This is a genomic window from Paraburkholderia sp. WS6, assembly GCF_030464835.1.
GTDB classification, from domain to species: Bacteria; Pseudomonadota; Gammaproteobacteria; order Burkholderiales; family Burkholderiaceae; genus Paraburkholderia; species Paraburkholderia madseniana.
Genome location: NZ_JALQCK010000061.1, coordinates 1 through 46,147, shown reverse-complemented (window position 1 = coordinate 46,147; position 46,147 = coordinate 1). Strand labels below are relative to the sequence as shown.

At 63.1% G+C, this 46,147-nt stretch carries 40 protein-coding genes and 1 pseudogene; 14 read left to right on the top strand and 27 right to left on the bottom strand.

The window, feature by feature from the left end:
• Window positions 1–115: 115 nt before the first annotated feature.
• From M0D64_RS41270 to M0D64_RS41255, 4 genes are all read right to left on the bottom strand, one after another.
• Window positions 116–1,069, bottom strand: coding sequence for a patatin-like phospholipase family protein (locus M0D64_RS41270; protein WP_171929487.1), 954 nt, complete (start codon window positions 1,067–1,069; stop codon window positions 116–118).
• A 21-nt stretch (window positions 1,070–1,090) separates the two neighbouring features.
• Window positions 1,091–1,642 carry a hypothetical protein gene (locus M0D64_RS41265; RefSeq protein WP_266261861.1) on the bottom strand — a complete coding sequence of 184 codons (552 nt, stop codon included), beginning with the start codon at window positions 1,640–1,642 and terminating at the stop codon, window positions 1,091–1,093.
• Between the two features lie 641 nt (window positions 1,643–2,283).
• Window positions 2,284–3,453 (bottom strand): acyl-CoA dehydrogenase family protein, encoded by a 1,170-nt coding sequence (locus M0D64_RS41260; protein WP_266261860.1) that lies wholly within the window; start codon window positions 3,451–3,453, stop codon window positions 2,284–2,286.
• Window positions 3,454–3,475: 22 nt separating this feature from the next.
• Window positions 3,476–4,462 (bottom strand): ABC transporter substrate-binding protein, encoded by a 987-nt coding sequence (locus M0D64_RS41255; protein WP_154565692.1) that lies wholly within the window; start codon window positions 4,460–4,462, stop codon window positions 3,476–3,478.
• A gap of 197 nt (window positions 4,463–4,659) precedes the next feature.
• On the opposite strand from M0D64_RS41255, the gene M0D64_RS41250 reads away from it, so the two are divergent.
• A complete protein-coding gene (locus tag M0D64_RS41250; protein ID WP_308102549.1) occupies window positions 4,660–5,571 on the top strand; it encodes a LysR family transcriptional regulator in 912 nt (303 codons plus the stop codon).
• 19 nt (window positions 5,572–5,590) lie between these two features.
• On the opposite strand, the gene M0D64_RS41245 is transcribed toward M0D64_RS41250, so the two are convergent.
• From M0D64_RS41245 to M0D64_RS41225, 5 genes are all read right to left on the bottom strand, one after another.
• On the bottom strand, window positions 5,591–7,192 hold the full coding sequence (locus tag M0D64_RS41245; protein WP_266261858.1) for a rhodanese-related sulfurtransferase: 1,602 nt from the start codon (window positions 7,190–7,192) through the stop codon (window positions 5,591–5,593).
• Window positions 7,189–7,797 carry a cysteine dioxygenase gene (locus M0D64_RS41240; RefSeq protein WP_266261857.1) on the bottom strand — a complete coding sequence of 203 codons (609 nt, stop codon included), beginning with the start codon at window positions 7,795–7,797 and terminating at the stop codon, window positions 7,189–7,191. The genes M0D64_RS41245 and M0D64_RS41240 overlap by 4 nt, the downstream gene beginning before the upstream one ends.
• 33 nt (window positions 7,798–7,830) lie before the next feature.
• A complete protein-coding gene (locus tag M0D64_RS41235) occupies window positions 7,831–8,892 on the bottom strand; it encodes an ABC transporter substrate-binding protein (protein WP_266261856.1) in 1,062 nt (353 codons plus the stop codon).
• 12 nt (window positions 8,893–8,904) lie between these two features.
• Window positions 8,905–9,711 (bottom strand): class II aldolase/adducin family protein, encoded by an 807-nt coding sequence (locus tag M0D64_RS41230; RefSeq protein ID WP_266261862.1) that lies wholly within the window; start codon window positions 9,709–9,711, stop codon window positions 8,905–8,907.
• A gap of 249 nt (window positions 9,712–9,960) precedes the next feature.
• A complete protein-coding gene (locus tag M0D64_RS41225) occupies window positions 9,961–11,040 on the bottom strand; it encodes an LLM class flavin-dependent oxidoreductase (RefSeq protein ID WP_200621533.1) in 1,080 nt (359 codons plus the stop codon).
• A 1,172-nt stretch (window positions 11,041–12,212) separates the two neighbouring features.
• On the opposite strand from M0D64_RS41225, the gene M0D64_RS41220 reads away from it, so the two are divergent.
• Window positions 12,213–13,208 carry an LLM class flavin-dependent oxidoreductase gene (locus M0D64_RS41220; RefSeq protein ID WP_154565688.1) on the top strand — a complete coding sequence of 332 codons (996 nt, stop codon included), beginning with the start codon at window positions 12,213–12,215 and terminating at the stop codon, window positions 13,206–13,208.
• Between the two features lie 115 nt (window positions 13,209–13,323).
• Here the strand turns inward: M0D64_RS41220 and M0D64_RS41215 are convergent, their stop codons facing one another.
• Complete coding sequence (locus tag M0D64_RS41215; RefSeq protein WP_266261855.1) at window positions 13,324–14,460, bottom strand: alpha/beta fold hydrolase; 1,137 nt, start codon at window positions 14,458–14,460, stop codon at window positions 13,324–13,326.
• A gap of 463 nt (window positions 14,461–14,923) precedes the next feature.
• Here M0D64_RS41215 and glgC point away from each other — a divergent pair, with 463 nt between their 5' ends.
• The 5 genes from glgC to M0D64_RS41190 all read left to right on the top strand — a co-directional run bounded on the left by glgC (window position 14,924) and on the right by M0D64_RS41190 (window position 21,205).
• Window positions 14,924–16,189 carry a glucose-1-phosphate adenylyltransferase gene (gene glgC / locus M0D64_RS41210; protein WP_266261854.1) on the top strand — a complete coding sequence of 422 codons (1,266 nt, stop codon included), beginning with the start codon at window positions 14,924–14,926 and terminating at the stop codon, window positions 16,187–16,189.
• Between the two features lie 106 nt (window positions 16,190–16,295).
• Window positions 16,296–17,756, top strand: a complete 1,461-nt coding sequence (gene glgA / locus M0D64_RS41205) for a glycogen synthase GlgA (protein ID WP_154565686.1) — start codon at window positions 16,296–16,298, stop codon at window positions 17,754–17,756.
• A gap of 218 nt (window positions 17,757–17,974) precedes the next feature.
• Window positions 17,975–18,844, top strand: a complete 870-nt coding sequence (pdxY, locus tag M0D64_RS41200) for a pyridoxal kinase PdxY (protein ID WP_154565685.1) — start codon at window positions 17,975–17,977, stop codon at window positions 18,842–18,844.
• Window positions 18,845–19,042: 198 nt separating this feature from the next.
• On the top strand, window positions 19,043–19,504 hold the full coding sequence (locus M0D64_RS41195; protein ID WP_154565684.1) for a hypothetical protein: 462 nt from the start codon (window positions 19,043–19,045) through the stop codon (window positions 19,502–19,504).
• A gap of 549 nt (window positions 19,505–20,053) precedes the next feature.
• On the top strand, window positions 20,054–21,205 hold the full coding sequence (locus M0D64_RS41190) for a branched-chain amino acid ABC transporter substrate-binding protein (RefSeq protein ID WP_266261853.1): 1,152 nt from the start codon (window positions 20,054–20,056) through the stop codon (window positions 21,203–21,205).
• Window positions 21,206–21,300: 95 nt separating this feature from the next.
• Here the strand turns inward: M0D64_RS41190 and M0D64_RS41185 are convergent, their stop codons facing one another.
• Both M0D64_RS41185 and M0D64_RS41180 read right to left on the bottom strand, forming a co-directional pair.
• Entirely contained in the window at window positions 21,301–23,205 is a 1,905-nt protein-coding gene (locus M0D64_RS41185) for a DUF3857 and transglutaminase domain-containing protein (protein ID WP_266261852.1), read from the bottom strand.
• Window positions 23,202–24,101, bottom strand: a complete 900-nt coding sequence (locus M0D64_RS41180; protein WP_266261851.1) for a helix-turn-helix transcriptional regulator — start codon at window positions 24,099–24,101, stop codon at window positions 23,202–23,204. Before M0D64_RS41180 ends, M0D64_RS41185 begins: the two co-directional genes overlap by 4 nt.
• 109 nt (window positions 24,102–24,210) lie before the next feature.
• On the opposite strand from M0D64_RS41180, the gene M0D64_RS41175 reads away from it, so the two are divergent.
• The gene (locus M0D64_RS41175) at window positions 24,211–24,756 is read left to right on the top strand and encodes a hypothetical protein (RefSeq protein WP_266261850.1); all 546 of its coding nucleotides are present in this window, start codon (window positions 24,211–24,213) and stop codon (window positions 24,754–24,756) included.
• Between the two features lie 62 nt (window positions 24,757–24,818).
• Here the strand turns inward: M0D64_RS41175 and M0D64_RS41170 are convergent, their stop codons facing one another.
• Window positions 24,819–25,484 (bottom strand): hypothetical protein, encoded by a 666-nt coding sequence (locus tag M0D64_RS41170; RefSeq protein ID WP_154565679.1) that lies wholly within the window; start codon window positions 25,482–25,484, stop codon window positions 24,819–24,821.
• A gap of 317 nt (window positions 25,485–25,801) precedes the next feature.
• On the opposite strand from M0D64_RS41170, the gene M0D64_RS41165 reads away from it, so the two are divergent.
• A complete protein-coding gene (locus tag M0D64_RS41165; RefSeq protein WP_266242397.1) occupies window positions 25,802–25,936 on the top strand; it encodes a hypothetical protein in 135 nt (44 codons plus the stop codon).
• Window positions 25,937–26,265: 329 nt separating this feature from the next.
• Here M0D64_RS41165 and hutG read toward each other — a convergent pair whose 3' ends face one another.
• The 8 genes and pseudogenes from hutG to M0D64_RS41125 form a co-directional block, all read right to left on the bottom strand.
• Window positions 26,266–27,084, bottom strand: coding sequence for an N-formylglutamate deformylase (gene hutG, locus M0D64_RS41160; RefSeq protein WP_266261849.1), 819 nt, complete (start codon window positions 27,082–27,084; stop codon window positions 26,266–26,268).
• Between the two features lie 108 nt (window positions 27,085–27,192).
• Window positions 27,193–28,578: a formimidoylglutamate deiminase gene (locus M0D64_RS41155; protein WP_266261848.1), complete on the bottom strand. Its 1,386-nt coding sequence runs from the start codon at window positions 28,576–28,578 to the stop codon at window positions 27,193–27,195.
• Between the two features lie 10 nt (window positions 28,579–28,588).
• Complete coding sequence (gene hutI / locus M0D64_RS41150; RefSeq protein ID WP_266261847.1) at window positions 28,589–29,812, bottom strand: imidazolonepropionase; 1,224 nt, start codon at window positions 29,810–29,812, stop codon at window positions 28,589–28,591.
• 120 nt (window positions 29,813–29,932) lie between these two features.
• Window positions 29,933–30,535 (bottom strand): HutD family protein, encoded by a 603-nt coding sequence (locus M0D64_RS41145; protein WP_266261846.1) that lies wholly within the window; start codon window positions 30,533–30,535, stop codon window positions 29,933–29,935.
• Between the two features lie 20 nt (window positions 30,536–30,555).
• A complete protein-coding gene (gene hutU, locus M0D64_RS41140) occupies window positions 30,556–32,244 on the bottom strand; it encodes a urocanate hydratase (RefSeq protein WP_154565674.1) in 1,689 nt (562 codons plus the stop codon).
• Window positions 32,245–32,323: 79 nt separating this feature from the next.
• On the bottom strand, window positions 32,324–33,019 hold the full coding sequence (hutC, locus tag M0D64_RS41135; RefSeq protein ID WP_054040559.1) for a histidine utilization repressor: 696 nt from the start codon (window positions 33,017–33,019) through the stop codon (window positions 32,324–32,326).
• 37 nt (window positions 33,020–33,056) lie between these two features.
• Window positions 33,057–34,580 carry a histidine ammonia-lyase gene (hutH, locus tag M0D64_RS41130; protein WP_266261845.1) on the bottom strand — a complete coding sequence of 508 codons (1,524 nt, stop codon included), beginning with the start codon at window positions 34,578–34,580 and terminating at the stop codon, window positions 33,057–33,059.
• A 416-nt stretch (window positions 34,581–34,996) separates the two neighbouring features.
• A pseudogene (locus tag M0D64_RS41125) lies at window positions 34,997–35,116 on the bottom strand (LysR family transcriptional regulator); the annotation flags it as partial.
• A 115-nt stretch (window positions 35,117–35,231) separates the two neighbouring features.
• Here M0D64_RS41125 and M0D64_RS41120 point away from each other — a divergent pair.
• Window positions 35,232–36,137: an NAD-dependent epimerase/dehydratase family protein gene (locus M0D64_RS41120; RefSeq protein ID WP_266261844.1), complete on the top strand. Its 906-nt coding sequence runs from the start codon at window positions 35,232–35,234 to the stop codon at window positions 36,135–36,137.
• Between the two features lie 180 nt (window positions 36,138–36,317).
• Complete coding sequence (locus tag M0D64_RS41115) at window positions 36,318–36,500, top strand: hypothetical protein (protein WP_154565672.1); 183 nt, start codon at window positions 36,318–36,320, stop codon at window positions 36,498–36,500.
• A gap of 93 nt (window positions 36,501–36,593) precedes the next feature.
• Here M0D64_RS41115 and M0D64_RS41110 read toward each other — a convergent pair whose 3' ends face one another.
• On the bottom strand, window positions 36,594–37,961 hold the full coding sequence (locus M0D64_RS41110; RefSeq protein WP_171929433.1) for an APC family permease: 1,368 nt from the start codon (window positions 37,959–37,961) through the stop codon (window positions 36,594–36,596).
• A gap of 198 nt (window positions 37,962–38,159) precedes the next feature.
• Window positions 38,160–38,996, bottom strand: a complete 837-nt coding sequence (locus M0D64_RS41105; protein ID WP_266261843.1) for a carbon-nitrogen hydrolase family protein — start codon at window positions 38,994–38,996, stop codon at window positions 38,160–38,162.
• A gap of 226 nt (window positions 38,997–39,222) precedes the next feature.
• Between M0D64_RS41105 and M0D64_RS41100 the strand changes: the two genes are divergently transcribed.
• Complete coding sequence (locus M0D64_RS41100) at window positions 39,223–40,068, top strand: helix-turn-helix transcriptional regulator (RefSeq protein WP_266261842.1); 846 nt, start codon at window positions 39,223–39,225, stop codon at window positions 40,066–40,068.
• 28 nt (window positions 40,069–40,096) lie between these two features.
• Here the strand turns inward: M0D64_RS41100 and M0D64_RS41095 are convergent, their stop codons facing one another.
• The 4 genes from M0D64_RS41095 to M0D64_RS41080 all read right to left on the bottom strand — a co-directional run bounded on the left by M0D64_RS41095 (window position 40,097) and on the right by M0D64_RS41080 (window position 43,272).
• Window positions 40,097–40,831 carry a thioredoxin family protein gene (locus M0D64_RS41095; RefSeq protein ID WP_266261841.1) on the bottom strand — a complete coding sequence of 245 codons (735 nt, stop codon included), beginning with the start codon at window positions 40,829–40,831 and terminating at the stop codon, window positions 40,097–40,099.
• A gap of 53 nt (window positions 40,832–40,884) precedes the next feature.
• Complete coding sequence (locus M0D64_RS41090; protein ID WP_233465048.1) at window positions 40,885–41,223, bottom strand: SRPBCC domain-containing protein; 339 nt, start codon at window positions 41,221–41,223, stop codon at window positions 40,885–40,887.
• The gene (locus M0D64_RS41085) at window positions 41,220–41,645 is read right to left on the bottom strand and encodes a helix-turn-helix transcriptional regulator (RefSeq protein ID WP_266261840.1); all 426 of its coding nucleotides are present in this window, start codon (window positions 41,643–41,645) and stop codon (window positions 41,220–41,222) included. Before M0D64_RS41085 ends, M0D64_RS41090 begins: the two co-directional genes overlap by 4 nt.
• A 244-nt stretch (window positions 41,646–41,889) precedes the next feature.
• The gene (locus M0D64_RS41080; RefSeq protein WP_154565665.1) at window positions 41,890–43,272 is read right to left on the bottom strand and encodes an NCS2 family permease; all 1,383 of its coding nucleotides are present in this window, start codon (window positions 43,270–43,272) and stop codon (window positions 41,890–41,892) included.
• 518 nt (window positions 43,273–43,790) lie between these two features.
• On the opposite strand from M0D64_RS41080, the gene M0D64_RS41075 reads away from it, so the two are divergent.
• Both M0D64_RS41075 and M0D64_RS41070 read left to right on the top strand, forming a co-directional pair.
• Window positions 43,791–44,771: a PRC-barrel domain-containing protein gene (locus M0D64_RS41075; RefSeq protein WP_266261839.1), complete on the top strand. Its 981-nt coding sequence runs from the start codon at window positions 43,791–43,793 to the stop codon at window positions 44,769–44,771.
• Window positions 44,768–46,021, top strand: a complete 1,254-nt coding sequence (locus M0D64_RS41070) for an MFS transporter (protein WP_266261838.1) — start codon at window positions 44,768–44,770, stop codon at window positions 46,019–46,021. The genes M0D64_RS41075 and M0D64_RS41070 overlap by 4 nt, the downstream gene beginning before the upstream one ends.
• Window positions 46,022–46,147: the final 126 nt, after the last annotated feature.

Below are 46,147 nucleotides of genomic sequence, written 5' to 3'. Positions count from 1 at the left end.
AAAGAGAAGTAGGTGCCGCCCCGCACAGGGGCAACACTAATAGACCACTAACAAAACAAGGAAAGGCCAACACCCTAAGAACACTGACAAAAAGCGCGACGCAGGCAAAAACCCATTATTCAATCCCCAGCCGAGCCCGAATCGCCGGCAACATATACTCAACCGCCGCGCGCCCCTCTTCTATAGCCGGCCCCGCCCGGTGAAAATCAAAAATCCCCATCCCGCCCAGCCGCGGCTGAATCAGAATATCCGCTGGCTCACCCGCCAGCCGGCTCCGCGAAATCCGCACCTGCATGATGTCGATGCTCTGCGCGATCGAACTCAGCATCGACGGCACGCGCGCACTCGGCGCCGGCGCCACGCGCACGTCATCGGAAGCGCGCCCTTCGGCGGGTGCCAGCCAGCGTGGCCAGGGCTTCCCATTACGCCGCAGCGCGACCGGCGGCGGCGCATCCGGATCGAGCGCCGGCGTGTCGACCGCCGCACCACCGAAATCGCGGCCATTCAGAATATCGTTGTTCAGATCGACCGCAATCACGCAGTCCGCCCGCATGCCGCGCGCCACCGAGACCGGCACCGGGTTGCTCAAACCGCCGTCCACCAGCCACACGCCGTTGTGAAACACCGGCGTGAAAATCCCCGGAATCGCTATCGAGGCGCGCACCGCGTCCACCACGCTGCCGTCCTGCAACCAGCTCTCGCGCCCCGAATCGAGTTCGGTGGCCACCGCCGCGAACGGCATGTTCAATTGCGCGATCGAGCGGCCGGCGAACTTGTCCGCGAATATCTGGATCACCTTGCGCCCGCCCAGCAGGCCGCCCGAAAAACGCAGATCGAGCAGCCTCACCACAGTTTGCCAGGTGAGCTTCGAAACCCATTCTTCGAGCCAGTCGAGATCGCCGTTGGCATACACGGCACCCACCAGCGCACCGATCGACGTGCCGCACACCACATCCGGCTTGATGCCCGCATCGTGCAACGCGCGGATCGCACCGATATGCGCCCAGCCACGTGCTGCGCCGCCCCCCAACACCAGCCCGATCCGGCTGTATCGACGTCGATTTATCATGTGTTCCCCGCCTTTTATCGGCTAGCGCCCGCGTATCACGTCCGAGCGCGATGTCGTGTACACCTTCTGATATTGGTCGAAGTGCACGTTGAAAATGCCTTCTTCGGTCACGCCGCCCTCGCGCCACTTCCAGCTCCACACGGTTTCCGGTTTGAGCGGAAACACGGCGGTCTGGCCTGGCTTGCCGAGCAGGCGGCGCACTTCGTCTTCAGTCATGCCGATGCGAACCTTCCCGAAGTTGTCGGCGGTCAGCACCTGCGTGATGGATTGCAATTTGCCGTCACGGTCGATGTCGACCATGTACGTGTTGAGCCCCTGCGGGCCACGCGGATATTCGAAACGCTTGGATCCGTCGGTAAACGTGCGCTCGGTTTCCGGCTTGCCCATCTGATCGCGGATCTGCGCTTCGGTGGTAATGCCCGGCGTCATATTCTTGAGTAGCAACGCGTCCGGCTTGACGGCGTTGAAGAATTCCTTGAGTTTTTGCACGGCGCGGTCGCTCTGTTGGTCGTCGCAACCGGTCAGTGCAACGCACGCGGCCAGCATGGCGACAGTAAGCAGTTTGAGGCTCACAGCGAGTTTCCTGTACGGACACGAAGCGGCAATTCGCCCGCATCCTTTTGTGTAGGGCGTACTACAGGATAACCGCGTGCGGAAAAAACCGCGAGCGAAGGCAACAAGACGGCTGTGGGCCGTCGTCATGCAGCGTGGTTTGCGGTGGAATGCGATTGCGCGACGAGGTTGCGCAAAAAACCGGGTAAGGCCACAGGAACAACCACCAGCGAAGACGTCGCAAATCGCGCCGCAACAGGCGCGGCAAGAGGGCGGAAAATCCGCAGTGAACCCGAGAAAGCCGTCGCCACAAGCAAAAAGGCGACGCTGTGCAAAGCGTCGCCAAGTCGGTCGATATGGTCAAACCGGAAAACAGACAGCGGCTGAACAGCCGCTTGAAACGCAGCATCACGGACGACGCGCAGCGGTCCGGTCCCGGGCGAAGCGGTGAGAGACCTTGGCCTCTGACCTTGCGCCGTCGTCGGAATGGCGGACCGCTGCTTGTTTGGCCGCCCTGGTCCCTCGATAAGCCTTCCAAGTGCAGCTAATCTAAACGGATTGGCCGATTTAAACGAGAGCGCGTTTACACCGAATCGGCAGAGGATTTGCAGTGTGCTGCGCAGGCGCTGCACCCGGTTTGCGTGGCGGTCGCGCAGTTCTCCCTACGCGCGGACAAACGCAGCGAAACCCGCGCGCCCTGCCCCCTGCAGCACCGAGTCGTTCTGCGGCGTATGAATCCGCGCGCACAGCACATCGCGATAGTGACGCTCAAGCGCATTGTCACGACTCAGACCGGGATTGCCGCTCGCCTCGATGGCCTGATTCGTCACCGTGTATTTGACGAGCGGCGCTTCGTCGAGTGTCACGCGTTCAGCATGCGCGCTTGCGTCGAGCAGCACGCGATTGCTGAACAGCAGCGCGTCGATGCGGCCGAGCGTCTGCTGAAACGCGGGCAGGCTCGCGAGCGGCGCGCCGAGATTGCCGGGTGTGCGTTCAGCGGCCCATTGCGCGAACCAGTCGCGCGCCGCCCGTGCGACGCCGTCGTACACCGCCGACAACAGCACGCTCATCCAAGCGAAGCCGGGTGCATCGAGTCCCGCACCCGGCTCGCCGGGCGGATGGACGTCGACCGCATGAGCGGCTGGTACGAACACGTTGCCGAACACGAGCTCGTGACTGCCCGTGGCGCGCATGCCAAGATGATTCCACTCGCTGCCGACTCGCACGCCCGGGGTGTCCCGATGCACCAGCCACACGCCGACGCACGGCGGCGTCTCGTCGCTGCGCGCCCATACCGCAAGCCAGGTGAGGCCGGGGCTGCCGGTCGAGTACAGCTTGCTGCCGTCGATGATCCAGCCATCGGCACTGCGCTTCGCAATCGTCGATGGCAAGCCGCCGCGTGCCGGCGTGCCCAGCTCGGGTTCGACGCGCAGCGAGTTGATCAATGCGCCATCGCGTACCGCTTCACGCGCCACACGTTCACGCAGTTCGACAGGCCAATGCGGGTTGCCCTGCAAGCGATGATGAAACAGGTATTGCATCACCAGCACCAGTGCCGTGGACGGCTCGCCGCGCGCCACTGCGCGCACCACCTTCAGTGCCTGCGGCAAGCTCGCACCCGCGCCGCCAAGCGATGCGGGCACCGTCAGCGAGAGCAGATCGAATTCGTGCAGGCGCGCCAGGTTGGCGTGAGGAAATTCGGCCGTGCGGTCGTAGTGAGCCGCACCGGCAGCGAACTCGCTCGTGAGCCGCCCGAGCAGTGCGTCGAACGCAGCGCTATCGAGCGGTGGATGACGGCGTGTCACCGCGCTATCGGCAATCGGGGCATTCATGCAAGGACTCCGGCAGGCCGCATCAAGGCAGCGGGAAGCTGCGATCGAAGCTCGTACGCACGTCGAGATGCGCACGGATCACGTTGGCGGCTTCGTAGGTATCGGCAGTGCGCTGCTGCGCGCTGACGACGCTGTCGTCGATCGCAACCGGATGCACCTGGCCGCGCTGATAGACGGTTTTCAGCACATCGGTCGGCAGACCGGTGACTTTTGATTGCATCGCCGCCACTTCATCGGGATGCGAAAGCGCCCAACGCTGGCCGATCGCCACGCGTCGCAGGAAGTCGGCGAGTTGCGCGCGCTTGTCCGCGATCGCGCGTTCGGTCGCGACCTGATAGCTGAGCCCTTCGGACAGGCCCACGCCGTTGGCGATGATGCGATCGTGATCGCGCGCTTCGCCGAGTGCCGTGTACGGGTCCCACACCGACCATGCGTCGACACTGCCCGACGCCAGCGCCGCCTTCGCATCGGCGGGTGCGAGGAACACGAACGTGACGTCGCTGACCGGCACATTGGCCTTCTTCAATGCGGCGAGTGCGAGATAGTGGCCGATCGAGCCACGCGTCGTGGCGATACGTTTACCCTTCAGGCTCGCTGCATCGTTCAACGGCGATTGCGCGCCGACAACGATCGCCAGATCCAGCGGATTCGACCGGGTTGCCGCGACCGCACGTACCCGCGCGCCGGCTGCGAGCGCGAACACGAGCGGCGCATCGCCCAGTCCGCCGACATCCACCGCGCCGGCGTTCAGCGCTTCGCCAAGCGGTTGCGCGGCAGGAAAGTTGAACCACTCGATCTTGTACGGCAGGTCTTTGAGTTGTCCGGATGCTTCGAGAATGCCGCGTGTTTGCAAGGACTGGTCGCCGACTTTGAGCACGGGTAGATCCGCTGCATAAGACTGCGTTGCGCAAAGCGTCGCGCACAGTGCGAGCACCGCCGCGCCGAGTGGTTTGAGCAACGCACGTTGCAAGACGGATGAAGCGGAGAACGAAGAACTAGAAGTCGTCATGGCGGCGATTACGTCGAGGCATCCAGGTAATGTGCTGTCGACGATAAGGCACGCATCTGTATAAGACAAACGCATTATTCTGCTAAGCAAATATGCGAATTTTCTTGACCGGTGAGGCGTGCGCGCACATCGATACGGGTATCATCGAACGCACGAATCTTGCGCCTCGCTGCGCACTCATCAAGTCACCGCTCATCATGAAGATCGACGAAATCGACGCCTACGTCACCGTCATTCGCTGCCAGTCGTTGCAACAGGCGGCGCTTTCACTCGGCCTCACGCAGCCGGCGATCACGCGCCGCCTGCAGAATTTCGAAGAGGCGCTCGGCGTCGAATTGCTCGACCGCAATACACGTCCGCTCAAAGCGACGGCAACGGGCCGCATCGTCTACGAACAATGCCGCGTGATCCAGCGTGAACTCGACGTGCTGCGCGAGATCGTCGCCACCGACACGCCGCCGGTGGGCACGCTGCGCCTCGGCGTCGCGCAGACAATTGCCGATATCGCGCTGACCGATGCGATGCGCGGCCTTAAGTCGGCTTATCCGGATCTGCAGGCGCGCGCGTCGACCGGTTGGGGCAGCCAGCTTCTGCAACGCGTCGAACAGGGCGAACTCGACGCCGCCGCGATCCTACTGCCCAGCAACAAGTCCTTCGACGAGATCTTGTCGGCCCGCTCGCTTGGTCGCATCAAACTGGCGGTGGTCGCGCAGAAAGGCATGTTGAAAAAGCGCACGCACACGCTGGCGGAATGCCAGTCGATCGGGTGGGTGTTGAATCCGGATGGATGCGGCTTTCGCGACGGCCTGCAACGCACGCTGACGGGTCTCGGGCTCGCGCTCAAGCTCAATCTGGAAACGCTCGGCACCGAGCTGCAATTGCAACTGGTCGCCGACGGCAACGGCCTCGGCCTCGTGCCCTTACCGCTGCTGCACGCCAGCGCTCACGCGGACGCACTCGATATCGTGTCGATCAGCGACTTCAAGCCGCTCATCGATATCTGGCTCGTGCATCCGCGCGTGCTGGGTAAATTGCAACAGCCGGTCGAGCGCTTCGGCGCGGCGATCGAGCGGCAATTCAAGGAAGCGCGAGCACAGCGCGCGGCTTGAGCCACGTGCCGATTGCCCTTCAGATCACGCGAAAACCGTGCGTTCCATCGCGCCCAAGCTGAGCAACGAGGCCATACTCCCACTCCAGATACGCGTTCATCGCTTCGCGCGCATTATCGGTTCCCTCATACGGACGACGATACCGATCGATGCGCGGAGACGCCAGCCGCGTCTCACCGCTCTCCACGGCAAAGCCCGCTTCGATCCACGCGTTCGTGCCGCCGGCCAGCACCTGCACCGGCTTGCCCGTCAGTGCCGCCAACTCAGGCGCGGCAAAGCGCGCAAGCAGACTGCTGCCGCAGGTCACCACATAACGCTGCGCATCCGGCAGCTTGCGCAACGCTTCGTTGAGTTGCCCACGAATCGCGAACCATGCGCCTGGAATATGGCGCTTCACATAATTCGCGCTGGTCGTGAAATCCAGCACGACGGTACCCGGCGATTGCAGCAGCGTCACCAGTCCGGCCGGCGTGATCTCATCGGCAGCAGGCGGCGTGGGCGCAAAGCGCGCGGCGGGCGCGGCGCCCTTTTCGCTGAAGTCCGCGTTGCCCAGGCCGTCCACCACATACACCTCGACGTTCATCTGCGCGAGCCACGACGCGGTCATGTTCGCGCGCACGCCGTCGTTGTCGGCGAGGATCACGCGCGCGCCGCGCACCGGCGCAAACATGTCAGTCTCCTGCACGAGTTGACCACCGGGCGCATTGCGAAAACCGGGTACGTGGCCCGCTTCGTATTCTTCCGGCGTACGCACGTCGAAACGATAGACGGTCCGTACCGCTTCATCGGCCCAGCGACGCGCTTCGTCGCGCGACGTGCGGCCCACCCTGGCGCGATCCGCCACCCCGCGCGCGGAATCGGCGGCGGCGAGGCGAAGTGTGTCGTCGGCAATCGGCTCGAAGCGGCGTGAGCTGCCGTGCGCGAGCGCCTGACCCGCAAGCGTCCAGCCGATGGTGCCATTGCGGAGCGCCGCGACCGGATTCGGCACGCCCGCATTGATCAGCGACTGCGCGCCGATAATGCTGCGCGTGCGCCCCGCACAATTGACGATGATCCGCGTGGCGGGATTCGGCGCGAGCTGCCGAGCGCGCAACACCAGTTCCGCGCCCGGCACGCTGATGCTGCCGGGAATATTCATGGTCTGGTATTCGTCGAAGCGGCGTGCGTCGAGCACCACCACATCGGCTTCGTGGTCGAGCAGCGCCAGCACCTGCGGCGCGCCGAGGGACGGCGTATGGCGCTCGCTTTCGACCAGTTCGCCGAATGCCTTGCTCGGCACGTTGACGTCCTGGAACAGCTCACCGCCCGCCTCACGCCAGCCTTGCAAACCGCCATCGAGCAGCGCGACATTGGTATAGCCCAGCTCGCTCAACCGGCGTGCGGCGCGTTCGGCAAGCCCTTCGCCGTCGTCGAACACGACGACCGGCACGTCGCGGCGCGGCAAGCGCACCGGCGCTTCCAGTTCGAGCCGCGAGAGCGGCAGATTGGCAGCGAACAGCGGATGACTGCGCGCGTGCGGATCCTCCTCACGCACGTCGACGAGCGCGATTTCCTCGCGCTCGAGCAGTGCGCGGCGCACGTCTTTGAATGATCGGGTACGGAATTCTGTAGCGAAACTCATGAGATCAGGGACTCCTTCGAAACATTCCAGATATTCGGCAACACATCGTTCGAGTAGCCGGAGATAAAGGTTTTTCGGCCTCCGCCGGCCGGATAGACGGAACGCGTCACCGCGCCAATATTTCCACCGTACACGTGAATGCTGATCGACGTACGATCGTAAAAAGCATTACTCACACGATGGATATCGCCGATGCGCGGCGAGACAGCATCCACCGCGCCGGCATCGAGGCGCTTTGCCGCCCCCTCTTCTTCCAGCGCGCCATTTGGCGTGATGCGATATCCCTGAGCAATTTCCGCACCACGCAACACACCGATCAAACCCCATACGGTGTGGTCATGGACCGGCGTCGACTGGCCCGGTCCCCATACAAAACTTACGATTGAAAAACGCTGCTGCGAATCCGCGTGCAACAGGAATTGTTGATAGCGCTCGGGATCGGGCTGCGCGAAGGCGTCGGGCAACCAGTCGTCGTGGGCGATCAGCTCGTGCAGCGCGGCGCCGCCGGCTTCGAGCAGATGCGCTTCGGGCGCGCGCTCGTCGACGAGTGACGCAATCCGGCCGACGAACGCGCGCAGCCGGTCCGGTCTCAAAGCTTGAGTCATCGAATGTTCAGAATGCGGGTTGACTTGAATCGGTCACGCACCGCGGGCGAGCGCGGCGTTGAAGGTATCGGTCCATAACGGTGCGACGTCGACATGCCGGTCGATGACCGCGGCGCGCGCGAACGTATCGGCAACCTGCTGCTCGCTGGCGATATCCGCCGCCGTGACGCCGGTGACGCGGCGCGCCTGGCTCTGGTTGCGATACAACGAACGGATCGCCTCCTCGGGCACCCGCAACTCCGCTGACAATACCTTCGCGTAGGCGTCCTGATGCTGTCCGAACCACGTGCAGGCGCGTTGCAGCCGCACCAGCAGATCCGCGGACGCGGCCCGCCGTTGCGGATCGGCAAGCACTGACGGATGACCGTAGTACAGGTAATTGCCGGACAAATAGCCGTTGGCGTTTTTCAGCACGCGCGCGCCCGCTTGAGAGATCGCGAGCGGCACGTTGTAGCCGTAGATCGCCCATGCATCGAGCGAACCGGCATTGAAAGCGGCGAATCCGTCACGCGGTGCGAGCGAGGTGGCCTGAATATCGTTGAACGATAGCCCCGCCTCTTCAAGCATGCGCAGCAGGTAGTAATGCGTCGTGGTGGCGCGCAGATAGCCGACACGTTTGCCCTTCAGATCGGCGATCGAGCGGATCGTCGAGCCCTTCGGGACCAGCACCACCTGATTGTTGACGTCGTCCTTGTAGACGGCGATCACGCGCACCTGAGCGTTCTGCAGCCGCGCGAAGATCGGTGGGATTTCGCTGCCGGAGGCGATATCGAGCGAGCCGCCGTTCATCGCCTCGACCATCGCGTTGCCGGACTGGAATTCGGACCAGTCGATGGTGTATCGCGTGTCCGCGAGGCCTGCGGTTTTAAGTAGCGTCGCGTCGCCGCCTTTGTAGGTTGCGACGCGCAAACGGACTTTGCTGAGATCGACAGGTGGAGCGGTTTTCTCGCTTGCTGCAGGCGTGGCTGCTGCGGCTGCCGTCGAAATCAAACCTGTGCCTGCCGTGCCGAGGAATGTGGCTGACAGCGCGGCCGGCAGCGCGGACACGAGCCGGCGGCGCCGGAGCGAAACCGGCGAATCGAAACGTTGGGTCATCTTATGGGGTGCTCAGGTAAGGACGTCAGGCTCGGCTTCGACCAGCCCTTCCAGCAGGCTCTGGAACGCAAACAGCGCACCGCCAGGGCGGCCGACCTGCTCGTGCGTGAGCGTGGCGACGTCGTGCGGGATGGCTTGTGGTGTGCCTGCGGCTTCGGCAAGCAATTGCGCATGGCAGGCGTTATCGAGCGCGATATACCACCAGGCCGCCGCCTCGACGCTCGGACCCGCTGTGAGGATGCCGTGATTCTTCAGGATCACCGCCTTGCGTTCGCCCAGCGCCGCGGCGATGCGCGCACCTTCGTCGGTATCGAGCACCACGCCACGGAAGTCGTCGAACAAGGCATGATCCTGATAGAACGCGCACGAGTCCTGCGTCAACGGATCGAGCGTGCGGCCGAGCGTCGACCATGCCTTGCCGTAGAGCGAATGCGTGTGCGCGGCGGCGATCACATCGGGGCGCGCCTCGTGAATCGCCGCGTGAATCGCGAAGGCCGCCTGATTCACCGGCCCCTCGCCGACCACAATCTCCCCTTCTGCATTCACCAGCAGCAGATCGGACACACGAATGCGGCTGAAGTGCTTGCCAAACGGATTGACCCAGAAGTGATCGGGCCACTCCGGATCGCGCGCGGTGATATGGCCGGCGAGACCCTGATCGAAACCATAGCGGGCGAACAGGCGAAACGCCACGGCGAGCCGTTCCTGCCGATAGCGCCGTTCGGCCGCGATGCTGGCACGCGGCGGGACGTCGTCGAACCAGAATTTACGCAGCGGCGCGTGACGCTGGAGCGGAGGTGTATCTGCGGTGTTTTGCAGCGTGGGGGCACTTTGTCGAGCTGGCGCGTCTTGCAGCGCGTGCTTGCTTAGCGGCGCTGGGGTGCCTTGCAACGTGCTGGTGCTTAGCGGCACCGGGGTGTCTTGCGGCGCGCGGGCACTTTGCGGCGCCGGCGTGTCTTGCAGCGCGTTAGTGCTTTGCGGCTCTGGGGTGCCTTGCAACGCGTTAGTACTGTGCGGCTCCGGGGTGTTTTGCAACGCGGCGGACAAATCGGTCATCTGTGGCTCCGTTCAGGCGGCTACGCGTTCGACGCGCGCGATCCGTTCGCGAGTGGCCGGAATCAGCTCGCGGCCATAGTCGACGGCGTCTTCGAGCGGATCGAAGCCGCGCACGAGGAAGGTCGACACGCCGAGCGCGTAATACTCCGCCAGCGTTTCGGCGACCTGCTCCGGCGTGCCGACCAGCGCGGTCGAATTCGAGCGTCCGCCGATTTCCTTGGCGACGCCGGTCCACAGACGTTCATCGACGCGATCCGACTCACCCGATGCCGCGAGCAGCCGCCGCGCGCCTTCGCTTTGCGCCGGGCCGCCGACGCCGAGTCCTTGCGCCGCGCGCAGCCGCCGGGTTTCCTCGAGGATGTGCTCCGCGCGTTCCCACGCGGCTGCTTCGGTAGCCGCGAGGATAGGCCGGAACGATACGGAAAAGCGCACGTTACGGCCGTGTTTAGCGGCTTCGGCACGCACGCGGGTGACCTGTTCGCGCACTTGCGCCTTCGATTCGCCCCAAAGCGCGTAGACATCTGCATGACGTCCGGCGATTTCGAGCGCGGGCGCGGATGCGCCGCCGAAGTACACGGGGATATGGGGTTGCTGCACCGGCTTCACTTCGGAGAAGCCTTGTTCGAAACGGTAGTACTGCCCGTTGTGATCGAAGGGTTTCGCTTCGGTCCAGATGCGGCGCAGGATGTGCAGGTATTCGTCGGTGCGGGCATAGCGTTCGTCATGCGACAGGTAGTCCCCATCGCGGCGTTGTTCGGCGTCGTCGCCACCGGAGATGATGTGGACGGCGAGACGGCCGCCGGAATAGTGATCGAGGGTTGCCAGTTGGCGCGCGGCGAGCGTGGGCGAGACGAAGCCCGGGCGATGGGCGAGCATGAAATGCACTTTGCTCGTGACGCTGGCCGCGTGGGCGACGGTGAGGAGTGCGTCGGGGCTCGTCGAATGATGCGGCACGAGGATGCGGTCGAAGCCCGCGGCTTCGTGAGCGCGGGCGAATTGCTCCACGTAGTCGATGTCGATGATTGGCCCTTGCGGGGCGTGGGTCTCGGACACCTTGCGGGTCTGGATCATGCCGATGAATTCGATGGACACGGTGGTGTCTCCCAAGGTGGTTTTTTGCCCGGCGGGGCGGTGGCTTTCTTGATTGGATGCGGTGCTCTGTTCGAGGGAATTAAGGTAGCAGCGCTACATGCGGATGTTAAATATTGATCGGACATATCTATATCGGGATTGCATGTAAAGGTAGGGGTTTGGCTACGCCGGGATTTTTTTTGTGTGTGCTTAGTGCTTTGGGGTTTTCTTGAGCTTGTTTGCCTGCTTGGCGCTTTTGTCAGTGTTCTTAGGGCTTTGGCCTTTCCTTGTTTTGTTAGTGGTCTATTAGCGTTGCCCCTGTGCGGGGCGGCACCTACTTTTCTTTGCATGCCGCAAAGAAAAGTAGGCAAAAGAAAGCGGCTCAAACCGCTAATGCTAAGTGGGCACCATTGTCTGCTACGGGTAGTGGTGCATCTGGAATCCGTGTTCTCGCACACTCCGCGTTAGTGACAAAGGACTCATCAGCTCCCACTCTGCACTGCGTGCGTCGCGGACGGGTCTGCATGGGAAACCAGGGGCTTCGGCTGAGCTCTGTGAGGGCCGTCGGCTTCGCCTCGGCGACGCGCCTCTGCTCCCACCTGGGAACCCCTACCTCAAATGATTTGTCGGTGCCCCGCAATCACGGTCACGGTCACGGTCACGGTCACGGCTGCGGCTGCGGCTGCGGCTGCGGTGGCGGTGGCGATGCAATGACGAGCCACGGTCCGGTGGCGAGACGTGGGCGTCAAAACGCAGGGATCGGTTTTTGAACTGCTCTTCGGCGCGCGCAGCGCCGCCGGAAGTATGACGCCCTTGTCACTGCCGCCTGCAGGGGCACGAACCCAGATTCCAGATGCACCACTACCCGCAGCAGACCACGGTGCTCACTTAGTAGTAGCGGTTTGAGCTGCTTTCTCTTGCCTACTTCTCTTTGCAGCCGGTGTATAGACCGGAGACATAGCTGGCAAAGAGAAGTAGGTGCCGCCCCGCACAGGGGCAACGCTAATAGACCACTAACAAAACAAGGAAAGGCCAAAGCCCTAAGAACACAGACAAACAACCCCCGCCGGAGGCAACAAACCGATAACCCCCTTCCACGAACGTGGACATCCCAGGACGATCAGCAGAAAACCAAAACCTTTGCCACAATGCCCCATCGCGCGAAAGCGCCCGAAACATCACATGAACAGAAAATGATCCCCTTCTCGGTCCTCGACCTATCGCCAGTCATCGCAGGTGCCACCCCCGCGGACGCGTTCAAAAACACATTGGATCTCGCCCAGCACGCGGAAAACTGGAACTACCGCCGCTTCTGGCTCGCAGAACACCACAACATGACCGGTATCGCCAGCGCAGCCACCGCAGTGGTGATCGGCCACGTCGCCGGTGGGACGAAAAAAATCCGCGTCGGCTCCGGCGGCGTCATGCTGCCCAACCACGCACCGCTCGTCATCGCGGAACAGTTCGGTACCCTCGCGTCGCTCTATCCGGATCGCATCGACCTGGGCCTCGGCCGCGCACCCGGTACCGATCAAAGCACCGCCCGCGCGCTGCGCCGCGATCTGCAAAATAGCGCGGAGTCGTTCCCCGACGACGTCGTCGAGTTGCAACGCTATTTCGCCGACCCCGTGCCGGGTCAGCGCATTCGTGCTGTCCCCGGCGCAGGCCTTCATGTGCCGCTCTGGCTGCTCGGCTCGTCGCTGTACAGCGCGCAACTGGCTGCGGCACTCGGTCTGCCGTTCGCGTTCGCGTCGCACTTCGCGCCCGATCACATGTTCACCGCGCTGAAGGTCTATCGCGAGCAATTCCGTCCGTCGGCGACGCTCGATAAACCGTACGCCATGGTCGGCGTCAATCTGTTCGCCGCCGATAGCAACGAGGAAGCGCGACGTCTGTTCTCCTCGCTGCAGCAGCAGTTCGTCAACCTGCGGCGCGGCACGCCCGGTCAGTTGCAGCCGCCGGTCGAACGGATCGAAGCGTCCGAGATGGAGTTGAACGGCGTCGCGCATTCGCTCGCCTGCTCTGTGATCGGCGATCGCGATACGGTCCGCGAAGGACTGCGGTCGGTCATCGATCAGACCGGCGCGGATGAATTGATGCTGACCGCGCAAATCTACGATCACAAAGCACGGCTGCGCTCGTTTGAGATCGGCGCGCAAGTGCGTGAAGAGTTAGGCGCCGGCAAGTAACAACGCAGGCAGTAATAAAAAAGGGCGGCGTGTATCAGCACAGGCCGCCCGTCTTTTTTCGTCGATTGGCTGGCTGCCCTGAGTACACGAACATCAGGTTGCCCAGCCGCAATGCTCACCGATTTGCCGGCATCGCCGCCAGGCCATCGAGCAGCGCCTTATGAAACGCCTGCGGGTCCTGCATCTGCGGCGCGTGTCCCAAATCGGCGAATTCGACGAGCGTCGCGTGCGGGATCGCCTTCGCGGCGGCCTTGCCCAGTTCCGGGTAGTGGCCGAGCTTCGCGCGCACCTCGGGCGGCGCTACGTCCTTGCCAATCGCGGTCGTGTCCTTCTGGCCGATCAGCAAAAGCGTCGGCATGCTCAGGTGGCCCAGTTCGTACACCACCGGTTGCGTGTAAATCATGTCGTCCAGCAACGCGGAATTCCACGCCACGACCTGTTTGCCGGGGCCGCGGTACATCCCCGCGAGCATCTGCACCCACGGCTCATAGTCGGCGCGCCACTGGCCGGCGTAATAGGTCGTCTGCTCGTAACGGCGAATGCCGTCCGCAGTCGTCTTCAGTTCGCGCTCGTACCATTGGTCGACCGATAGCGAAGGCACGCCCTTCGCCTTCCAGTCCTCTAGCCCGATCGGATTGACCAACACCAGTTGCTGCGTTTCATGTGGATACATCAGCGCATAGCGGATCGCGAGCATGCCGCCGGTCGAATGGCCGATCACGGTCGCGTCAGTCACACCAAGCGATTCGAGCAGCGCATGCGTATTGCGCGCCAGTTGCTGAAAACTGTACTGGTAGTGCTCGGGCTTGCTCGATTTACAAAAACCGATCTGATCCGGCGCGATCACCCGGTAGCCGGCGTCGCTCAGACGATGAATGGTCGCGTCCCATGTCGCCGCACAAAAGTTCTTGCCGTGCAGCAATACGGCCGTGCGGCCGTTCGCATGCTCCGGCGTGATATCCATGTACGCCATGTGCAGCGCCACGCCTTGGGAAGCGAAGTCGTATTGCTCGACCGGCGCCGGATAGTTGAAGCCCTGCAACTCGGGGCCGTACGCCGGACCGCTGTTATCGACAGCCGCAGCCGGAGTGGCCGCAGGACCGGGTTGAGTGAGAGAACCACCCGCACGCCCCGAACTGGCCGCACTCCCCGCAACGGCCCCACTGGCCGGCGTGGCAGCGAAAGCTCCAGGCGCAGCGGCTAGCGCGCAGGCGCTCAAGATGGCCAACAAAGACTCGCGGCGAAAATTCATCGATCTTTTTCTTGCAAAGGGAAATCAGCGCGAAGCATGCAGGCCGCGGGCGCTGGTAAGCCGATGCCCGCACCCCGTTCGGAGCGGACGATTCTACGACGCGCCGCCGGACTCTGCTGCCGCGCGCGCAGGCTCAGGGCGGCGGCGGCCGGTGTGGCACGCATATTGCCGCCGCTCGCCTTACGCCCTATGTGTCCTCGCGCACGGATGCGTCCTGCGCAAGGGTTGATCGTTCGCAAGGCGGCCGCGCGACTTGCATCCGCACAATTCAGACTATTCGCCCGCGGCAAATCAGTGCTAGAACTAGCAGACGGGCCCGCGAAGACGAAAGCCGCCTGGCAGCACGAATCAATAACGCAGAGCGAGAGAACAAGACCACCCGGGGAATACTAATCAGCAACTATCTTGCATGGGACCGGAGTAAGCGTGAAAGCGCCAACCCCGGTCGACAAAGGAGACAGACATGGAAACTCCGGCACGGCTGAACGATCTGCAACGCACCACCCTCGCCATCGTCCTCGCGGGCGGACGGGGCACGCGGCTCGGGCCGCTCACGAACAAGCGCGTCAAACCAGCGGTGCACTTCGGCGGCAAATACCGGATCATCGACTTCGCGCTCTCCAATTGCCTGAACTCCGGCATCCGCCGCATCGCGGTGGTCACGCAATACAAGGCGCACTCGCTACTGCGCCACCTGCAGCGCGGCTGGGGCTTCCTGCGTGGTGAATTCGGCGAATTCATCGACCTCTGGCCAGCCCAGCAGCGGGTGGAAGGCGCCCACTGGTACCGCGGCACCGCGGACGCGGTGTTCCAGAATCTCGACATCATCCGCTCGATCCGGCCGAAATACGTGGTGGTGCTGGCGGGCGACCACATCTACAAGATGGATTACACGCGCATGATCGCGGATCACGCGGAAAGCGGCGCGGATTGCACGGTCGGCTGCATCGAGGTGCCGCGCATGGACGCCGTGGCCTTCGGCGTGATGGCCGTCGATGAAAACCGCCGCGTCACCGGCTTCGTCGAAAAACCCGCCGATCCGCCCGCCATGCCGGGCCGTCCGGATTCGGCGCTCGCCAGCATGGGCATCTACGTGTTCAGCGCCGATTACCTGTATTCGCTGCTCGAAGAGAACATCTCGAGCGTCGACACCGATCACGACTTCGGCAAGGACATCCTGCCGCGCGTCGTCACGCAGGGCACAGCGATCGCGCATCCGTTCAGCATGTCGTGCGTGTCGTCAGACCCGACCGTAGAGCCGTACTGGCGCGACGTCGGCACGATCGACGCCTATTGGGCAGCCAACCTCGATCTTGCCTCCACCATCCCGACGCTCGACCTGTACGACCGCAACTGGCCGATCTGGACGTATCAGGAACAGTTGCCGCCCGCCAAGTTCGTACGCGACCTGAAAGGCCTGCAAGGCACCGGCAACAATCTGATCGTGTGCGGCGGCTGTGTGATTTCCGGCTCGCAGATTTCGCGCTCGGTGTTGTCGTCGAACGTCAAAGTGAGTTCGTTCTGTAATATCAATGAGGCAGTCTTGTTGCCGCAGGTCACCGTCGGCGCGAGCTGCCGGCTGCAGAAAGTCGTGATTGACCGCGGCTGCACCATTCCGGACGGCACGGTGATCGGCGAAGATCCCGTGGCCGACGCCGAACGCTTCTATCGCACTGACGACGGTGTCGTGCTGGTCACACCCGAGGCGCTGCAGCAGAAGGGGACGTGATCCGCGCCGGAGCGGCAAAACGAACGGGCTGGCGGAGCCTGCCGCCCGTCCTGCCGCTCAATTGGACCTGCCGCAAACCCGCACTAACAGGAACGAGACCGAGCCTATGACGATTCGCGCCCTGCACGTCGCAAGCGAGCTGTATCCCCTCCTCAAAACGGGCGGTCTCGCCGACGTCGCGGGCGCGTTGCCGCCCGCGCTGATCGAGCGCGGCGCCGACGTGCGGGTGCTGCTGCCCGGCTTTCCGGCGGTGGTCGCCGGCTTGGCCGACCTGCGTCCGGTGGCGCAGCTGGGCCGCCGTTTCGACTCGCCGGGTGTCACGCTCGAACAGGGCACGCTGCCGTCGAACGGCCTGATCGTCTACGTCATCCGCGCCGGCTCGCTGTACGACCGGCCCGGCAACCCCTATCTGAACGACGAACACGTACCGTACGGCGACAATGCTCAACGCTTCGCCCTGCTGGGTTGGGTCGCGGCCCAACTGGCTCAGCACCTCGACCCGGCGTGGGCGCCGCAGATCGTCCACGCGCACGACTGGCATGCCGGTCTCGCGCCCGCCTACCTCAAGGCGGCTGAACGGCAGCACGGCCGCTCGTTCGCGCGCAGCGTCTTCACGGTGCACAACCTCGCGTATCAGGGCGTTTTTCCGGCGCATCAGTTCGGCCAGTTGGCGCTGCCGGACGACTTCTTCAACATGCGCGGCGTCGAATTCTATGGGCAGTTGTCGTTTCTCAAGGCAGGTCTCTACTACAGCGACCGCATCACCACAGTCAGCCCGACCTACGCCCGCGAAATCCAGACACTGGCCCAAGGCGGCGGGCTCGACGGGTTGCTGCGTCATCGCTCGCACGATCTGAGCGGCATCCTGAACGGCGTCGACTATTCCGTGTGGAATCCCGCCACCGACGCACTGCTCGAAGATCACTACACAGCCACCCGTCTGGCCGGCAAACTGGCCTGCAAGGAGGCGCTGCAAAAGCGCTTCGGCCTCGCGCAGAAAAGCGACGCTTTGCTATTCGGCGTGGTGAGCCGGCTGACCGAACAGAAAGGCCTTGACCTGCTGCTCGAGGCGGCGCCGGAAATTGTCAAACGCGGCGGCCAACTAGTGGTGTTCGGCACCGGCGACCCGGCGCTCGAAAACGGTTTGAAACGCGTCGCGCATACGCATCCGGAATCGGTGGCGGTCGAACTGGGTTTTGACGAGACACTCGCGCATACGATTGTCGCGGGCAGCGACGTGATCGCGGTGCCGTCGCGCTTCGAGCCCTGCGGACTCACGCAACTGTATGCGCTGGCTTACGGGTCGCTGCCGCTCGTGCATTGCGTCGGCGGCCTCGCGGACACGGTCGTGGACGCGTCGCTCGAAAATCTCGCCGACGACCTCGCTACGGGCTTTGTATTCGAACGATTCGAGCCGAAGGGCCTTGCGGCGGCGATCCGCCGCGCGTTTGCGCTCTATGACCGCCGCACCGAGTGGAAAGCCACGCAACGTCGCGCGATGCATCAGGATTTCGGCTGGGGCGCCTCGGCCGAGCGCTATCTGGCGCTGTATCGGGAACTCGCCTGATCCCTCACCCGTTTGATGGTTCGACGCAACAACACGGGGACGGATCGACTCGCGCGTGACAAACTCATGTATTGTTAGTTGACTATGCAGACCGCGCATTTTTCTTGCACTATCTGAAACAGTCACGCCGCTTCAGGCGCCCGGTCAAAGCCGGTTCGTTACCGCGGCCATCCGTCCGTTCTCATTGATCGCGCAAAACATCTTGCGCGGGCCACACCATGACGAAAAACGTTCTGAGCATCCAGTCACATGTCGTCTTCGGGCACGCCGGCAATAGCGCGGCCGAATTCCCGATGCGGCGGCTCGGCGTCAATGTCTGGCCGCTCAATACCGTGCAGTTTTCGAACCACACGCAATACGGTCATTGGACCGGCGGCGCGATCGAAGCATCGCAGATGGAAGAACTCGTCGAAGGGATCGGCGCGATCGGCATGCTGCCGCGCTGCGACGCCGTGCTGTCCGGCTATCTGGGCACACCCGAGCAGGCGCAGGCGGTGCTGGAGATCGTCAAGGCCGTGAAGGCCGCCAATCCACGCGCGTGGTACTTCTGCGATCCGGTGATGGGCGCCGCGAGCGGCTGCAAGGTCGAGCCGGGCATCCAGGAATTTCTGGTCCGCACCATGCCGACGGTCGCTGACGCCATGGCGCCGAACCATACCGAGTTGCAACGCCTCGTGGGCCGCGAGATCGAGACGCTCGAAGAAGCGGTGGCCGCGTGCCGCGAGGTCATCGCCCGTGGGCCGAAGCTCATGCTGGTCAAACATCTACTCGATCGCAACAGCCCTGCCGACCGTTTCAACATGCTGGTCGTCACCGAGCGCGAAGCGTGGATGGGGCAGCGTCCGCTCTACCCGTTCGCGCGGCAGCCGGTGGGCGTCGGCGATCTGACGAGCGCGGTGTTTGTCGCGCGCACGCTGCTGGGCGATTCGATCCGCGCCGCCTTCGAGCACACGCTGGCCGCGGTGAACGCAGTGGTCAAAGCGACGTGGCAGGCCGGGCGCTATGAACTGGAACTGGTGGCCGCACAGAACGAAATCGCGCAGCCCCGTGAATGGTTCGATGCCTGGGTGGCGGAGGAGACGGCGTAGGCGCGAGGCACCTTGGCGCGGCTCAACACGTAACCGTGCGCCCCGCATCAGTTGCTAGCCGAACCCACACCCGGCACGCGACCCGCGCTTGTCAGCCGGTCGCCCTATAATGCGTGCCGCGTGGGCGAGGCAATCGCCCGCCCACAGCGCATTTTTTTGGGGCGTCCGGGCATCCGGCATTCAGCAGACGAGGCATTGATGGACGGTTATATCCGCAGCGAGCGGGAAGAATTTTTTGAGCAGTTGTGCATCAGTGTCGACGCGGACGAAGCGCACGAGCAGGAAGCGATCGAGTACTTCGAGAACCAGTTCGACCAGGCCGACTTCGATCCCGCACAGTGGCTCGACATCGCGCTTTTCTATTCGCCGGCGGTGGCGCGCGGCATCGTCGAAATGGTGACGCCCGACGACAAGGCGCGCAGCAACATCGCCGAAATCATCGCCGACAATCTCGACATTTCGTACGGCGAAGACGAGTGCCAGCAGTTCGCCGAGACTATCGAATTCGCGCTGAACAACGGCGTGCCGGTGGACCTCGACCTGGTGCTCGACGGTTGCCAGCGCGCAATCGACGATCTCGACACCTGGGCCGACGAAGAAACCAAGGCGCCCATCCTGCGTCTGCGTGAAGAGTTGCTGCGCCAGCAAGGCGAGCAGTGAGGGCGTCGTTTTAGCCCGCCGTCAGTTGCTTCTTTTGCTTCTGTCGTTTTTCCGGCGAGCCCGCGCAGGTTTGTTTCCGCGGCTGTGCCACGGTAGTAAGGCCGGCGCGCTCGCGCCGGTTTCTCGAGCGCCATCTCCAGGCCGCATCCCCGCCGTTTGTTCGGCCGCATATCGCGCCCTGTTTCTTAAGCATATGCCGCAATCCGCACCCGCGCGCCGCCGCTGACAGGCCGCCAGCCCAAGCGCTGTGCGGCCTATGCCGAAATGCTCATTCAAAGCGCCGCGAACTGCCAAGACGGTCGCAAATTGGCTTTCTATATTCGCGCCAGATTGACGGGCATATGAACGCCACTGCGCGTCCCCAGGAGGACTTCCATGGACGCCCCCGAGGGGATTTCCTATGGGCGTATTCCAGCATTGTTAATGGTGACCGATCATCCGTATCTTTGATGACGCGCGCCATGCGAAGTCAAACCAATGCTTGCGCGTCGATCCAGTGTTACAGCCTTACCGCTTTCACACCTGAAACTGTCGATGGAGAGAAAGACCATGAGTCTTCGCAACACGCTGAAACCGCTTGCTCTGTTCGTTGGCGCTACCTTCGCGATCGCGCCGCTGGCCAGTTTCGCCGACGACCTGCCGGTGAAGATCGGCTTCGCCGCGCCGCTGACGGGTGCCAACGCCGGCTACGGGAAGGATCTGGAGAACGGTGTCCGGCTTGCAATCGAGGAAGCCAACGCGCAGAAGATCAAGATCGGCGACAAGGTCGCGCAATTCCAGCTCGTCTCCGAGGACGACCAGGCCGACCCGCGCGTCGGCGTGCAGGCCGCGCAGAAGCTGGTCGACGCGGGGGTATCCGTGGTCGTGGGCCACTTCAATTCGGGCACGACGATTCCTGCCTCGCAGGTGTACGAACAGGCCGGTGTTCCGGTGATCGACCCGGCCGCCACCAATCCGATCATTACCGGGCGAGGCTTCGCGAACACCTTCATGGTGATTTCCACCGATGCGCAAAACGCCGGCAACGCGGGCGTCTACGCCGTCGAGGTGACGAAGGCCAAACGCATTGCGATCATCGACGACCGCACCGCCTTCGGCCAGGGCGAGGCCGACGAGTTCGAGAAAGCGGTGAAAGCGCATGGCGGCAACATCGTGACGCGCGAATACACCGACAATCACGCGGTGGACTTCAGCACGCAGATCACCAAGATCAAGGCGACCAATGCGGATCTGATTTTCTTCGGTGGCCTGGATACGCAGGCGGCCGGCTTCGCGAAGCGGATGAAGCAACTGGGGATGAACGCGCAGTTGGTGGGGGGTGGCGGCGTGATGGACCAGGACTTCATCAAGCTCGCCGGCGATCCGTCCGAAGGCGCGATGGCCTGGGAATACGGCAGACCGTTGGCCCAATTGCCGGGCGGCAAGGACTTCTCCGCGAAGTTCAAGAAGCGCTTCGGAGTGGATATCCTGTCGTACGCGCCGTTTGGGTATGACGGGGCATGGGCCGCGATCAAGGCGATGCAGCAGGCAAAATCCACCTCGCCGGCGGTCTACCGGCCGGTGCTCAAGACACTCGATTACGACGGCGTGACCGGGAAGATTTCTTTCGATAGCACCGGGGCGTTGAAAAGCGGCGCTTCCACGCTGTATCAGGTCAAGAGCGGTGCCTGGGTGCCTATCGTGACCAAGAGCGGAAGTTAAGCGTCTCTTTTTGCCCATGACGGCGTGGTTGTTCATGCGGCAGTGGCGGTACTTCTTTACCGCCACTGCCGTGGGCACTGCCGATGCCGTACGTGCTACCTGACCGCCTTCAACACCACCTCGGCGTCGAGATCCCGTTCGATCCGGATCAGATCATCCTTCACGCCGGCAAATTCATCGGCAGAGCACATCTGATGGCCAAACGCGGCTCGCAGGTGTCGCCTGACCTGCAAGACCCGCGCGGCAGGATCGAACACGTAGCGAGAAGAAAACTCGAAGAAACGATCCTTCACCACGGCATCCGGCGGCACATCCGTCACGCGGGCGAACCTCGGCAGTGTCATCGCCAGCGTTTCATCGAATTCCCCGCCGATGCACGCCCAGGGCTGCGTCCTCGCAGGCTCCGCCAGCCATGCCTGCACCTGCCCGGCCATTCCGCCGGACAAGCTCGTCAGGGCCGGTACAGCGGTCGTCCCATCGGTCCAGACAAAATGTGCCACCCGTCCCTGCATCGACGTGGAAAAAGGTCCATCAGTCGAGGTCAGATCGCCCGTGCGCAACTGCGCTGTGCCATGCAGGCCCGTCAGCAATAGACGATTCGCCGCAATCTGTTGCGTGCGCTGCCGCGTTGCCCGTCGAAACATATTGCGTTCCAACTCCGCGGTATAGCCGGCGTCTTCCACGCGATAGGCGTAGTTCGCCGCCCCGTTCTCGTCGACGTCGATCTGCAGGCGCGCCGTGCGCTCGCGCAACTGGGTGGCCGGTGTGCGCGCCAACACGCCCTCGTCGACCAGCAAAACGGGCCGATCCATCACGCTCGGCGACAAATAGCCAAAACTCATGCCGCCTGCCGTGGTGTCGGCAAATAGCGATAGATCAGGAATCCAGACGATTGCATGATTGATCGCGCTTTCGCCGTAGCCGGGCACCGCCGGCAAACTGTAGTACGGCCCGAGATTGAGCAGGACGGCCTCGCGGCGGATGCCGACCGCGGCGAGAAGCGCGCCGTACAACGCGACGTGGTCCTTGCAGTCGCCATAGCGGTTGTGCAGGATGTCGATCGCCTTATGCGGGATCGCCGCCGTCTCGCCGAGAAACAGCGCAACGTAGCGAATATTCAGGCGCATCCAGTCGAACAGGACCTGTGCCTTCGCACGCGGATCGCTCACCTCTGCGGTCAGGCTCCGTGCGAGTTGAACGATGGCCGGGTCGCTCATCGTCGCGTCGGCCGCAGGGCCGCGATAACGCGCGGCGAAACTCGCGAAGTCCGGCACGGTCGACACCATCAGCCGGTCGCCCCAGTTCGCATAGCCCACCGCGCCCGCTTCGAGCGGCGCATACGGGCCGTGCTGGTAATCGAACTCGTAGCGGGTGCGGCCGTTTGCCGTGACCGGCGGCAGCGCGACGTAGCCGCGCGCATCGGCATAAAGCGGCACGTCGGCGGGCAGGTCGAAGATCAGGCGCTGCATCTCGACAGGCTCGCGCGTCGGTTCGACCAGGTACGCGAACGTGCCGGCCTGCAGAGGCTTCGTGCGCGTCTTGCGAAACGCCAGATGCACGCGCGAGCCGGGTTCGACGCCCGGAAAGATCACCGTGCGCAACACGCCGTCTTCGAAACTCGGTGCGCCCGCGGAGCGGGGTTCCTGCACGTCGCGGATCGCTTCAGGCCCGACCGGATGCGCGACGCGGTTCGGGTCGATCGTTTCCGCGGTCAACAGTTGCACCTGCTCGATGTCCTTGTTGAACCACACGTAGCGTTGCGCGATATCGTCGACGCCGCTCGTCGTGTTGGCCCGCAGGACCGTGTCGTCATGTTCTTCGACGGAGCCGTCTTTCTGGATCACGAAGAGGTGGACGTCGCGCTCTGTCGTCGAGGGGGAGAGGTCGTCGTTCGAGGTGCTGGAGGTGTTCAAAACACTGCCCTCAGCAAGCGCGTTGGTTGCACACGCAACCAACGCCAACGCGGCGGTCAGCGCCACGAACGCGCACCACCGCGTCATGCGCGACGCGCCCTGCCTCGCGCGCGCCACGCACGCGGACTCGACGCAAACTCCGCGCGAAATGCGTGATTGAAATTCGACAGATCGTTGAAGCCGCAATCGAGCGCGATATCGACAATCTTTGCGCTGTCGTCGTCAAGGCGCAGCGCTGCTGCTCGCAAGCGCGCCCGCAGCACATATTGATGCGGCGTCACGCCGGTTACGCGCTGGAACGTGCGCAGGAAGTAGAACTCGCTCAGGCCCGCCGCGGCAGCGAGGCTCGTCAGCGTATGCGTGGCGCCTGGCGTGTCGTCGATCAGGCGCACCGTCTGCGCCACGCGCGACCAGGCCGCGGCGCTTGCAGGCGGTTCCGCGCGCTTCAATGCACCCGCCGCGTTGAGCGTCGCGACGGCCACTTCGACCGCGAGTTCGTCCCACACCGCGCCGCCCGTATCCAGGGCGCCGGCACAGGCCCGCGCGATCAGCGGCGACAACGCAGGTAGCGACGGAATGCGCGCGCGCCTGAAGTTCAGATCGCCGCTCGCGATGCCCGCGTCCGCGGCAAGCCGCTCGAAGTACGCCGGCGCATAGCGGAAGGCAATGCAGCGATCGCCGGGCGCATGCCGATGGCCGCATTCGAAGCAGTCACCCGTATTGCCAAGCAACAGTGCGCCGGGGGTGAGCAACGCGCGTCCCGTCGCGGTCCGGTAGCCGAACGAACCGGCGACCACCATCGCGATGCACACGCCCGCGTGCCGTTCCTCGAACGGCTGGTCGTGCGGGCCGAAGGTGCAAAGGATGTCCGCGACATCCCAGCTCGCGCCTTGGGCCAGCGGACGCGCGCTTGTGCTGCCGCGCGTGCCTTCCCGCGCGCGCTGCGCGAGCGCCTGCTGCAAAGTGACGGCAATTTTCCCCAAGATGCACCTCGGCTGAGTCCGTATCGTCGTTTTAGCACATCGGCGGCCGGCGCGGTTTTGCCCGTTCCGGCGATTGCGCTTTCACTGAACGCTCGAAGGAGCACATACGATGAACATGGTGGACGACACCGTCGAGCGCGGCTTTCACGCCGCCTTGACCGCCCCGGCGCGGGCCGCCGACATCGATGCCGCCGACGACCTCTACGGCTGGCTGATCGGCAGTTGGGACATGGACGTGCTGCATTACCGCGTCGACCTCGGCAACGCGCGCCGCCGCGGCGAGATTCATTTCGGCTGGGTGCTGGAGGGGCGTGCCGTGCAGGACGTGTGGATCATGCCGCCACGCAGCGAACATCATGCGGGGCTCGCTGCCGCCGACACCATGTACGGCACCACGCTGCGGGTGTGGGACCCGGCGCTGCGCGCGTGGCGCGTGACTTACATGAATCCGCTGACCGGCCAGCGCGATGAGCTGATCGGCCGGCGCGTCGGCAATGATCTCGTGCAGATCGGCACGCACGCCGACGGCACACCGATTCGATGGAATTTCACCGATATCACGAGGGATTCGTTCCGCTGGACCGGCGTCGCGCTGGCGCAGGATGGCGTGACGTGGACGCTCGAGGCGGAATTTCACGCACGGCGCAGGCGTTAGGGTGCGGCCGGACGACCAGGAGATTCAAGCCTGCATGCAACAAAGACGCCGAGTTGCAGGCGTCAATCCCCTCCCCCAATGTGCGCGAGCAAGGCCTGCAAGCGCTCCACATGCCTGAGCAGCAAATGCCGATGCTTTTCGATCTGCTCCAGCCGGCCAGCCAGGTCCGCCTGAATCGGGTGGTCGAGATCGGCGGCGGCGATCACGTCCTCCACTTTCGATCGCATCGATGCAAGGTCCACCGGCATCTGGCTCAAATGCCGCTCGAAGCGCCGCACGTCCTGCATCGCCAGATCGCGGACCTTGCGGAAGTGGGCCTGACGCCGATGCGCTTCGGCGTCGAGCGTCTCTTCTTCCACGCGTTTGGCCGGACCCGTCTGGCCGAAAATCGGCTCGGGCGGGCGCAGCACCGTCTTCTTGCGCACCGGATGCGCCGTGCCGCGAAAACGCGCAAGCGGCTGTTCGTTGTCGATTGCTTCGCGCGCCTTGGCCGGTATGTCCTCCCCGGTATGCGACACGTTCATCCAGCCATTCGGCAAGCCCGTCACCGCCTCGATACCGCGTACGAACTCCTCGCTGAATTCGCGCTGGCCGGACAAGATCAATTTCAGGTAGCTGGCGGAAAAGGTCATCATGCGTGCGAGACGCGTCGCGGCGCCGACCTCGCGGGTCAGCAGCACCAGGTTCGCTCGCCAGACCGGGAGCAGCAATTCGTCGGAATCTTCCATCGCTGGGTCTTCCATCTTTTTGCCCGATGTATGGATGACGGGTTGGCACACGTCATCGTTCTGAAAGGGTAGCCGCTTCAGCGCATGGCGCGCAATGCCCGCGCGCGCATTCCGCGACGCTCGATGTGCCGAAACGACACGCTGCCGCGCCCCGCTGTCCAGGGATAAAACGCCTCACAGCTCGGCGTTTTGAGTTGACCCATGCATTCGGTCGGCGTTCCTCCGCTGCGTGCGCGATGTGTGGCATTCTTTTGACCCGTTGCGGCACGCCGCGTGCTGCAGCGTTAGCACCACCACCATGATTTAAGGATTTTGTAATGAAGAAACTCGTTCTCGCTATCGCAGCAACCGTCGTCACCCTGAGCGCGATCGCTCCCGCCCAGGCTTATGAACACCACCGCGAATGCCACAAGGTGCGCGTCCACCATCACTGGGAACGTCACTGCCACTGATCGTTATGCGGCGCCCCATACGGCGCGCATCGGAAAGCCTCGCCAAAAGCGAGGCTTTTTTGTGGCCGCTCCGTTTCAACGAGGCGCGGGTCAAAGCCCCGCGAGTCCACAACCCCGCGGTTCACCCTTAAACCAATCCTTCGACGCTCTATACGTTCGGCGCGAACGCCGCAGCATGCAATCACGGACACATGCTGTTACACCTTTGCGGTGTGAGCCGACGCGGTCGCGGCCTCGCGGAATGCGAAGCGCGGCGAACCGCACGGAAAAGATGAAATGGATACCGCGGACAGCAGCGACATCAGGCCGCTACGATCGAACTGCCGTCGTCAAGCTGCCCTAACGCGCTCCAACGCCGTCGTCACAAGTTCTTCCAGCAAAGGCTCGACCTTTGCAGCCAGCGCGTCGTCATACGCATACGGCATCTGCTCCTCCATATACGTAATCTGCGACAACTCGAGTTGTACCGCGTGCACACCCTGCGACGGCTGCCCGTACTGCCGCGTGATATAGCCGCCCTTAAACCGCCCATTGGCGACAGCAGAGTACCCGCCATGCCGCCCGACCACAGCAGCCAATTCCTCGCCCAATCCAGCCACCGCGCTGGCGCCGTTCGACGTGCCGAAGTTGAAATCGGGCAGACGTCCTTCGAAAAAACGCGGCACGTGCGAGCGAATCGAATGCGCTTCCCACAGCAGCACCTTGCCGTGCTTCGCCTTCAGCGCGGCCAGTTCGCCCGTCAGCGCGTCGTGATAGGGCTTCCAGTAAGCATCGCGGCGACGCGCGACTTCGGCCTCGCTCGGCAGATGGCCGTCGAGGTACAAGGGTTCCTTGTCGAAGGTATCGACCGGCAGCAAGCCGGTGGTGTCCTGCCCCGGATACAGATTCGCGCCGTCGGGCGGACGGTTCAGGTCGATCACATAACGCGCGTAGGTCGGCGACAGGATCGACGCGCCCATGCGTTTCGCAAACGCGTAGAGACGGTCGAGATGCCAGTCGCAGTCGTCGGTGCGCTGCGCGACCGGCGTCATCGTTGCGGCGATATCGGCGGGGATTTGCGTGCCCAGATGTGGGATCGAAATCAGCAACGGCAAACTTCCCTGATGCAGCGATAGAACCGGCGGAGTAGTAGTAGACGAAGCAGTCATGTCAGTCCGGAATCGATGGGATCGATAAAAATCGAAGGCTCAGCGTGTTCAGCCATTCATGCGAGCATTTCGCTTCAGCAAGTGGTTTCAGCCAGCGACGTCAGCAGTTTACTTGAGCAATTCGGCGAGCGCCCCGCGATAACGCGCGTAAGCGCCCTCTTCATCGCGATGGCGGCGGTTGTCGACAACCTTGTCGCCGCCCGCATAGACGTCGCGAATCGGTGTCTCGCCATGTTCGCAGAATACAACGCCCGAGAGCCACGCGTTCGGCGCGTGCTCGGCGATGCTCGAATGATCCGGATCGAGCACCAGCCAGTCGGCGCGGCGGCCGGCCTGCAATGCACCCACCGCACGACCGGTGGCATGCGCGCCGCCTTCGAGCGCCGCGTCGAACAGACGATCGGCCACGTGCGTGGCCTGCGCCGACGCCAGCACATTGCGCTGACGGCGAGTCAGGCGCTGGCCGTATTCGAGCAAACGCAATTCCGCCCGCCAGTCGACGCCGATATGGCTATCCGATCCGACCCCGATGCGCCCTTGCGCGTCGAGGTACTCCTGGGCCGGAAAAATTCCGTCGCCGAGATTCGCTTCGGTCGTCAGACACAAACCCGCGACCGCACCGCTTTTCGCGAGCGCCAGGGTTTCGTTGGCATCGACATGCGTGGCGTGCACGAGGCACCAGCGGCTGTCGACGTCGAAGCGATCGAGCAGCCACTGCACCGGCCGCGCACCTTCGGTTTCGAGGCAGGCGTCGACTTCGGCGGTTTGCTCGGCGATGTGGATGTGAACCGGCGCGCTTCGATCGATACCATTGAGCAATGCATGCAATGAATCAGCCGATACCGCACGCAGCGAATGCGGCGCGACGCCATAACGCAGGGCCGCACTCTCGGGACGCGCCGCGCGCACCGTGCCGAGCAGATCGAGCAGACTCTCCGGCGTGTTGATGAAGCGCTGCTGATCTTCGCGCGGCGGGCGCGAGCCGAAGCCGCTGTACTGGTACAGCACGGGCAGCATCGTCATACCGATGCCGCTCGCTGAAGCCGCATCCACCACACGTTGCGCCAGTTCCGCCTGATTCGAATAGCGGCTGCCATCCGGCGTGTGGTGCACGTAATGGAATTCGCAGACCGACGTGTAGCCCGCCTTCAACATCTCGATGTACAGCCACTGCGCGACGGCAGCGAGCCCTTCCGGCGTGATCCGTGCGGCGAAGCGGTACATCAGATCGCGCCAGCTCCAGAAATTGTCCGTAGCATTCGCACGATACTCAGTCAGGCCGGCCATCGCACGTTGAAACGCATGCGAGTGAAGATTCGGCATGCCAGGCAACACGGGGCCCGCGGTTTTTTGCACACCGTCAGGAACCGCCGCCGTATCCGGCGTCACGGATGTCAGCGTGCCGTTAGCGTCCCATTCCAGCAGCACATTGCGGCGCCAGCCGTCGGGTAGATAGGCGTGGTCGGCAAATAGTGATTGTTTTGATTGCATCATCTCTCAGGCCCTAGCTCAAATCACGCCGTGTATAAACAGTCTCGCCTGCGCGCACGACTCGCGCGCACAACGGACGCCCAATCCAGTAAGCCAGCTCGGCAAGCGTTTCCACCGACCACACCGCGAAATCCGCCGCGCGCCCGGCTTGCAGCGAGCCATGTTGGTCCGCCTTGCCGAGTGCACGCGCCGCATGCGTGGTCACGCCTTGCAGCACTTCGGGCACCGTCATGCGGAACAACGTGGTCGCCATGTTCATCATCAGCAACAGCGAGGTGGTGGGCGACGTGCCGGGATTGCTGTCGGTGGAAATCGCGATCGGCACCTGGTAGCGCCGCAGCAAATCCAAAGGCGGCAATTGCGTCTCGCGGATGAAGTAGTACGCGCCAGGCAGCAGCACGGCAACGGTGCCGGACGCTTTCATCGCGGCGACGCCCGCTTCGTCGAGGAATTCAAGGTGATCCGCGGACAGCGCATGGTGACGCGCAGCCAACGCCGTGCCACCGCCATTCGATAACTGCTCGGCGTGCATTTTCACCGGCAATTTATGGCGCTCGGCGGCCTGGAACACGCGCTCGCTTTGTTCCAGAGAAAAACCGATGCGCTCGCAGAACACGTCGACGGCGTCGACCAGTCCTTCGTCGGCGAGCACGGGCAGCATCGTGTTGCAGACTTCGTCGATATACGCGTCGGCTCTTCCCGCGAATTCAGGCGGCAAGGCGTGCGCCCCGAGAAACGTCGTATAGACCGTCACCGGATAGCGCTCGCCCAACCGGCGCGCGACGCGCAGCATCTTGCGTTCGCTGGCGAGATCGAGGCCGTAGCCGGATTTGATTTCGACGGCGGTCACGCCTTCGGCGAGCAGCGGTTCGAGGCGCGCGGCCGATTGGCGGAACAGCGAGTCTTCGTCAGCGGCACGCGTGGCGCGCACCGTCGAGACGATGCCCCCGCCCTGCCGCGCGATTTCTTCATAACTGACGCCCGCGAGACGCTGCGCGAATTCATCCGCGCGCTGGCCGCCGTACACCAGGTGGGTATGGCAATCGACGAGGCCTGGCGTCACCCACGCGCCGTGCAGATCTTCGCGCGGCCATGCAGCGTAGTGAGCGGGTAATTCGGACGCTGTGCCGAGCCACACGATCTTGCCGTTTTCAACGGCAATCGCGGCATCGGGCAACGTGTGTTGGGGATCGCCCTCAGGGCAGAGTTTCAGGTGATGCCAGACGGTTTGCTTCATCGCGTGCTCGTTGCAGCTCGTTGCGTGTCTGTGGTGGTTCGCGGCGCGCTTTGCCGGGCGTTTGCCAGGCGTTTGCCAGGATTCAAGCGCGCACGCGAATCGTCGTCATAGTTGCGGTGATCACGTGTAGCGGATGCTGATCGCGAGCAATGCGCCCGCGCCCTCGACCACGCATGACAGCGCACTCGGCGTGTCGATGCGCAATGTGTCGTCGGCTTCAAGCACTTGCGGTTGGGCTTCGACACCTAGCGTGACCGAAACCGAACCGCTGGCGCAGAACAACAGCACCACGTCGGCGGACAAGGTGCGTTGCGTAGCGCCGCGCCATACCTCAGTTTCGCCTACCGCCGCGCCACGGCGGACCATCAGGTTGAAGTCGCGCGTGGCGCCGTCGACTAGGCGTGCATCGATTCGCGCTTCGCCCGCAAACTGCGCGATATCGAGCGGCTGCGTCAACGCGTGTGTCTTCACGGCGTGAGCACCGGTGTCGTCTGTTTCGTCGAGCAACATGCCCGCGCCCGACAACAACACCAACGTGCGGTCGATACCCGCGAAACGCGAGAACGGCCCTGCTTGCGCCACGTCGGCGATGCTTACGCGCCACGTGAATGCATCGAGCCCTGCGCCTGCGGGAAACGCCCCCACTTCGCGCGTGACGCCGCCGCCGTTCTTCCACGGCGCCGCCACGAGGTCGGCGCCGCGAATGAGCGTCGTGGTTGCCACGTTAGGGACAACCGCCACGATCAACGGCCCAGCATCGGCAGATTCAGACCTGCCTCGCGCGCCGTTTCCTGCGCGAGTTCATAGCCTGCATCCGCGTGACGCATCACGCCCGTCGCCGGATCGTTGAACAGCACGCGGCCGAGGCGCTCCTTCGCAGCGTCCGTACCATCAGCGACGATCACGACGCCCGAGTGCTGGCTGAAGCCCATGCCAACGCCGCCGCCATGATGCAGCGAGACCCACGAAGCGCCGCCTGCCGTGTTCAGCAGTGCGTTGAGCAGCGGCCAGTCGCTGACCGCGTCCGAGCCGTCCTTCATCGATTCGGTTTCGCGATTCGGGCTTGCCACCGAACCGGTGTCGAGGTGATCGCGGCCGATCACGATCGGCGCCTTCAACTCGCCATTCCGGACCATTTCATTGAACGCCTGGCCCAGACGATAACGATCCTTCACGCCGACCCAGCAGATCCGCGCGGGCAAACCCTGGAACGCAATGCGTTCGCGCGCCATGTCGAGCCAGTTGTGCAGATGCGGATCGTCAGGAATCAGTTCCTTGACCTTCGCATCGGTCTTGTAGATGTCTTCCGGATCACCCGACAGCGCGACCCAGCGGAACGGGCCCTTGCCTTCGCAGAACAGCGGGCGGATATACGCCGGCACGAAGCCCGGGAAATCGAACGCGTTTTCAACGCCCATTTCCAACGCCATCTGACGAATGTTGTTGCCGTAGTCGAGCGTAGCGGCGCCACGTTCCTGCAGCGTCAGCATCGCCTGAACCTGCTTGGCCATCGACTGCTTGGCGGGCAGCACGATGCTGTCCGGCACCGTCTTCTGACGCTCGCGCCAGTCTTCGACATTCCAGCCTTGCGGCAGGTAGCCGTGAATCGGATCGTGCGCGCTGGTCTGATCGGTCACGCAATCCGGCGTGATGCCACGCGTCACGCATTCAGCGAACACATCCGCTGCGTTGCCGAGCAGACCGATCGACACCGGCTTGCCCGCCTTCTTCGCTTCTTCAAGCATGGCAAGCGCTTCGTCGAGCGTCGCCGCTTTCTTGTCGACGTAACGCGTCTTCAGACGGAAGTCGATACGTGTCTCATCGCACTCCACTGCAATCATCGAAAAGCCGGCCATGGTTGCGGCCAGCGGCTGCGCGCCGCCCATGCCGCCGAGACCACCCGTCAGAATCCAGCGGCCCGAAGGATCGCCGTTGAAATGCTGGTTCGCCACCGAGAAGAACGTCTCATAGGTGCCCTGCACGATGCCCTGGCTGCCGATGTAGATCCAGCTGCCCGCGGTCATCTGCCCGTACATCATCAGGCCCTTGCGATCGAGTTCGTGGAAGTGTTCCCACGTCGCCCAATGCGGCACCAGGTTCGAATTCGCCAGCAGCACGCGCGGTGCGTCCGCATGGGTCTTGAACACGCCGACCGGCTTACCCGATTGAATCAGCAGCGTCTCGTTCTCTTCGAGGTCTTTCAGCGACGTGAGGATCTGATCGAAGCAATCCCAGTTACGCGCGGCACGGCCAATGCCGCCGTACACGACCAGTGCGTGCGGATGCTCAGCGACTTCCGGGTCCAGATTGTTCTGGATCATCCGGTACGCGGCTTCCGCGATCCAGGTCTTGCAGGTCTTTTCCGCGCCGCGCGGTGCGCGGATCGTGCGGGTCGGGTCCAGACGCGGGTCGATGTGTTTCGGGTTGTTCATGGTGGCCCTCGGGATGCTTGAAAATGTGCGGGAGAAGTTCAGGGAAATGAGTCGGAAACGGTCTTTAAAAGCGGTGAAATCAGAAATGTCCGGTGAAGCGATAGCGGCTGCCGGGATGCCAGAGATTGGCGATCGAGGCGACCTGGCTTTGCGACCACGTGCGCCGATGCAGCACGAGGCACGGTTCGAGTTCATCCATCGTCAGCAGCTCGCGTGTATCCGCATCCGCAGCCAGGGCTTCGATGCGGTACTCGACACGCTGCAACGGCGCCACCCGCACCAGATACTGATTCGGCGTGGTGTTCGTGAAGTCCTGCAATGCGTACTCGGGCGCGACCGCCGGGTTGACCCAGCGCTCTTCGAGTTGCACCGGCTCGTCGTTTTCGAAATGCAGCACGCGTGAATGAAACACCGGACTGCCCGCGCTCACCTGCATTTCTTCGGCAAGCGCTTCGTCGGCGATGCTCGCGCCGATGTGCAGCACGTTCGCCTGATGACGATGACCGCGCGCGACGATTTCGTCGGAAATACTGCGGATCGCCACCAGTGTCGATTCGTACTTGGGCCGGGCGACAAACGTGCCCGAGCCCTGCACGCGCGTCAGCACCTGCTCCGAAGTCAGCTCGCGCAACGCGCGGTTGACCGTCATGCGCGCGACGTTGAATTCGCGTGCGAGCTCGTTTTCGGAGGGCACCTGGTCGCCTTCAGCCCATTCGCCCGCGTGGATGCGGCCGAGGATGAAGTCCTTGATGCCCTGATAGGCCGGTGCGTTCATTGGCTTGATTGGCGTGCTTGAAACGTGGTGTTCGAGCTTACTGCTCGGACGCGAACGAGAACGGGCTCAGCTTCGCGATCGTGCCGTTCTGCACGAGACGCGTGACGGCCGCGATATCCGGTGCGAAATAGTGGTCGAGTTCGTAATGCGCGACGTCCTTGCGCACTGCGTCCATCACTTTCTGCAGGCTCGGGCTGGTCTTGTGCGGCGCGCGCAGATCGACGCCTTGCGCAGCAGCGAGCAATTCGATCGACAAAATGTTCGCGACGTTTTCAGCGATGTCGCCAAGCTTGCGCGCAGCGAACGTCGCCATCGAAACGTGATCTTCCTGGTTCGCGGACGTCGGCAGCGAATCCACCGATGCCGGATGCGCAAGCGTCTTGTTCTCCGACGCGAGTGCCGCAGCCGTCACGTGAGCGATCATGAAGCCCGAGTTCACCCCACCGTCGCGCACGAGGAACGGCGGCAGACCCGACAGCGTCGCGTCGATCAGCAGCGCGATGCGGCGTTCGGCCAACGCGCCGATTTCCGCGACGGCGAGCGCGAGGTTGTCAGCGGCAAATGCGACCGGCTCGGCGTGGAAGTTGCCGCCCGACAGCACTTCGCCCGTGTCCGGGAAAATCAGCGGATTGTCGGAGACGGCGTTCGCTTCGATCAGCAGCACGTCGGCCGAATGACGCATCTGGTCCAGACACGCGCCCATCACTTGCGGCTGGCAGCGCAGGCTGTACGGGTCCTGAACCTTGTCGCAATCGGCGTGCGAGACATTGATGCCCGAGCCTTGCAACAGCGAACGGTAAGCCGTTGCCGCGTCCGTCTGGCCTTGATGACCACGCAGTTCGTGAATGCGCGCGTCGAACGGCTTGACCGAACCTGCTGCTGCATCCACCGACAACGCGCCCGCCACCAGTGCGGTGCGGAACAGGTCTTCGATGGCGAACATGTTGTAGAGCGCGAGCGCGGTCGAGGCTTGCGTGCCGTTCAGCAGCGCCAGACCTTCCTTCGCTTGCAGCGTGAGCGGCTTCAGGCCCGCCAGCGCGAGGCCTTCGGTAGCCGGCATGCGCTCGCCCTTGGCGAACACTTCGCCGACGCCGATCAAGGTCGCCGACATATGCGCGAGCGGCGCGAGGTCGCCCGATGCGCCGACCGAACCCTTGACCGGAATCACCGGCAGCACGTCGGCGTTGTACAGCGTGATCAGCGCTTCCATCACCTCGCGGCGAATGCCCGAGTGGCCGCGGCCGAGACTCGACAGCTTCAGCGCGATCAGCAGGCGCACCACCGGACGCGACATCGGCTCACCCACGCCGACCGCGTGCGACAGCACCAGATTACGCTGCAGCAGCTCGAGCTGGTCATGCGGAATGTGCGTGCTGGCGAGGCGCCCGAAACCCGTGTTGATGCCATACGCCGGCTCGCCCTTTGCGGCGATATCGGCGACGGCTTTGGCGCAGGCGTCGATGGCGGCGTGACTGGCGGGATCAAGCTGCAGCGCGACGTGCTCGCGGGCGATCTGGCGCAGTTGCGGGAGGGTCAGGTAGCCGGGCTTCAGAATCATCATGGTGTTGTGTCCTGTCTTGTCTATACAATTCAAGAGGAAGTCTAGCGGCGTCGGCTTGTATATACAACTTGTTTTTGCAGCTTCGGGCCTGGGGGTTTCCATTAGAGATGGAAGCTTACGTGGTATGCATATCGCTTGAGCCGGGGGTTTCGGGTGTCGGCGCGCGCCGCATCGCATTTGTTCGTCGCGACAACCAACTTGTATATACACGTTCAAAATACAGGGCGGCAAGCGGACAAAAAAACTCATGACGCCGGGCTGGCGCGGCCGGGTCAGTCGGAACGGCCAATCCACCGATTCCGCTCTGCGTCGTTGCCCCTCGGCCTCGATGCGCGTCTTCCAGAGTTATAGGAGAGCGCACCGAAGACGCAAAAAAGCCCGCGCACTCATGGGAGCCGCGGGCTTTTTTAGACGTACCGCGTGAGTGCACGGCTCACGCCGGAGACGGTCTGCTGCAATTTCTCGGCCGCCGCGGTGATCGAGCCGCAGTCGATCACCGTCGCGAACACCAGTAATTCGTCGGTGGAAGTCTTCATTATTGATTTCAAATCAAGATTGATTTGAGACTAACACGCTATTTGCGAGAATCAAGACGGCGGATACTGCGTCCATGTCATCGTATTTCCGGTGTTTCCACCTTAGGAGAACGTCTTGAAGATTTTCATTACTGGCGCAAGCGGCTTTATCGGCGGTTCGATTGCGGCGCACCTCGTGCGCGCCGGCCACCATGTACGCGGTTTGATTCGCAAGCCCGAACACAGCGCCGAGTTGCAACGCCTCGGTATCGAACCCGCCATCGGCACGCTCGACGACCGTGAACTGCTGATCGCCGAAGCCAAAGCCGCCGACGCGGTCATCAACGCCGCGAGCAGCGACCATGAAGGCGCAGTGAAAGCGTTGATCGACGGCCTCGCCGGGTCCGGCAAGCCGTTTCTGCATACGAGCGGCTCGAGCATCGTCGGCGATGCCTCGGGCGGTGAAGCGGGCGAAGCACGCATCTATCACGAAGACGCCCTGCCCGAGCCGACCGCGGACAAAGCGGCACGCGTCGCCATCGATCAGCTCGTACTCGATGCGGCGCAGCAGAACATCCGCTCGGCGGTGTTGTGCAACACGCTGATCTATGGCCACGGCGCGGTGCCGGGCAGCGCAAGCGTGCAGTTGCCACGGCTTGTGCGTCAGGCGCAAAAGAGCGGCGTGGTGCGGCATGTGGGCAGCGGCGGCAACATCTGGTCGAACGTGCATATCGACGACGTCGCCGAACTCTATCGCCTTGCGTTGGAGAAGACGCCGGCGGGCACCTTCTACTTCGTCGAAAGCGGCGAGGCGTCGTTTCGTGACATGAGCGCCGCGATCGCCCGCGTGATGAAACTGGGCGAGCCGCAAGACTGGCCGCTCGCAGAAGCGCAGAAGGAGTGGGGTTACGAAATGGCTTCGTACGGGCTCGGTTCGAACAGCCGCGTGCGCGGTGAGCGCGCACGCAAACTGCTCGGCTGGCAGCCTGAACGCACGTCGGTGATCGACTGGATCGAGCGCGACATGATGGCCGCCAAGTGAGTTCCTTCGCGGCTTAACCCAAGGGGGCTTCCTTCGGGGCGCAAGCCGAGGGGACGTCCTCCGGGGCGTAATCCATGTAAGCCCAGGCGTAGCAAATCCGTAAGCTCAACTCGCTAGAATCCGGCTCACGTAATAGCGCGATTCGACGATACGAGTCGCGCGTAAGCCCGGATTTGATCGATGACCTTGGCGTTGAATTTCGACTGGCTGACCAACCTGCTAGCGATTATTTTCGTCGTAGCATGCCTGTACGATGCACGCTACGACGAGTACGGCACGTTGACGCTGTCCGCAGCCGTGATGAGCCTTGTCGTGATGGCGATCGAACTGTTCCTCAAACCCGCCTTCGACATGGCGTTGTGAGTTCGGCGCTGCGCGATGCAGCGCCATCAGCTTTAACTTGCGTCTCACCTCGCCGCCGACGGACAACCACGAGTAGAGGCGCGAGCGGCTACGTCAGACCGCGACTTCCGGCGGCGCGCGACGGAAACAGCGCGTGATCCAGCCGAGATAGCACAACCCCAGCACGAACCACACCGCGCCGAGTACCAGTGCGGTTTTCTCGAGACTCACCAGCAGCCAGATATCCGCAATCGCACCAGCCAGCGGCAACAGCAGGCCGCCGATCACACCCATGGCATTCGCGCTGCCCTTCGCGTTGAAGAACTGCCGGATCACACACAGATTGACCGCGGTGAACGCGAGAAATGCGCCGAAATTGATGAACGAGGTCGAGGTCGCCACGTCGAGCTTCAGTGCGACAAGACCGATTGCACCCGCGATCGCGATGTTCAGCGCCGGCGTCTTGAACTTCGGATGCACGAAACCGAAGATGCGCTTGGGCAAGACTTCGTCGCGTCCCATTGCATACAGCAGACGCCCCACGCTTGCCTGTGCCGAGATGCCCGACGCGAACTGCGCGAGAATCAGCCCGGCCAGAAACACCGTCACGAAGATATCGCCGCCTACTTTGCGCGCGACTTCGAAGGCGGCCGAATCCGGATCCTTGAATACCGCACCCGGATGCGCGAGCTGCACCGTGTACGCGGCGATCACGAAGATCGCGCCGCCGATCAGCGCAATCAGTACAATCGCGCGCGGCATGGTCTTTTCAGGGGCGATGGTTTCTTCAGTCAACGTCGACACTGCGTCGAAGCCGAGATACGAGTAGGCGGCAATCGCGGCGCCTGCCATCGTCGCCGAGAACGGCACATGCGGCTTGAAGAACGGCTCGGCCGAAATCAGACCGCCGGGACCGACCGCCGCGGTCACATAGTGACAGCACAACACGACGAACAATGCGACGATCGCGAGTTGCACGACCATCAGCACGATGTTGAAACGGTTCGCGAGTTCGAGGCCGAGAATATTCAGCCCGCTCGTCAACACAATGAACGCGACGATCCAGATCCAGCTTGGAATGTGCGGAAACGCGGCGCTGAGATACGCGGCGCCGATCAGCCAGATCACCATCGGCAGGAAAAAGTAATCGAGCAAGGTGGCCCAGCCGATCATGAAGCCCAGATGCGGATTGAAGCTTTTGCGCGTGTATGTGTACGCTGAACCCGCTACCGGGAAAAGCCGCGCGAGCTTGCCGTAGCTGAGCGCGGTGAACACGATCGCGATCAGGGCAATCAGATACGCGAGCGCGGCGGTGTCGTTACTGGCGGTCGCCAGCACACCATAGGTGCCGTAGACGATCAGCGGCGCCATATAGGCGAGGCCGAACAGCAAAACCGAAGGCAGGCCGAGGGTGCGTTTCAGATGCGCGCTTTGGGGCGCGGCAGGTGCGCCGGCGCGCTCCGTGGGGGATGTTGGGGTCATACGGTGTCTCCTCTTGCGAATGGGCGAGCGTCGTCGAGGGCAACGTTGAACGCGCCCCGGTCGGGTTTTGTCGATCAGTCTTGCTGGGTGCGCGGATGTCGCGCCGATGATGCTTTGTCTAACGTGGTGCGCGTAGGTGCACGCAGGTGCGTATAGGCGCTTATGTGCGCCTGCACCTGCGCGGCCCGCGCACGCGCCTTAGCGCGCGCGGATCACACGCGCACGTTGCCCTTGCTCGCCGTCCAGCGTCGCGAGGTCGAGCGAAATGCGCGCGTCATGCAGATAACGATAGTGCTCGCGCGCGCCTTCGAGACGCGCGGGATCGAGCGTGGCGCGCAGAACCGTTTCTTCGTGACCGGCGTCGCACACCACGTCGCCTAACGGATCGATCAGCGCCGATTCACCGGGGAACGTGAGATTGTCGTCGCCCGAACCGATGCGATTCACAAGCGCCGCGAACATCTGATTTTCCATCGCGCGCGCCACGATTGCGCGGCGATGCACCGGCCCGAACGGGTCCATATTGCCGTTCGTCACGATCAGCAGATCGGCGCCGAGCGAGGCGACCGCGCGCGCCGTTTCCGGAAATTCGATGTCGTAGCAGACCAGGATGCCAACGGTCAGACCCTTGAAGCTGCACACTTCGTAACGGTCGCCGGGTTCGAACACACCGACATCCGACGCCCACAGATGCGTCTTGCGATAGCGCAGCGCGATCTGGCCGCGTTCGTCGACCAGCACCGTGGTGTTGAAAAAGCGGCTGCCGTCACGCTCGGCGAGACCTACCGCCACGGCTACGCGTGCTTCGCGCGCCGCATGGCGGACGGCGGTCAGCGACGGCCCGTCGATCGGTTCGGCCACGTCGCCGATGGTGTCTCGCGTCGGAAAACCCGACAGCGTGGTCTCCGGAAACACGATCAGATCGGTTCCGGCCGCGCGTTGGCCGATGGTTTGCAGCACGCGTTGCACGTTTACCCCGCCTACGCCCACGGCGCCATCCACGATGGGGATCTGTGCCAATTCGAGTTGAAGCATTTTGTCTCCTGTGTCGGCCAGAGTTGGCGCTTTAGCTGTCGACCAGAGTTGGCGCTTTAGCGTTTACTCTAGTCCCAAGCAAAGCACTTACTCTGGTCCCATTACCAGTCTGCTTCGCGTTAAATAGCGGCTGTAGTCAGGCGCCCGCGTTTCAGGTTGGGCCTATTATTACCAGACATATTTTTGTCCGTAATCACCCGGCAGGGTTACCCTCAACGGAGCACGCATGGAACTCGAATGGCGCGATCTGGCCTTTCATCGCGAGATCGGCGCGGTTATCGAAGCACTCGACAGCGCACAATTCTGGACTCGCCTCACACGCGCGCTCGAACGCTATGTCGTGTTCGACAACTGGGTCGCCCTGCGCTTCACGCCTGGCATGGCGCCGCTCGTCTGCGCAGAATCGCCGACACCGGACGGCACGGTGGATGTGATGTTCCAGGACTATCTCGCCGCGCTCTATCAACTCGACCCGTTTTATATTGCCGCGACCGAGAAGCCCGCATCGGGTTTCGTCACGCTGGCGGACGTCGCGCCCGACAACTTCTCGATGACCGACTATTACCAGCGGTACTTCAGGAAAAACATCGTCGGCGATGAAGTGCACTTCAACTACATGATAGACGCGAGGCATACGCTGGCGTTCTCGCTTGGCGCAACGCAGCGCTACGGCGAGCGTGATCTGGCAGTGCTCGCGCTTTGCGCGCCATGGGTGATCGCGCTATTGCGGCAGCGCTTGCCGTATGAGGCATTCGACGCGCCGGAGCCGGCCTCGAGCGAGGCGGTGGCGCAAACAGCGATCGACACGGGCGCCCCAGCGGATACGCCCACCTATGCCGCGCGTTTCGAGCAGGTGTCGTCGGTGGGCGGCCGCTCGTCACTCACCGCGCGCGAAGTGGAGGTGGCGATGCTGACCTTGAGCGGATTTTCAACGCGCGCCATCGCAGAGAAACTGACGATCTCGTTCGAGACGGTGCGCGCGCACAAGAAGCACATCTATACGAAACTCAACGTCAACTCGCAATCGGAGTTGTTCGCGCTGTTTTATGAAGCGGGACGCAAAGGGGCATGACGTCCCGCTTATTCTTTGCCGGCGCGCGTCAAGCGCTGCACGCGGCGCAACCGCTCGCCTTCTCCTCATAACGATCGTGATGCTTGAGCCACTCGCCCATATTCTTCTTCTCCTCGCGGCCTTTCGGCGTTACGTCGAGATGCGCGTACGCGCTGAGGAACTGCTCGCCGCCGCGTCCGTAGGTGGAATACGTGTGATAGACGTCGCCCGCTGCGTCCTTGTAGAACACGCTGTGACCGGGTAGCTCGTCGATGCCGACATCCTGCTCGGTGAAGTTGTAGTACCCCTTCTTACTGGCGATCTCCTCCGGCGTGAACGACACGTGATAGTCGAAATTGAAGTCGCTCTCATTCGATGACACCCACGGAAACTTCCAGCCCATGCGTTTTTTGAAAGCCTCGATCTTCGCGAGCGGCCCACGCGAGACCGCCACGTAGGATACGTCGTGATGTTCAAGATGCGTCAGGATGCCGTCCATGTGATCCGACACGAACGAGCAGCCAAAACAGCCCTCTTCCCAATCCGGGCCGAACATGAAGTGATAGACGATCAACTGGCTACGGCCGCCGAACAGATCGGCAAGTGTCCTGGGGCCTTGCGGCGTTTCGAATACATAGGTCTTCTCGACCTTCACCCAGGGCAGCGCCCGGCGTTTGCGGGCGAGTTCATCGCCGGCGCGTGTGTACGCTTTCTCTTCGACCAATAGCGCCTTGCTGGCGGCCAGCCATTCTTCCCTCGTGCCGATACGGTGTTGCGGGTCCATGTGCGTCTCCTTCTCTGCGTCGTGCAGGTTCGATAGAGCAAAATCAGACGAATTCAGGCGAAGTAACGTTCCAGCGAATCGAGGCCGCCGTTCCAGCCGAATTGGTGGTGGTCGCGCGTTTCTTCGTCGACGAACTGTTCATGCGTGAGCGTCAGCAAGGTAGCGTTGCCGTCCGGGCGCAACAGCACCGTCACGAGCGACTCCTGCTCCGGACTCGAACGCCATGCCCATGTGAACACCAGTTTGGCGTCGGGCACCACCTCCAGATACTGACCATTGACCTCGAGTTCCCGGCCGTCCGTCTTGAGATACCTTATCAAATAGCGTCCGTCCACGCGCGCATCCAGTTCCGCCCGAATCACCTCGGCATCACCCGGATGCATCCACTTCATGAGTTGCGCCGATTCCGTCCAGGCGCGGAAGACTTTGGCGGGCGCGGCGTTGATTCGGCGCTGGAGGGTAAGACTGGGTTTGGCGGACATGGCGGTTCCTCTTCGACGAAAGCAGCAAGACGATCGAGTGATTCGGACCAGAAGCGCTGATAGCGGGTGAGCCATTCCATGGCTTCCTCCATCGGTCCGGCGGACAGGCGGCACGCCACCGTGCGGCCGGTTTTTCGACGCGTGATAAGACCGGCCTCGGACAGCACGTCGAGGTGTTTCATCACCGCAGGCAAGGACATCTCAAACGGCTCGGCGAGTTCGCTGACCGACAGATCGTTCAGTTGGGACAAACGCGCGAGCAACGCACGCCGCGTCGGATCGGACAGCGCGGCAAAGGTGCGATCGAGTAACGCTTCATTAAACTTAACCATGAGGTTAAGTATAGAAACACGCGTAAGAATGTCAAGGACAGGTGCGCACTTTTCTCAAAGCGCGCAGGAAGAGGAAGGTGCGAAGGGGATGCTCAAAAAAGATACGCGGCGCATCGCAGATCAAACTCTGCGACACGCCGCGTCAAGGTGGAGAACAACCGACTACACGTTTGAGCGAAGCGGCAAGGAAAGCCCGCCCCACTCTCGCGTTACAGCAAACCGCGCAAAACTCAATGCGGCAGAATCAGATCGCCCAACCGCCGAGATAGAAGCCGACCAGCACGACAGCGATAACAACCGTGCCCACGTTCAGCTTGCGATACTCGCCGCTCACCACGCGGCCGATCACCAGCGTCGCGAAGCCGAGCATGATGCCCGTCACGATGTTGGCGGTCAGCACGATGAATACGGCGCACATCAGGCCCGACATCGCGTCGACCATATCGTCCATGTGCAACTTGCTCACGTTCGAGAGCATCAGCAGGCCGACGTACATCAGCGCCGGGGCCGTTGCATACGAAGGCACCAGACTGGCCAACGGCGAGAAGAACATCACCACGAGGAACAGCAGACCGACCACCGCTGCCGCCATGCCCGTCTTCGCGCCGGCTGCTACGCCGACCGTCGATTCGATGTAGGCAGCCGCCGGTGCGCCACCGAGCAGGCCCGAGAAAATCGAGCTCAGCGAATCCGCCGTCAACGCACGGCCGCCGTTGATGATGCGGCCGTTTTCGTCGAGTTGACCCGCTTGTCCGGCGACGGCGCGAATCGTGCCGGTTGCGTCGAACACGGCCGTCATCACGAGTGCCAGCACGCTAGGCAGGACCGCCATCGACAGCGCGCCCTTGATGTCCATCGCACCGATCAGCGACGAATGGCCCGGCGCGCTCAGCGACGGCAGTGCGAACACGCCGTGGAACGCCACCGCCGGATCGATCAGGAGCGCAATCGCCGAGATCGCGACGATCACGATCAGGATAGAACCCGGCACGCGACGGCGCACCAGACCGAAGATCGCAGCCAACCCCGCCACCGACATGATCGCCGGCAACGCCGTGATATTGCCCAGCGACACCGGCAGACCGGCGCCCGGATTCTTGACGACCAGACCCACGTCATTCGCGGCGATCAGCAGCAGGAACAGGCCGATGCCGATCCCCGTGCCGTGCGCGATGCCGGTCGGCAAGTTGCGAAGGATCCACGAACGCACGCCCGTCACCGAGATCCCGGTGAAGACGACACCCATCAGGAACACGGCGCCGAGCGCAACGTTCGGCTGCAGACCTTTACCGAGCACGAGGCCAAACGCCGTGAACGCAGTCAGCGAAATCGCGCAGCCGATCGCGATTGGCAGGCGCGCCCACACGCCCATCAGCAGCGAGCCGAACGCGGTGGTCAGGCACACGGCGACGAACACCGCGCTGGTATCGAAGCCCGCTTTGCCGAACATGCCCGGCACGACGAACACGGAATAGACCATCGCGAGGAAGGTCGTGATGCCCGCGACAATTTCCGTACGCTGCGAACTGCCGCGCGAAGAGATTTCGAAGTAGCGGTCAAGAAAGCCCTTTCCGTCGAATGATTCGGCGCCGACTTCAGAAATCGGTTGGGCGTGGGGTTCCATCATGATGAGTGCCTCCTTTATCAGCGGGCTGAAACGGCTCGTATTCCGGCCGCCATCAGGTTCGTCTCGTTGCGTTGATCTAATGTGGTGTGGCAAGGTTTGAACGTCGGCTTGCGATGCGTCAGACAACCCGCATGCTCCGTTCTTCTTTTGCTGTCCCGAAATGTAGGCCAACACAAATATGTCTCCCATCGCATGAATGGCATGCTCGACATGTCGCGATGCTTATATCGTTTAAGGGACGGCAAACCATGGGGACGCTCCGCGCGTTTACACCTACGATTTGTCATCGAGTTGTGAAAGGGTTTTGAGGGGTTCGGCACGCAAAAACGGGCCTACGTCGGGGCCAGAAGCGCGCAACGCGGTATGAATCGTGCGCCGGGGACACCTGTCAGAAAGCCTGCAAAACCGGGCCGCCCCGGCGCCGCGGGTTACACTCTGGCCCTTACCTGACGCAACTGAGTGTCTTAACGGCGGCGGCCCGCAGCGCCCGTCCGCACTGGCCCATGGAGTCCTTCTTGATGAGCGGCGGTTTTTCGCGTCCTGCCTGGCGTCTTCTGCTTCTTGCTGTGTTCGCGCTGTTCGCGCTGTCCGGTTGCAGCCTGCTGTGGGGCCCGCAACAGGCGCCGATTGTCGATGCCACGGTGATGCCCGTCGAACCCGCGAGCGCGCCCGTAGCCGCCTCCGCGCCGGAGCCGGCCGAGACTGAAGCGGCCGAGCCCGAACAGCCGAAGAAGCCCAAGAAGCCGGTCGTCAAGCCACGCAAGGTCGAACCTCCGCCGCCGGTCGCCACGCCCGCGCCGCCTCCCCCCGCGCCCCCGCCGCTGATCGTGCTGCGCACGATCGAGCGCAGCGAGGCGCGCGCCTTGCTCGATAGCGAAGTGCAGAAGCCCGACGGCAAGGTAGTGGGCCGCGCGGTCGATCTGATCGCCGATGCAAGCGGCAAGCCGCGCGAAATCGTGGTCAATCTGCAAGGCTTCCTCGGCGTCGGCGATCGCAAGGTCAATTTCCCGTGGAACGCGTTCCGCTTCACGCCGACCGCGAAGACCGCGCCGATCACACTTAACGCGACGGCCACGCCGACTCCCGCGGCGAAGTCCGCCGCCGTGCAATTGCCGCTGATCGACACCGACGTCGAGCGCTCGAACGGCGCCAAGGTCGGCCGCGTGATCGATGTGCTGATCGACGCCAACGCGCAACCGCAGGCGGTCGTGCTCGACGTCAACGGCATGGTCAGCACCGAGCGGCGCACGATTGCCGCCAACTGGTCCGCGCTGCGTTTCGTCACGAAAGACAAGGAGCTGCATCCGCTGATCGATCTGAGCGATGCGCAGATCAACGCGACGCCGCCGTACGCCAGCGACAAGCCGATCCGCGCGGTGTCGCCCGCGCCGCCGCCCGCTCCCGCTCCCGCTCCCGCTTCCGCGCCAGCGCCCGCCACTGCGGCTTCTGCCGCGCCGGCCACAGTCACGGCGGGTTCCAACACACGGGCGGCCCGATGACAGGCCGCACTTTAGTCACCGCGCGCAGTTTGCGCGCACTCGATTGGCTGAATTTTTTCGTCGCCAACGTGCAGACGGGTTTCGGGCCGTTCATTGCGTCGTACCTTGCCTCGCACAAGTGGACCCAGGGCGAGATCGGCATGGCGCTGTCCGTCGGCACCATTAGCGCGATGGTGAGTCAGGTGCCGGGCGGCGCTGCCGTCGACGCGTTGCGCAACAAGAAAGGCGCTGCCGCATGGGCGATCTTCGCGATCATCTTCAGTGCGGTGCTGCTGGCCGCGAGCCCGACGGTGCTGCCGGTGATTGCCGCGGAGGTGTTCCACGGCTTTGCGAGCTGCATGCTGACGCCGGCGTTGGCCGCGATCTCGTTCGCGCTGGTGGGGCGCGCGAATCTGGGCGACCGGTTGGGACGCAATGCGCGCTGGGCGTCGATCGGCAGCGCCGTCGCGGCCGGGTTGATGGGCGTATTCGGCGAATACTATTCGCCCCGCGCGGTGTTCTGGCTGACCGCGGCGCTGGCGGTCCCTGCGCTGTTTGCGCTGACGATGATTCAGCGTACCGACACGATCGAGCTCCCGAAAGCCGGGCCGACACCGGCGCAGATCGAACGGCGCGAGAGTTTGCGCGAGTTGTTGCGTGACAAGCGGATGCTCCTGTTTGCGGCTTGTATCGTGCTGTTTCACTTGTCGAATGCTGCGATGCTGAATCTTGCCGCTGGCGAAGTGACGGCCGGCATGGGCGACAACGTGCAGCTCGTGATTGCCGCGTGCATCATCGTGCCGCAGGCGATTGTGGCGATGATGTCGCCATGGGTTGGGCGCTCTGCCGAGCGGTGGGGACGCAGGCCGATTCTGCTGCTTGGGTTTTCGGCGTTGCCGATACGGGCGTTGTTGTTCGCTGGAATCAGCAGCCCTTATTTGCTGGTGCCGGTGCAGATGCTCGACGGCCTGAGCGCGGCCGTGTTCGGTGTGATGCTGCCGTTGATTGCCGCCGATGTTGCTGGCGGGAAGGGGCGGTATAACCTTTGTATCGGGTTGTTTGGGTTGGCTGCCGGGATTGGGGCTACTTTGAGCACGACGGCTGCTGGGTTTGTGGCGGATCATTTTGGCAATGCGGTGAGCTTTTTTGGGCTTGCTGCGGCGGGTGCGCTTGCTGTTTTGTTGGTGTGGGCCGCGATGCCTGAGACGCGGGATGCAGGGGCTGGGGATGAGGCGGAGCCTTTGGGGGATGGGAAGTCGGCTGTTAGATAAGGGGGCCTGCGGCGGTGGGAATGGGTTGGGGGTTTGCCTTCGCGGCGCTTCTTGTCCTTGTTCTTATGGCTTTGGCCTTTCCTTGAATTGTTAGTGGTCTATTAGCGTTGCCCCTGTGCGGGGCGG

What these genes read in the sequence shown, in the direction of transcription:
- M0D64_RS41270 (WP_171929487.1), bottom strand. Translation starts at nt 1,069, where the DNA reads ATGATAAATCGACGTCGATACAGCCGGATCGGGCTGGTGTTGGGGGGC.
- M0D64_RS41260 (WP_266261860.1), bottom strand. Translation starts at nt 3,453, where the DNA reads ATGAATGCCCCGATTGCCGATAGCGCGGTGACACGCCGTCATCCACCG.
- M0D64_RS41255 (WP_154565692.1), bottom strand. Translation starts at nt 4,462, where the DNA reads ATGACGACTTCTAGTTCTTCGTTCTCCGCTTCATCCGTCTTGCAACGT.
- M0D64_RS41250 (WP_308102549.1), top strand. Translation starts at nt 4,660, where the DNA reads ATGAAGATCGACGAAATCGACGCCTACGTCACCGTCATTCGCTGCCAG.
- M0D64_RS41245 (WP_266261858.1), bottom strand. Translation starts at nt 7,192, where the DNA reads ATGAGTTTCGCTACAGAATTCCGTACCCGATCATTCAAAGACGTGCGC.
- M0D64_RS41240 (WP_266261857.1), bottom strand. Translation starts at nt 7,797, where the DNA reads ATGACTCAAGCTTTGAGACCGGACCGGCTGCGCGCGTTCGTCGGCCGG.
- M0D64_RS41235 (WP_266261856.1), bottom strand. Translation starts at nt 8,892, where the DNA reads ATGACCCAACGTTTCGATTCGCCGGTTTCGCTCCGGCGCCGCCGGCTC.
- M0D64_RS41220 (WP_154565688.1), top strand. Translation starts at nt 12,213, where the DNA reads ATGATCCCCTTCTCGGTCCTCGACCTATCGCCAGTCATCGCAGGTGCC.
- M0D64_RS41215 (WP_266261855.1), bottom strand. Translation starts at nt 14,460, where the DNA reads ATGAATTTTCGCCGCGAGTCTTTGTTGGCCATCTTGAGCGCCTGCGCG.
- glgC (WP_266261854.1), top strand. Translation starts at nt 14,924, where the DNA reads ATGGAAACTCCGGCACGGCTGAACGATCTGCAACGCACCACCCTCGCC.
- glgA (WP_154565686.1), top strand. Translation starts at nt 16,296, where the DNA reads ATGACGATTCGCGCCCTGCACGTCGCAAGCGAGCTGTATCCCCTCCTC.
- pdxY (WP_154565685.1), top strand. Translation starts at nt 17,975, where the DNA reads ATGACGAAAAACGTTCTGAGCATCCAGTCACATGTCGTCTTCGGGCAC.
- M0D64_RS41195 (WP_154565684.1), top strand. Translation starts at nt 19,043, where the DNA reads ATGGACGGTTATATCCGCAGCGAGCGGGAAGAATTTTTTGAGCAGTTG.
- M0D64_RS41190 (WP_266261853.1), top strand. Translation starts at nt 20,054, where the DNA reads ATGAGTCTTCGCAACACGCTGAAACCGCTTGCTCTGTTCGTTGGCGCT.
- M0D64_RS41185 (WP_266261852.1), bottom strand. Translation starts at nt 23,205, where the DNA reads ATGACGCGGTGGTGCGCGTTCGTGGCGCTGACCGCCGCGTTGGCGTTG.
- M0D64_RS41175 (WP_266261850.1), top strand. Translation starts at nt 24,211, where the DNA reads ATGAACATGGTGGACGACACCGTCGAGCGCGGCTTTCACGCCGCCTTG.
- M0D64_RS41170 (WP_154565679.1), bottom strand. Translation starts at nt 25,484, where the DNA reads ATGGAAGATTCCGACGAATTGCTGCTCCCGGTCTGGCGAGCGAACCTG.
- M0D64_RS41165 (WP_266242397.1), top strand. Translation starts at nt 25,802, where the DNA reads ATGAAGAAACTCGTTCTCGCTATCGCAGCAACCGTCGTCACCCTGAGC.
- hutG (WP_266261849.1), bottom strand. Translation starts at nt 27,084, where the DNA reads ATGACTGCTTCGTCTACTACTACTCCGCCGGTTCTATCGCTGCATCAG.
- M0D64_RS41155 (WP_266261848.1), bottom strand. Translation starts at nt 28,578, where the DNA reads ATGATGCAATCAAAACAATCACTATTTGCCGACCACGCCTATCTACCC.
- hutI (WP_266261847.1), bottom strand. Translation starts at nt 29,812, where the DNA reads ATGAAGCAAACCGTCTGGCATCACCTGAAACTCTGCCCTGAGGGCGAT.
- hutU (WP_154565674.1), bottom strand. Translation starts at nt 32,244, where the DNA reads ATGAACAACCCGAAACACATCGACCCGCGTCTGGACCCGACCCGCACG.
- hutC (WP_054040559.1), bottom strand. Translation starts at nt 33,019, where the DNA reads ATGAACGCACCGGCCTATCAGGGCATCAAGGACTTCATCCTCGGCCGC.
- hutH (WP_266261845.1), bottom strand. Translation starts at nt 34,580, where the DNA reads ATGATGATTCTGAAGCCCGGCTACCTGACCCTCCCGCAACTGCGCCAG.
- M0D64_RS41115 (WP_154565672.1), top strand. Translation starts at nt 36,318, where the DNA reads ATGACCTTGGCGTTGAATTTCGACTGGCTGACCAACCTGCTAGCGATT.
- M0D64_RS41110 (WP_171929433.1), bottom strand. Translation starts at nt 37,961, where the DNA reads ATGACCCCAACATCCCCCACGGAGCGCGCCGGCGCACCTGCCGCGCCC.
- M0D64_RS41105 (WP_266261843.1), bottom strand. Translation starts at nt 38,996, where the DNA reads ATGCTTCAACTCGAATTGGCACAGATCCCCATCGTGGATGGCGCCGTG.
- M0D64_RS41100 (WP_266261842.1), top strand. Translation starts at nt 39,223, where the DNA reads ATGGAACTCGAATGGCGCGATCTGGCCTTTCATCGCGAGATCGGCGCG.
- M0D64_RS41095 (WP_266261841.1), bottom strand. Translation starts at nt 40,831, where the DNA reads ATGGACCCGCAACACCGTATCGGCACGAGGGAAGAATGGCTGGCCGCC.
- M0D64_RS41090 (WP_233465048.1), bottom strand. Translation starts at nt 41,223, where the DNA reads ATGAAGTGGATGCATCCGGGTGATGCCGAGGTGATTCGGGCGGAACTG.
- M0D64_RS41085 (WP_266261840.1), bottom strand. Translation starts at nt 41,645, where the DNA reads ATGGTTAAGTTTAATGAAGCGTTACTCGATCGCACCTTTGCCGCGCTG.
- M0D64_RS41080 (WP_154565665.1), bottom strand. Translation starts at nt 43,272, where the DNA reads ATGATGGAACCCCACGCCCAACCGATTTCTGAAGTCGGCGCCGAATCA.
- M0D64_RS41075 (WP_266261839.1), top strand. Translation starts at nt 43,791, where the DNA reads ATGAGCGGCGGTTTTTCGCGTCCTGCCTGGCGTCTTCTGCTTCTTGCT.
- M0D64_RS41070 (WP_266261838.1), top strand. Translation starts at nt 44,768, where the DNA reads ATGACAGGCCGCACTTTAGTCACCGCGCGCAGTTTGCGCGCACTCGAT.